Below are 57,671 nucleotides of genomic sequence, written 5' to 3' on the forward strand. Positions count from 1 at the left end.
CTAACAGGGCACCTGTATAAAACTGGTAACTGTTAGATCAAGGTTATAAGCCTGATCCGGGCAGCTCTTGGGTATGTGATTTCTCAAGCACAACACCGAGCGCAAGAACTGTCAGTTTCCTTGAAAACCTCGAGCTTTAGCAAGCTATCCATACACCAGGCAGAGTTAATTTCCTTATAATCAATATCTGATGTTGAAAACATAAGCTATTGATTATTAATGTAAATTATATATTTTATGGTAAATCATTGTTATGTTTAATGGGTTGAAAGTTTACCTCTAGAGGGGAAGCGAACATCGGTAAATCTCCTTGTAATTTAACATAACATACATAATACGCAGTGAGGTATGTAGGCCCAAAGTAGTAATGTCACTATTTAGCCAGATTAAAAAGTCACTCTAGTCTACGTTTCTAGTTACAGGTTTCTTTGGCTAAGGTTTCAAGACATGCTGATAACTATGAGTGAACATGATATTAATCGTTTTAAAGTCATCCAAGATGTGTGTGACCGTCGACTTCGTCGATGTGATGCTGCTGAGCTTCTTGGCTTAAGTGTTCGACAAGTTCAACGTTTAATGAACCGGTTACGTGAATTTGGTGCCTCGTCCTTAGTTCATCATTTGTGTGGAAAACCTGGTAACCGCCGATACCCATCTGAGTAATGAACCTGAGGTTTAGTAAAACTGAGTCTGCTTTTGGTTTGTTCAAAAATCACTTAGGTTTGAGATACTCTCCACGTTGAGAAGCTTGTTTATATTTTTCAATTTGAGCGCTATCTCGCATCTTTTTAATCCCTCGGTTGAAAGCGTTAATGAGTTCTCTCGCCCGAGGAGACTGTTTAGATATTAACAGTGAATATGCTCTAGTGTTAAGTGGCTTCGGAGACGCAGTAATTTGACCTGTCAAACCCAGCTTATTAATTAAGTGATATCCGACATCTGTAAAATCAAGGATTATATCAAGTCTATTATTTGTTAGTTTGTGATAGTTTCCCTCTGCATTGGCAATTCTAAAAATTGTTAATGTTTCATTTTTTTCTAACTCTGATAAGCCATAATCAAAACCAATTTGCCCGCCAATTCTGTACTGAGAAAAATCACTTGGATTATTCCAGTTGAGTTGCATATTTGAGCGATGAAAGATGGACAAGGCTAAGTGAATAACGGGCTCTGAAAACAAAAAGTCTTTCTCACGCTCTTTTGAAAAAGCCCAGATGAAGGTACCATCCAGTTTTCCTTGTTTCACCAGTTCGTATCCACGAACCCATGGTAAGTAAGCGAGCTCAACCTCGTAGCCTTCTTTTTCAAAAGCCTCGACAACGATTTGCGTTACAAAACCATCATGTTTAAGTCTTTTAGACTGATATGGAGTCCATTCACTTGTAGCCAAAGTAACAACTTCCTTTCCGTAGGTGAGAAAAGAAACGGATAAAGCACAAAGTAATAAAAAGCGCGACATATCATGCATTACATTTCTGTTGGATAGTCATTTAAACCTAGCTCAATTATTTAATTTATTTCCTTCCTACTTTACTTCATTCTCAAAATCAGGACATTATAAGCCCCTACCCTTAAACATAATTAAAATCATAAGATCAAGCACCCTCACCTTTTGTTGCTTTTGACCGTAAACACACCAAATTTGTTTTCTCTGAATTTCTCCGTTTGTCGCTCAAATATTCGTCAATAAAAACCATCCCTTACGAATTCCGTTTAAAACACGAATACATTGACTGCTTCCACAGGCTATGTAGCGAAATACATCAGTAAAAATATAGGTTATATGTATGCATTGAGAATTAAAAAGCCAATCAGAAAATGGTTTAGGCACGGAGGATAGTAATGTGACATGGTCACGTTTAAATAATATCAAGTAGTTTCAGTACATTGTCGCTTACCGTTTGGCGAGAGCTAAAAGAACCGAAGTTCTAACCTGTAACGCGTGATCTAAAACTATACTTTCCTAATCAACTGCGTTTTAGGTCCGACCTTATGATATACCGTATTTCTTTAAGCCTTTTGTTTCTTTTCTGTTTAGGTTTACAGGCGAAGCCTCTTATCTTTGCAACGGGTGATTGGCGGCCATACATATTTGAAAAGGACGACACGGTGGATGATAATCGCCCCGGTTTTAGTATCGAGATTGTTGATAGAGCATTTGAACAAATGGGATACCAAATAACCTATAAAACACCACCCTTTAGCCGGCAAATACTTGATACCGAACGAGGTGTATATACTGCTTTAGTGGGGCTGCTCGTTAGTGATGCTCCGAACTTGATTTACCCTACAGAAAGCATCGGTCAAGTAAGCAATTGTTTTTATGCGCAGAATGATAACGGTTGGAAGTTCAAAGAGGTTTCTTCTTTGGTTGCGGTAAAGCTAGGAGTAATCAGTAGTTATACATATGGTGTGATTGACGACTATGTAGCGAAGAACCATTCCGGTAATGTAATCGCTATTTCAGGTAGTGAAGAAAATATACTGAAGCGCCTTTTTAGAATGTTGGAAGCTGGGCGAATAGATGTTGTTGTAGAAGATCGTTCCGTTGTATCCCACTATCTAGAAAACGCCGGCCTAGTTGGTCAGTTTAAGGTGGTCGGTTGCTTGGGTACAGTTCCCGCGATGATAGGGTTTTCTCCAGTACTTCCCGAGTCAAAAGAACTGGCTCGGCAATTTAGCCAAGAGGTGCAGGAATTGCGTCGTTCAGGAGAGCTTCAACAGATTCTCAATAAATATGGCATAGAAGATTGGAAGAGCAAAAGTCCGTAATCCTTACCTATCTCCCCTGCCCGCTAGACCATTGGGCAGCTTTGTTAGAAATTAACGACTATGCTTTTTAGACAGCTAGAATTCAGTGCAAGGAGAGCATTGTGTTTAAAAATATAGTCATTTCAATATTAGCGATATCAGCATTTCCTGCTTGTGCTGTCGACGTGTTTGCCATTGATATACCAGGACTACATAACAAGGACATGAGTGGTGAGTACGATGTTATTATCAAGAAAGTTCCAGATGCCCAATTGAAAGAACTGCCAGCCATTCGAGCTGAAAACACGTTTAACCAAAGTTCAAATGGTTGTTTGTCCCCTGCTAATAAAAACGCAAACTTTTACCCTGATTGGGATGTTGCTGGAATTATCGTCAGCAAACCCATGAGTATCGCTAAAGTATATATATTTACTCCCCACGGCAGTGACAGCATCACTGATTTAGCACAATTGGTTGGAAAAAAAGTGGGTGCTAGAGCTGGTTTCCCATATGGCAAGAAAGTAGATGATTCGGGCGTCAAGCTTATCTTAACAAAATCGATGGAACAAAATATTAAAAAGTTACAAAGTGGTCGCCTTGATGCAATTATCGATTATACGCCTGATATGTACACTGCTTTTGATGAAATGGGTATTCAGCCTTTGTCTTTCGATAAAGACAACCCAGTTGAGGTTCATAACGATAGTGTAATTTGTAAAAAAACACCGGAAACAGAAGCATTTATTAGAAATCTGAACGCAGTGATTAACTGATTCGTAAACATAATTCACGGTGCACACATATCGATGCTTTGCTCTTCTTATCGGGGCCACTCAGGGCCCCTATACATCCAATATTTTCTAAGACAACATTCGATCTATGGTTATCAGATAGTTATCGATTCTTCATAAATTTAATCTAAAATCCAGTTTCCGATCTCTTCACCCATGGTCTATATTTTTATCAATAATAAATAGAGTTCATATGCGCTAGATAACATCTTAGTGTATAAAAATACAATGATTGGTTAGGTTAATAACATGGGAAAAGCCACTGAGCATAATTCTTCAATAGGCGTTTACTTTTGGTCTCTGTTGTTTCTATTGAGTATTGTTGTATTCATTGTTTATTTTCGTTTTTACTCGATTTTTAACGATCATAATGAAAGAATAAAAAACCTGCCCTATCAACCCATTGAGACCATAGGCCATTCCATGAATATGGAACTTAGAGAGCCCGTCGTATTGACGATCCCAGACAGTGATATTTCTGTTCATCTTAATCAAGTGGATTTTGAAAATAGCCAGTTGCTTGGCCAATACAAAAATAACAGTGATGGAACAGGTTTTCTCTCACTCGATAGCAAACACTTTATCGGATCACCCATCAATGATTGTTCATATACAACCGTGTTGACGCATTCACCGGGAGACGGTGTTAACTATTATTACCTGTCTACTTTTAGATACGATGCCGAAAGACAAGCAATCACTCATGTCGATAGTGAATATCTTGGATATAACCTAAAAATCCACGATTTAACGCTAAAAGGTGACCTAGTTAAAGCTAATGTCAGCAGCAATCACGATGGGTATCAAAAGCTCTCTGTGCTCGCAACATTAAAAAGTAACGCTGAATTGGAGCTACTCTCTTTACGACAGCAATACTGAGATAGGGTCTTGCTGCATTCTCTACTTGGAAAAGTAGTCTTGCTTTATTTCTTCATATTGACCCGTTGATTTGATCTTGTTTAACCCAGTGTTAAACCGTTCGATTTGTTCTTTCGAGTTATCGAGTTTTTTAGATATAACTAGATAAAGGTTGATAATCTTCTTGTTGATGTCAAAAACCTTAAAATCGTCGATGGAATCATTATTACTTTTTATTGCCCATAGAGCGGATTCTTCCAACGCTCCTACTATATCTGCTCTACCTAACCCTATTTGTGCTCTTTTAATAAGAAAACAAACATAATCAAAGTGTTATATTTGGGTCTAAAGAGTACGAGTTTGTGACACTGATGTGGTCGCCACCCCATTGTTCGATTTATACTTTTAGTTAAGACAGTGTGCACGTAAATTACTGGAGACCTAATTATGATTAATTCTGAAACTGGCAACCATAGAGACGTAGACTATCAAGTTGATGCGGAGTTTGTTGAAGAGCAAGATGGATACAAAGTGTCATTTTCTTTTGTAGGTCCGGCTAATAATCGCGGATATTATGCCTCGATGTGCGCCACAGTGATGAACGAGCGAACAGAAGGCATCGCTATTTTTGATGAAGAGTCCTATGCATTTGATATTGGTCACCGTTTAGCCAAAAAGAATATTGATAAAGCTCACTCATAAGTGACGCTGTCACGAAGAGAGAAAAACCGACATGTATTTTAAGTCGCTTTATTTTTAATAAGGCGATTACATTGATTCGCTTTACTCTTAAAGTTTTCTATACCAGAATGCTGCTTTGTCACACTTTCTGTATGTCGTATGGACTCTATTCACTATTTATCTTTACTAGTATTCATGTTCGTTTCAACCATAACCCCTGGTCCAAACGTTGTTATGGTTACTGCATCTGGAGCGAACTTCGGTATAAAGCGCACCCTACCTCACTTATTTGGGATTGCGGTAGGCTGCTACATCATCATGGTGTTGGAAGCGCTGGGTATTAACCAACTGTTTGCCGAGTTTCCTTCTATTCCTCTGTTGATCAAAATTGTCGGAACGCTTTACCTTACATGGCTCGGGCTAAAGTTGTTTAGAAAAGGAAAGCCAGAAAAACAAACCAGCCGTTCACGCCCCCTATACCTTAGAGAGTCCGTATTGTTGCAGTTTTTAAACCCTAAAGGTTGGATATTGACGTTAACCGTGATGTCTGGCTACACCATTCAAGGGAACGACTATTGGCTATCTGTACTGATTGTTTCTAGTATTTATGCATGGTCAGGCACCTTTACCTCGGGTGTGTGGATGGTGCTAGGGAGCCAAGTTGCCAAGGTGATGCGCGATGAGAAACATTGGAGACTGTTTAATGGAACAATGGGGCTGCTGACCATGGCTTGTGCCGTGATGCTGTGGACAGGTATTTGAGTGTAAAAGAGCCAGGTTTTGCCTGGCTCTTTTCACATTAGAAATAGACTTCTACTGGCATGCCTTCAATCAGCATATTTTTATTGAGTGTGTCATCTGTAAATGACAACGTCACTTTCATTAATGCACGTCGCCCTTCAAATGGCTTGGCTAACTGAGTAGGAATTTTAAGTGCAAGCTGGGTGGGTTTAGACACTTTCGCTAAGTAATTTTTTCCGTTTGGCAGTTTAACCGTTGCAACCTCGCCTACTTTTGCTTTTTCAATGTACTTCGCATCTAAATACGCATCAATTTCAGGTGGTTGATCTGCCCGCGAAAATGTCATCACGTCAGTTGAGGCTTCTACTCGCTCTCCTACTCTCCCTACTTCATTGATCACTTGCCCATCGAATGGCGCTTTAACCAGTAATAAGGCCTCTAGGCCTTTTTTCATCGTTAGCTCAAGCTGAAGATTACGCACAATATTTGATAGGTTGCCTACATAATCCTCATCGGCACCGCGCATTTTGGCTCTTTGCAGCTGTAAGGTGGCATCTGACAGCTGAACTTCTGTTGTGTAATAGTTGTTCAATACTGATGCATAATCTGCCGCACTGACATGGCCTTGTTTAAAGTATTTGTCATATTTTTTCTTTATAGCGACCATTTCCGAAAAGTTCTTTTCGGCGTTATTCTTCGCTTTAGTATACAATGCCACCTCGTTTCGTTCCCGATTCAAGCCATATCCTCGTAAGGATTTTATTTCTGTTTCTAGGTAGTTGATCTGTTCTTCTAATAGTTTGTTTTGTAATAGGAAAAGTGGTTGACCTTTTTTGACCGTATCTCCTACTTGTACGTACATTTCACTTATCGTGCTTGATTCAGGGGCAACAATATTTATCGGTTGATAGGTGACAATACCAGGTGCAATAGTAAAAATTTGCGGACGTAATAACCAATAAATAGTGAGCAATGCAGGAGCAAGAATTGCAGCGAGTAGTAAGAACCAACGCAATCGATATCCGGTGCGCTTTGCCTGTCCGTAGGCGACCTTTACTCCTTTTTCAGAAGTCGGACTTTTTTGCTTATCGAGCATAAATCTAACTTTCAAAACTTCTTCCCTCTCTTCAGCACCCACCATGGTGCCATACTAGACTCTTCATGAGAGCGTCTAATCACTTCATTGAAAATTGAAAATGCGGTAATAAACCGAGAAAATAATGCGTAGATTGGATATAAAAATAGCCACCCAGACAACTTAATATCGTTCGCCTTCCTTTCCGAAATCAGCACCCAATAGATAGTAAATTTTAGTAAGACAACAAGTAAATAGACCGAGTAGATCAAGACAGCTGCGGTAACAGCAAGAACAGTTGGATATGAAACCACAATATGAATTAGATACCAAATAACGATGATGGGCAAAATGACGTTTTTCAGCACGCCATAAATGAGCGTGTACAAAAATACGGGCCAACCTAATAGCTTAGGTGACAGACCTTTAATATGTTTTCTAACGTATAAAAACATTAAGTCGCCATCCCATCTTAATCGCTGCAATATGAAGTCCTTCACCGTTTCGGGTGCGTCAGTGTGACCAATGGCGTGTGGCGTGAACGCAAGTTTGGTACTTCGATATCGGCCTTTATATTGCTTTAACCGCATGGTTAAGTCTAAGTCTTCCGCAGTATGCGTGTCCCAACCACCGGCTCGTTGCAACACTTTTTTTCGAAACGCGCCAAACGCACCGGAAATATTATTCAGCAAACCAAATTGTGTTGTGCCTGTTTTTCCGCCTTGCATAGACATCATGTATTCCAGGGCTTGCATTCTGGTGAGAATGTTTTTGCGAGCATTGCGAACGCGAAGTGCCCCACCTGATGCAATCACATTTTTGTCTCTAAATTGCTGCGCCATAACCAGCGCCATATTGTTATCAAACGATGTGTCACCATCTACATTGATGACAAGTTCATGCCGTGCCTTGAGCAACCCGGTGTTGAGTGTTGAAACTCGGCCCCCGCGTTGCCATTTTGGAATAACCTTCACTACCCTATCCTTACGGTGCTTATAGTCATGATAAGCTTTCATCGCGGCTTGATAGGTATGCTGATTTTGTACAGCGCCATCGACCACAGCAAGAACTTCAATGTGACCCGGGTAATGTTGCTCAACTAAGGTATCAATAGTGGAACGAATGGCGTTCCCTTCTCCATAACAAGTGATGATGAAACTAATGGATGGAGTATGCGGCAAATCAGTGGTTTTATTTTTCCAGTGCCAGCGAAAAATCCCAATGATCATTAGCAGAATCAATGGCGACTCGGCGATAAGGATCATTGGAAAAAATGCCACGACAATATCAACATTGGCCGTTATCTGACCAAATAAGTCTCTAACTCCATAAGAAAGGTAGCCCAGAAAATCAATCATTTAGCTCACTTGTACGATTTTTCATCCACTGTTTTACATCAACAAGGGAAGAGTCGGGAAGTTGCCAGTGTTTTACTCTTAACTCAACTAAATCTGATTCAATCAAAGTACCAAACTCTTCCAGTCGCATGTATACCACTTCCAAAAACTCATATTCAAAATGGGGTAACAACACAAAAATCAAATCATCGCCATATTGGCAACTTAAGTCAGTATTCCTAAACAGTTTCTCCAAATGTTCAGACAGTTGAACGATTAATTCAATGTATGCCACATCACCAAAGGCTTTAATATAGCCATCAGAATTCTCAATTTTTAAACCAATGAGAAGGTCTTTTTGTTCATGCCTTATAGATAACTGATTTTTCCAAGATAAAGCGGCTTCAAATGCGGTGACATTGGTCGTGCCTTTTAGCTGGATGTTATAGTTTGGATTGAGCTGCTCCTCAAACAAAAATCGTTGTGCGTTTTCACCAACCGTATAAGAGTAAAAAGTTTGTGCCTGTAGTTTATGTGTGTCATTGACGTGATCGCAGCTTAGACATTTTGCAATGACATTTGCTTCAGCGAATTCGTTTTTGCAGCCATTGCAATGGTGCATTTCTAATGGGCGGTCATAGTCAACACCAATGTGCTTGAGAAGTGTTTTGCATGTTGGACACTGCATAGATTGAGTTTTCATGAATGCACTGGCGTCATCTACGTGGCCACAGGTGAAACAATGCAAAGCGTCGTAAGAGACAATGTCAATATCACTGCACGAAGGACATGAATCAACATAGTTTAAATGACCAGAAGCACATCGCTCACAGTAGCGAACGCGATCCACGCATCTCGCGACTGACATAATATCGAGCTGAATCATTCTATGCAGATATCGAAAAGGTGTTCTTTCTTGATTGTGATAGATATCCAGTAGCGGATAGCGATATAACTCTTTCTGCCCAAGATCTTTTTTAGGGCTCAGTGTTCGATCGGAGTCTAGCCATAAATAGGCGAGCAGTTTATCTTTGGGTTCAGCTTGTAAGTAATTAAGTTTGCCTGAAATCGGGCGAACTTTTTGCTTAGACAGTAAGCCATCAGAAAGGTAAGGACTCAACACGCTTGGTTTAAACGTGTAGATACGCCATGTCCATCCAAATTCGGAGTGATGTATTTTTTGTAGTAACTCATCCTGCTGGTCAGATGGCAAATTGATAATACAAACTTGCCCGCGAGATTGGTAGATATCATCGCTCGGCTGGCGAAATTCCACATCCAACTCCATCGCCGCTAGTTCATCACAGTAAGATCCAAATAATGTCGCATACTCGACACTGACCAACATAAACATCCCCTTCTATAAAACAAAATCGCACCTAATTTTTCAAAATGCAAACCACAAAAACTAAGCTGAGTTCAGCCTGTGGAGGCTTCTTGGTCATAAGTGCGAATTAAACACCAACATATACTGCAAAATATTCATTTTCAATCAATTAAGGTGAATTGTTGGACGTAGGCTCGGAATACCTTTGCGGTTGAGCTTTTGTTAACGTACGGTAAGAACTGACATTAGTATGTATTTTGAGTCGAAACGCGACATTTTTAGCAAAGTCGTGAATATGCTCAGAGAAGAAATGAGCATATTGATAGATAGCTAGTTCTTAGAAAGGCAAATTTGTGGTTATTTACTGGCGAATTTCTTCTTTTGTGCTACTGGGGCTTCCAACTCAATAGATAAGGACAATTTAGCGGTGTTTTCCTTCTCAGCACTTGCAGCGATTTCTAAGTTTAGCGACTTTGTATCATTTGGATAGCTTATCATCCAGCCAGTATCAATTTTCTCTATTTCTACATTTGGCTCTTGAGTGGTGATAGAAAAAGGTGATGTAGACTTGATAAAAATTGAGCCATCGTTACCCGAAATAACCGTACCGTAATAATTGTTTACACTAAAATCGCAACTTGAATTTATGTTGCATCGCAACTTTTCAACTTGATCGTAACTGAACGTTCTCCAGAAAAAAGCGACTAAAAGTACCACTAACATCAGCGATATCTGCGCTAAACGGCCTTTAGTGAGTTTTTGCGCTGGCATGCTAAATTTTCTCCCATGCTACAAACTTCAAATTTTTGAAATATAAGGAGCATAACCATAATCCTAACATGGTTATTTCCCTGTCATTAATCGGTTTATTAACGTATAGTTTTACGTTGAATGTATCGTAAATTATAAATCAACCGTATAAATAACTAGGGAAGCAAAGTTCATTTATACCGCCGATTTTCTGCGATATTACGACATCAGTCGTGTCGGAAGTAAAGTGTAGTTAATTAGAAAATGGAAACATGCAACATGAGCCATGAAACGCAGCTCGAGCAAAACTACAACTATACGGTCGTACGTCAGTTTACCCTAGTGACTATTCTCTGGGGAATCTTTGGTATGTCCGTTGGTGTTTTGATTGCCGCCCAATTAGTTTGGCCTCAGCTAAACTTTGATACCCCTTGGTTGACTTACAGTCGCCTCCGCCCACTTCATACCAACGCGGTTATTTTCGCATTCGGTACTAGTGCCTTATTCGCCACTTCTTATTACGTTGTGCAACGAACCTGTAGAACCAAATTGTTTGGTGGGTTTCTCGTACCATTAACATTTTGGGGTTGGCAAGCCATTATTGTGTCCGCCGCCATCACCTTACCTATGGGTTGGACTTCTGGTAAAGAATACGCAGAGCTGGAATGGCCAATCGACATCGCTATCGCAGTCGTATGGCTGGCGTATGCGGTGGTGTTTTTTGGCACAATTGTCAAACGCCAAACCTCCCATATTTACGTAGCAAACTGGTTCTTTGGCGCTTTTATCATCACGGTAGCGGTTTTGCATATCGTCAACAGCATGGCAATTCCAGTAGATATAGGTAAATCCTATTCTATGTATGCTGGTGCCGTAGATGCCATGGTTCAGTGGTGGTATGGACACAATGCGGTAGGCTTCCTGCTCACCGCAGGTTTCCTCGGTATGATGTATTACTTCGTACCTAAACAAGCCGATAGGCCAATATACTCATACCGCCTGTCAATTATTCACTTTTGGGCACTGATTTCACTGTATATCTGGGCTGGCCCGCACCATCTACATTACACTGCTCTGCCAGACTGGACCCAGTCTCTTGGCATGGTGATGTCTCTCGTTTTGTTTGCTCCGTCTTGGGGTGGCATGATAAACGGGATCATGACCTTATCGGGTGCTTGGCATAAGCTTCGATACGATCCTATCCTTCGCTTCTTAATTGTTTCGCTGTCTTTCTATGGTATGTCGACCTTTGAAGGACCAATGATGGCGATAAAAACTGTCAATGCCCTATCCCACTATACGGATTGGACGATTGGACACGTCCATTCTGGGGCTTTAGGTTGGGTTGCCATGGTCTCGATTGGCTCGGTATATCACCTTCTACCCAAATTATTTGGCCAAGAACGAATGTACTCAATTCGCTTGATCAACATCCATTTCTGGTTAGCGACAGTGGGTACGGTACTTTATATCGTGGCTATGTGGATTTCTGGTGTTATGCAAGGGCTGATGTGGCGCGCTGTGAATTCAGACGGAACGTTAACGTATAGCTTTGTTGAATCTGTTGCGGCGTCTTATCCATTCTATACATTGCGCTTTATTGGAGGGCTTATCTTCCTATCAGGCATGTTCTTAATGGCATACAACGCATACAAAACTGTATCTGCACCACGTGATAGCTTGAAAGCTATCCCTCAAGCGGCTTAAGGAGGTGAAAAATGAGTTCAAATAATCGCCACGAAGCCATAGAAAAAAACGTTGGCCTCTTAGCTATCCTTATTGTTGTTGCCATCAGTTTTGGTGCATTGGTAGAGATTACACCACTAATGTTTCAAAAACAGACGACGCAACCACTTGAAAGTCTTAAACCTTATACCGCATTGCAAATGGAAGGGCGCGACGTTTATATTCGTGAAGGATGTAACGTTTGCCACAGCCAAATGATCCGCCCATTTCGAGCTGAAACCGAGCGATATGGACACTACTCGGTGGCTGGTGAAAGCGTTTGGGAGCACCCATTCTTATGGGGCTCGAAACGTACCGGCCCAGATTTAGCTCGCGTCGGTGGACGATATTCTGATGAATGGCACAGAGTTCATCTCATCGATCCTCGAGAGTTAGTACCCGAGTCCAATATGCCAGGCTTCCCTTGGCTAGCTGAAAATGTTCTCGATGGAAAATTAACACAGAAAAAGTTGGAAATTTTCCGTGATAATTTCGGTATTCCCTACACGGATGAGCAAATCGCTAACGCGCAAAAAGAAGTTGAAGGTAAAACGGAAATGGACGCCATCATCGCTTACCTACAATCACTTGGCCATGCGATGAAGTAAGGAGAAAAGATATGGATATCGGAACTATTCATAGCATATGGACAGTCTTACTTTTTGTCTGTTTCATTGGGATCGTTTGGTGGGCTTATGGCAAAAAGCGCAAAGCTCGCTTCGAGGAAGATGCCAACATGATTTTCGATGAGGAAGAGAGAAAATCACATAAGGACCAAATAAAGGAACAGTCAACTAAGGAAGGAGAGAACAAGCAATGAGTACTTTCTGGAGTATCTGGATTTCGGTAATTACTATCGGTACGCTTGTCAGTTGTGCTTTGCTTCTACGCTGGTGTTCTAAGAATCAATCTGATGTCGAAGAAGGCGAAGATATGGGGCACGAGTACGATGGTATTCGTGAATTGAACAACCCTTTACCTAAGTGGTGGACTTACCTATTCGTTTGTACCATTATTTTTTCGGCGATATACCTAGTATTGTACCCAGGTTTAGGAAGCTTTAAAGGTATTCTGGGCTGGACCAGTTCAGATCAACAAGTGCGATCTATTGAAGACTCGAAGTCTTCCATTGCAAACGCACAAAGTGAAAAGCAACTTAATCAGTATGCGAAAGAGCTAGATGATGCCAATAAATATTTTGGTAAAGAGTTTAAACAGCTCGCGTACCAAAAAGACGGCAAAACATTGTTAACGCTTCCAGAAATCGCAAACAATCCAAAAGCATTAAAAGTGGGTCAACGTATATTTCTGCAAAACTGCTCACAATGTCATGGTTCTGACGCTCGTGGTCAAAAGGGCTTCCCCAACTTAACTGACGATGCCTGGTTATATGGTGGTGAGCCTAAAGCCATCATAGAGACCATTAGGAATGGTCGGGTTGGTCAAATGCCTGCTTGGAAAGAGGTATTGGGTGACCAAGGTGTGAAAGAAGTGGTTAGCTATACACTGAGCTTATCTGGCCGCTCTGTAAACGCCCGTGAAGCTGCAGAAGGTAAAAAACGATTTGTCGTTTGCGCGGCATGTCATGGTACCGATGGTAAAGGTAACCCTGCAGTTGGAGCCCCCGATCTAACCGATCAATATTGGTTGTTTGGTGGGACACGAGCTGATGTTACCAAAACGGTGATGTATGGACGCTCTGGCGTCATGCCTGCCTGGAAAGACATCTTGGGAGACGATAAAGTTCAACTGGTTGCGGCTTACGTCTGGAGTCTAAGTCACCCTGATAAAAAATAATCGTTACCTATCGTGTTGACTTGGCACCCACCGAGTTGATGCGATAGGCGACTCATTGTCGCCTCAGGTTTCTGAGGCCCCTACGCTATCTTATCTGGTTGTTGAGAATAAGCTTATGGAAAAGCCTTGGTATAAACAGTTCTGGCCGTGGTTCTTAATCATCTTACCCCTAATTGTCGTTTCTTGGACCATTGTGACGGTTATCATCTTTTCAAATAATTCGGTATCGCTGGTTACCGAAGATTATTATAAGAAAGGCAAAGGGATAAATATCGATATTAGTAAACTCAACGTTGCTAAGCAGTTAGAGCTAGAAATCAACATTGAGTCAAAGGCAAAACTAGTCAACTTCACTCTAAATAAGGGCCAGTTAGCTCACTACCCTGCACTCAATATTTTATTTGCACATCGCACGCTACCTAATCGAGACTTTTCCAAACTTGTCACCTCTGATGCCAATGGCAATTACTCCGTTGCGTTAGATCATGACCTCAAAGGGCCGTGGTTTATCGAGGTTACGCCACATGATAAGGCATGGTTAATACAGGGGCGAGTAAACTTCCCGGTCACCCAGCCTACAATGCTGATGAACTAGCCTATGTGCCATTGCTATCACTGTGGAGAAGATGTCCCACCCAATAGCGAGTTTCATCTAGAGGTACTGGGCGAAAATCGACAAATGTGCTGCCCAGGTTGCCTAGCGGTAGCACAAACGATCGTCGATACTGGATTAGTTTCCTATTATCAGTATCGCACGGAGCCCGCTGATAGAGCTCAACTTATTCCTGAAGAGCTGCTTACCCTAACCAATTATGACAATCCAGATATACAAGCTGAGTTTGTTAGAGAGTCTGAGTCCGGACAAGAGGTGACATTGTCACTATCTGGCATTTCTTGCGCTGCATGCGCTTGGTTGATTGAAAAACGACTGTCGTCTGTTAATGGTGTGCTCTTGATTCGAGTCAATACGACCACGAATCGCGCATTAGTCAAATGGAATCCCAACAAAGTTAAATTGAGCAGTATTCTAAAAGACATTCACAAGTTGGGTTATAAAGCCGCTCCTTTCGAGCCTGACAAACAAGAAGATGAATACCATCGTTCGATGAAACAATACTTGTATCGATTAGGCATTGCTGGTTTAGCTACCATGCAAGTCATGATGTTGGCCGTTGCGCTTTATTTTGAAGTATTCAGTGATCTTGATAACCAATTTAAAGCGTATTTGCGTTGGGTGAGCCTTATTTTTGCCACGCCTGTTTTGCTGTATTCAGCATCACCGTTTTACCTCAATGCTTATAGAAGCCTTAAAAACAAAACGTTAGGAATGGATGTTCCCGTTTCCCTTGCTTTGCTATTTGCTTATGGTGCTAGCGCCTATGCGACCGTTACCGAACAAGGTGAAGTGTTCTTCGAGTCCATTTCCATGTTTACTTTTTTCTTGCTACTGGGGCGCTTTCTTGAAATACGCGCTAGACGAACCGCTGCTGCCGCGAGTGGAAATCTATTAAAGTTGGTGCCGGCAATGGCCACAACATTAGATGGGCATAAGATCCCAGTGAGTCGGCTCAATATAGGGGACAAAATTCGAGTACTTCCAGGGGAGCGCATTCCAGCCGATGGTGAAATAACCTCTGGACAAGCTTACATAGACGAATCGATGCTGACTGGAGAGTCCGTTCCCGTATTAAAAGTATCGGGAGACAATGCGTTTTCAGGCACATTAAACGGTGAAGAGTCATTTGAATTGTGTGTCAGGTCGACTAAAGCAAATTCAGTGATTTCCGGCATCGTAAAACTGCAAGAAGAAGCGCAATTGTCCAAGCCAAAAATAGCAGAGATTGCCGATATTACGGCTCGATATTTTGTAGGCATTTTGCTGGTGGTTGCCGGGTTAACTTGGCTATATTGGCACCAACATAAACCCGAAGATGCATTTTGGATCATGTTAGCAGTTTTGGTCGCTACCTGCCCTTGTGCCTTATCTCTGGCAACGCCCACCGCCCTAACCTGCGCCACGTCTAAATTGAGCCAGCTCGGTATTTTGCTGCGCCGAAAACATGTCTTTGAAACCTTGTACAAAGTCAACCATCTTATCATCGATAAGACCGGAACGCTGACACAAGGAAAAGTTGAGCTAAACGAAATCATGCTATTCGGCGGTTATAACGAAGAGCTATGTTTATCTATTGCCGAAGCGCTGGAATCGCACGCGAATCACCCCATTGCTAATGCCTTTAAGGGAAAAAGCAGAAAAAACGTATCAATAGAACAAGTTAAGAATCATATTGGTGAAGGAGTGCTTGGGCTTTATCAAGGTAAAGTCATTAAAATTGGTAGTGCCGCCTTTGCGTTAAATGACAAACAACGAGATGAAATCAATTCTGTGTATTTGTCTTTGGACCATAAACATATTGCGACTTTTATCTTTCATGATCCTCTGCGCAAAGAAGCGAAAAGTTTAGTGGATAAATTTGCCTCGTCGAATATAAAAATTACCTTGCTGACTGGCGATACGCTATCCAATGCACGACACGTCTCCAACGCTGTGGGTATCAAGAATGTTGTCGCATCGGCAAGTCCACAGGGTAAGCTCGCATTCTTAAAGCAGCTTCCTGAGCAAGACATTACTTTGATGATTGGCGACGGCATCAATGACGCGCCCACCTTGTCAGGTGCCCACCTTTCCGCCGCGATGGGAGGTGGTACTGATATTGCCAAAGCATCTGCAGACATGACACTTTTGAGTGATAAACTAGAAAAGATCGTCCAAGCTCGAGACTACGCGATAAGAGCACGGCAAATCATTCGTCAAAACCTATTGTGGTCATTAGGATACAATCTGCTCGTCCTACCGCTTGCGGTATGCGGGCTTATTGCGCCATATTTTGCAGTGATCGGTATGTCAGCCAGCTCAATTATTGTAGTATCAAACTCTCTACGTTTACTTAAGGATTAAACTCATACTATGGAAAGTTTATATATCCTTATTCCTATCGCTATTGTCTTAGTGTGCGTAGCCGCTGCTATCTTCCTTTGGGCAGTAAAAAGCGATCAGTTTGAAGATCTTGAACGACAAGGTCACAATATCTTGTTTGATGATGACGAACAACCAAAGCCAAAAAAAGAGGAAGAGAAAGAGTGACAATAGATTGGCTTGGGGCATTTTTCATAGGCTTTCTAGGTTCAAGTCATTGCATTGGTATGTGCGGTGGTATCGCGTCGTTAATGACCATCAATCATCCTGGTCGAAAAATCGTTATTCCGATGTTATATAATGTTGGGCGTTTAACCAGCTATGCTCTGTTTGGTGCCATAGTGGGGGGAACGATCTCTACCTTGGCTTACACTATGTCTGCAAACCACCCTCTCACTTGGCTACGTCTTGTTGCTGCAATCTTCATGATTTTATTAGCGCTGTACTTAAGTAACTGGTGGAAGGGATTAGTCTTTACAGAAAAGCTAGGCGGTATACTTTGGCAAGCGTTAACACCTGTTCGTAAACGGGTGATGCCAATCAAATCCCCTATTTACGCGTTACCCTGTGGGATGGTTTGGGGATGGCTTCCTTGCGGCCTAGTATATTCCGCCCTAACTTGGGCTGCGGTTTCTGGAGGCGCCGTAAATGGGAGCCTACTCATGTTGGCATTTGGCCTTGGTACGTTACCTGCGATGTTTTCTATTGGCTATGGGGCGAACTATTTTCAACGCTTAAAGCAGTCAAGGTTGATGCGTCAAACGGGCGCACTATTAATTTTAAGTTACGGTATATACACGGCTTACTCGGTCTTACTCTCTCTTCACGTACTGTAACCCAAAGAATATCCCTATTCATTCTAAGGAATGGGTGTTAAAATGTTGACACGCCTCAAGTCATGAAAGGTTGCTATGAATTCTCAAAAGCCAAATGCTAAACGTGTACAATCGGGTGGGTGCTCTATCCATTGTCAGGACTGCAGCATCAGTCAGTTATGTATCCCATTTACACTTAATGAAAATGAACTCGATCAACTCGATGAAATCATTGAGCGTAAAAAGCCAATTCAAAAGGGTCAAGAGTTATTCAAAGCAGGAGATAACTTAAAATCCTTGTACGCCATTCGCTCTGGTACTATCAAAAGTTATACAATCACTGAGCAAGGTGACGAGCAAATTACGGCCTTTCATCTAGCGGGTGATCTTGTGGGCTTTGATGCTATTACTGGAGATGTTCACCCAAGCTTTGCGCAAGCACTTGAAACCTCGATGGTATGCGAAATACCTTATGAGACACTAGATGACTTATCAGGGAAAATGCCTAAATTGCGCCAGCAAATCATGCGTCTGATGAGTGATGAAATCAAAGGCGACCAAGAAATGATCTTGCTGCTTTCGAAAAAGAACGCTGAAGAAAGATTAGCGGCATTTCTCTACAATCTTTCTTCTCGATTCTCCCAGCGAGGATTTAGTCAAAGAGAGTTTAGACTTACGATGACTCGTGGAGATATCGGTAATTACTTAGGGCTCACTGTTGAAACCATCAGCCGCTTACTTGGTCGTTTCCAAAAATCTGAAATTTTGAGCGTTAAAGGTAAATACATTACGGTGTTAAACCGTGAAGCTTTGCAAGAATTAGCGGGTGTCTCAGAGTAAATTACTTCAACCATCCTAATGATGTGGCTCTAAACTGAGCTACATCATACTTCCTCCAGATAGCCTCTTAAATTCCTAAAATAATCGATTCATCTGCGCTACATTAAACACTGTAATACCCAATCAAACCCTGATGTTTGAATCTAAGGAAAGTGTATGAGTATTTACAATAATATCTTAGTGGTTGCAGATATTAATCATGATGAACAACCTGCCTTGGCACGTGCAATGCAGCTCGCAGCTAAAAGCCAATCTCGAAGCCAGATTACTTTTTTCCTTTCTATTTACGATTTTTCTTATGACATGACGTCAATGCTATCTCTGGAAGAGCGTGACGCGATGAGACGAGGAGTGATTCATCAACGCGAGCAGTGGATGAAAAGAATTTCAGAGGAGCATGTCAACGAGTCTGTAGATTTCGACGTGAAAGTGGTGTGGCATAATCGTCCCTATGAAGCCATTATTGCACAGGTTTTCTCAGGCGGCCATGATATTGTGATTAAGGGTACGAGGAAACACGACGTGCTGGAGTCCGTCATATTCACACCAACTGACTGGCATCTTTTAAGAAAATGCCCTGCTCCTGTCCTGCTAGTTAAGAGTCAAAATTGGTCTGCGAATTCTAGTATTCTCGCATCCGTTCATGTTGCGTCAGAAAGTGAAACACATATTGATCTCAACGACCGTATGGTTGAACTGCTTCAAGACATTTCAAAACGTCTAGACGCGAAACCTTATCTTGTTAATGCCTACCCTGTTACACCGGCAAACATAACAATTGAGCTTCCTGAGTTTGACCCAACCTCTTACACCGATGCAGTTCGTGCCCACCACCTTGTTTCAATGAAAGCATTAAGGCAGAAGCATGGAATGGATGAAGAACAAACTTTTGTTGGCCAAGGCTTACCCGAAGACGTTATCCCTGAAGCTGCTCAAGATCTGAACGCTAGCATGGTTATTCTCGGGACAACTGGGAGAACTGGCTTATCTGCAGTGTTTATAGGAAACACTGCAGAACATGTCATCGATAGGATAGATTGTGATGTGTTGGCCTTGAAACCACATGGGTTTATCAGCCCGCTGGATCCACAAAATGCGGTGTAGACCTAAAACCATTGGAAAAAACGGAAAGCCTAGGTGTAGGTGCCCGTAATTATACGCAGATTCATGCCCAGTTTATCTGACTCCATGCCACAATAAATGACACTATTATTTATCGTTTTCGTTTATTCAACTATGTTTATATTGGTTGGGTGGAATAACACCCATAGGAAATTAATAGTAGATTACCCCGGGCATGCTAAGGGCACTTACTCTTATAACGCTAAAGCGTTAACCAAAAAATAAACCGCTTCGCGATTGTAGTTTTGAAACATTCATTCATCCACGGGTAACCCCGTGGTTTTCTTTATCGACAAAATAAACAAAAGGGCTAGGTATATAATGAGTATGAAATTGTATGATGCAAATCAGTATCAACCGGATATTTGCAAATCTTTAACAACCGCATGGCTAGGTCAAATGATGCGGGGGACAAATTACGGTGAATTGTGGTGCGCAGCCGCTCACGCAGCGACCGAGAACGATGCATTTTATCAATCTCATTTGCAGCAACAATCACAACTTGAATGTAAGGAGCAGCTAAAGGCGCATAAAAATATACAAATGGTGTTAACGAAAACTAGTTTTGGGCAAGACCATGCTCAAGAAGCAATGGCATTGGTCATGGCGAGAAGAGCACCTCTCGATTCGTTAACCTCTCAGAAAACAAAGAAAATCATGTTAATGAGAGTTCGCAATATGAAGGTAGTAAGATCAACTGACAATATTGACTTGAAAGGCTTGGGCGCTGAGTTTGACAAATTAAGTAGTACAGCACGTTATTATTTGGTGTCAGTGAGAGCGGATAGTGGGTCTCATTCGATTGCTGTTGTATCTACAAAAGAGGAGGGTGTGTTTAGCCCTAAGGGGTATTTGTACTATTACGATCCGAACTTAAACAAAGTGGTTCGCTGGAGCAGCCGGGAAGAGATGAAGGGCTTTTTAGACAAAACCTTGCTTAAAGACTATCGGTCGATAAATGGGATTTGGCAGGTGCAATCAATGTAGGGTACTGTCGCAACGTTTATTTGAGTAGAAGTTCAGACTTAATCTAACAGTTACCAGTTTTAGGCGGATAACTGTTAGGTTAGTTTGAACTTAACCAATCTTTATTCTATTCCAAGAAATATCAATTGCTACGGCATATAGGTTTTCCGTGTTACCGTCTAAACGTTAGTTACGTCGATAAATAACGATTCATCGATATTGGTTGAGGACACGGTTGCCTCACTAAACTTGTATTCTTCCCTGTCCCCTTGCCTATCGAGAGGCAAGTTGACGAAATCAAAAATGTTTTTATCCGCAAGTTGGCTCGGACTAACGTTTTGTATTGATTTAAATATACTTTCCACTCGACCCGGCGATTTTTTGTCCCAGTCAATAAGCATAGCTTTAATCGCTTGGCGCTGTAAATTTTCTTGGGAGCCACATAGGTTACACGGAATAATCGGAAACTGTTTGTGTTCAGCGTATTTAATTAAATCTTTCTCACGGCAATAAGTGAGTGGCCTAATAACCACATTTCGTCCATCATCTGAACGCAATTTAGGCGGCATGGCTTTCATTCGAGATCCATGGAACATGTTCAAGAAAAGCGTTTCAACGATATCATCAAGGTGATGCCCTAGCGCAATTTTTGTCGCGCCTATTTTCTCAGCAAAGGAATACAAAGTGCCTCGTCTTAATCGCGAACATAGACCGCACGTTGTTTTACCTTCAGGAATTTTCTCTTTAACCACAGAATAGGTATCTTTGTCTACGATGTAGTAAGGAATATCTAGCTTATCGAAATACTCCGGCAAAATATGCTCTGGGAAGCCCGGCTGCTTTTGATCCAAGTTAACAGCGACCACCTTAAATGTTATCGGCGCAGCTTTTTGTAAATTAAGCAAGATATCAAGCATTGCAAATGAATCTTTACCACCGCTAATACAAGCCATCACTACATCACCTTCTTCAATCATGTTGTATTCGGTGATAGCGTTGCCTACATTTCTTCTTAGACGCTTTTGTAGTTTATTAAATTCTAGCGTTTCTTTTCTTGTGTCTTTCTGATTCATTCGGGTTCTCGCACGGGTTGGCCTAATTGACCACGCTGGGCTTATACTTGAAAATTCTAGGGCGAGGATTATACGTTTTTTTCTTCTAGGATGAAATGCCAACCTACCCTCACTGTGGAAGATAGGCGCACGCTATTGACGGGGAATGTACGGTAAGACGCGAAATGTAGCAGTAGGGATTTCAATACTGCCTTTGTCGCCAAGGTCACTAAGCAATACGTGTGCTTTACCGCTTTCAACTGGGCGTGTTGCCCCATTGGAAAACGTTAGTTTGGTGACTGAAGGGTCTGAAAATTCTAAAGTGACGCCTTCAATGCTAGGTGTGAACCAGCTTGAAAAAACACCACCAAGCTCATTTAAAACGAGCTGCATTTGCTCTACTAAGTTTTTTAACTGGCTATAAGAGACATCACCTGATAATGGTTCGCGTGCCATTATCGTCGTCGAGAACGCGCAGTCCTTTCCTTTTGGAGTGTCTACAAACACTAGCGGGTTTGCCTGCTTTAAATTGGCATCGAAAGGTACAAGAAGCTCTTTTTGATTGCTTACCTTTAACGCTTCATAGTGAGATTGATTCTCCATCCACGCTTTTTTAGGAGTACATAGTTGACCGTTTTTTCTGTCAACGAAGAAGAAAGCCACTTTAACGTCATCATGATTGGCTGAATAGTTAGCCTTAAGCTGAGAATATAGCTTGGAGTAGGTAAACATGTACTCTTGCCCCCAACTGGGAAAGGAGGCAAGAATTGAAAGGAGGGCTAACGATATTAAGGCTTTGTTTCGACTCATTGTGTCCAATATTGTTCATTCCGTTTAATCATTGCTTGTAGATCATCTACGTAAGCTTGGCCACGTTGTGAATATTTGATTAATCCATTAGTTAACGCGAGTGCAGTTTGATCGCTCAGTAAGTCAGCATGTTTTTGACGCAGATCGAAACGAATATTACGAAGTGCTTCATACGCTTTATTTCTGTTCACATTCATAAAATAAGCATGAATGGATTGTTGAACAGAATTGTATTTAGCGACCTCATAAGTCGCCCCTGCTGGCCGGCCACGAGGAACAAGGCCGCATCCTGAAGTGTAACACCACTGGCCGAAGTAATTATTGCCTTCTCTTGCAAAGCGTGATGTTCCCCAAGCTGACTCGTTTGCCGCTTGAATTAGCACTAGCGCATAAGGAAGCACATCAACACGATGATTCATTTCGTCGAACCATTGGATGTCAACACCTGTCGCTGGTACTGCTACACTATATAGCCGACCTAAACGAACAGCGTAACTTTGATCCTCAGCAGAAAAGTCTCCTTGCTCGAAATCATTTCTCATTTTTCCAAGACGAGCTCTTTCCTTTAAAATTCGCGAATTTTCAAGTTCAACGCCCTTTTTTAAGAACTCAAAAAATCGCCTTTTTCTCTCGGCAACATCAGAGATTGCATTAAATTCAGGCGACTGAGAAAGCGTTGTTGGAGAGTCTGCTATCACAGCACCCAAAGAGTAATCGGCTTTCTCAGCCTCATTTTCGGGCTCATTCATATAACCGTGAGTGAGATAAAGACTAAAACCTGCTATAACACCAAAAAACAATATAGAAATTCCTTTGTTATGCATGAAATACCTGCGATTTATTGCTGTCCTGATCGTCGTCATCTGAACCTGAATCCGACTTGCGCTCCGTTACAATGCGAAGTTTTATTCCAAACATATTGCGGTAAACAATTCCTTTGACATGGAAGAAAAACGGTAGCACAAATATTAACCCGATCCCATAAAAGATAGTCGCAACGAAAAACATCACTAGTACCAGTAAATATACCCCTGATAGCGTGAGAAACTTCTTATTCACCGCTCGAAATGAAAGCATTAGAGCTTGTAACGGCGGTAGATGTTTTTCACAGATAAGCAATGTTGCATTGCTAAAAGCCATCGAAAAATACAACGACACAAACGGAAGAAACAAACCCGCAATGCCCTGAACCAACTGGCTAATCAAAGTTGCAATTATCAATGGAATGGTAAACTGAAGCCCTTTTCCTATGTGTTTCAGTTTGGTAGACAGGCCAGCGGAATGGCTCATTGCCATTAAGGATACGCCCGCATAGATAGGAGCGCTAATCACCTCAGAGCTGAAGTTCGCGACCAACATTGCTTGGAATACTTTCTGTGTAAGATCACTTGAGTGTTCCAGAGCTTTAAAAATAACAGAAAGGTCACCTAGTTGCAGCTTGAGGGCCAAGTATAAAATCAATAGTTGAACAGCGAGTAAAATTAAAATTGCTGGTGTAAATGAGAAAAAATTTTTAGTCGTGTTGTTCCATGCTTCTTTTAGAATGCCACTTGCACTAAGTTCATAATCTCCTGAAATCGCCTTTTCGACTGTCCCACCTAAATTAAAATCTTTTTCGATTTCATCTTTCATTATCGGTTCCGAGGTGGTTGAGCCACCCATTTTGTTTGAGAAATTGGGTCATTATACGTCAATGTTATCAATACTAAAATCTTAGTTGCTAGTGGATAATTTTTCTACAGGTGTTTTTTGTAACGTTTTGTGCTTAAAGAACCCATTCACATCTGGACAAAATGACTATTTGCTGGTGGCATTTCAAACTCAAAAGCACTGAGAGAGTCGAGCAGGTTAACTTTGCATCGATAAAATCTCATCGACTAATTTGACCACCTCAATACTGGCTTTACCATAACGTTTTTCTTCAAACTCACTCTCTACCGCACTAGGTTCTAAATTAATTTCTATAGTGTGAGCGCCATGCATCTTTGCATCATGTACAAACCCTGCCGCAGGATATACCACACCAGATGTGCCAATAGAGATAAACAAGTCAGCACTTTCAAGAGCGGCGTATATCTCCCCCATTCTTAATGGCATTTCACCAAACCAAACAATATGAGGCCTAAGTTGAACTGGGATTTGGCAGCAGTGACATAAGTCACCAGTCAATATATCGCCCTTGTGTTCAAGCGTTTGATTGGAATGGGTACAACGGGATTTTAGCAATTCACCATGCATATGGATTATGTTTTTGCTTCCACCACGTTCATGCAGATTGTCTATATTTTGTGTTACGACCGTAACATTGCCTTCCAGTTCTTGCTCCAATTTTCCTAAAGCTAAATGGGCAGCATTGGGTGTCACGTTCTCACTCTGTAAGTTTTTCCTACGCTGGTTGTAGAAAGACTGAACTAAATCTGGATTTCTACGAAACCCTTCAGGTGTCGCTACATCCTCAATCCTATGATCTTCCCAAAGTCCATCTTGGGCTCTAAATGTCTTGATGCCAGACTCCGCTGAGATGCCAGCACCCGTCAATACTACAATATTCTTATAAGGAAATTTCATGACTCATCTTTTTGAAGCGTAAAGCATTAGTGCTAGAGCATTGCATATTTTTGTACGAAACAACAAGCTTGAAGATGCACTTCATTGAAAATTATGGAGTAAAAGTAGAAATGACCTAGCGGCACGGTCGCGAGGTCATTTAAGGTTGATCTGATTAACGAATCATTTTCTGTAGGCGTGGGTCATAATAATAGTCCCGTTTATCGACTATCTTTATGCGGCTAAATTCCAAATGCATGGGGTTGATTAGATAGTTAAACTCATCTTGAATAATTGCAGATGGCACTTGCATCAGGAGAGATTCATTAGCCGCTAACCATTGTTGACCAATGTCGCGAGCTAAACCAGAGTCTGGCAATGAGTCCCACCCTTCAGGCAAGCCTTTAACCGTAAATCTTGATATTTGAACATCATCGGGTACCCAAATAGTGAGCATGGCCAATTGAGGCATATCTTCTATAGACTCATGAACGAGGCGCTCGAGAGCAGCTAGGGAACGAGAACTCGCTGTATAAGTAATGAGTGCCCCTTTTTGATGCCAACGACCAGAGCCATAGAGCCCGCCTTCACCGGATAAACTTGCGTAATTAGCGTGAGAGAGTCGGTATATTTCCATTAAGCTGTCAAGCCATACTTAAGTTTATTAATTTCTTCAATAACGATACTGATTCCAGTGACAGTGTCACACATGGAGAGTGGTGACTCTTTGCCAAAGGCAATACTAGGTCTATTTAACCAACGTAGCGTAGCGTCACGATCACCGAAATATTCATCCGCTTGTTTGACGAGATCTGTCAGCATTAACGCATGTTCGCTGGAAGTTGGACTCAGTGTTGCGCCTTTTTCTTTCTGTTTACGTTGCAAACTACGTAAATTGACCCCAATCATCCTAGCGTACTCGGCTTTGGTCACACCAAGAATCGATGTCCCCTTCTCTAAAACGGTGACAGGCAATCCATTACGAATAAGCATAAGGCTATCACTCACTGAATGGACTTCATCTTTGTCACCACCTAACATTTCATACGCTGAGCGATACATAAGACTTCTCCTCTTGTTCTGTAGAACACTATAGACGACAAATGTCACTACAACAAGTGACAAATGGTATTATTGTCTGGGAAAACTTATCTCTTACCATGTAATGCGAAAATAATTTCAACTAGAGTAGCGAAGTAAGTAAAACTATAGTGGTAGCGATGATGACGATTAAAGAGATTCTATTTGGATACTATGGAACACAGTGTGTTGCAACCGTTGTGGAGCTCAAAATAGCAGACCTGATTGAGTCAGGTGTGACTCATATTGACGATCTTGCCCAAAAGACCAGTTCTAGATCTGGAAAGCTGTACCGAATAATGAGGTTCCTGACTGCCAAAGGAGTGTTTACCGAGCATCCAGGCCAAAAGTTCTCATTGAATAAAGAGTCCAAACAACTCCTATCTTCACATCCAGAAAATATCCAAGACTTCATAAAGCTACACGCGAGTTATTTCTATCAAGGCGCTGGCAAAATTTACGAAAGCATGTCGACAGACGTAACTCCATTCGAGTTGGAGTTTGGTTCTATTGCTGGCCAATACTTTAGAGATAACGATGTCGCTGGAGAAATCTACAATAGTGCGATGAAAGAAAACTCAGAACTCTATGGACGGCTTATCACTGAGCTATACGACTTTTCAAGTTACAAAAACATCATTGATATAGGTGGTGGAATCGGTAGTCTGATTGTGAATATATTGCTTAAATATCAATCTGCTAATGGTATTAACTTCGATATCCCTAACTTACAACAGCGCTCAGAAGAGTATATTGGATTATCAGAGGTTTCACATCGATGCAAGTACGTGTCCGGAGATTTTTACGAATCTATTCCACAAGGTGGCGATATCTACTTGATGAAGGCCATACTACATGGCAAAACTCAAGAAGAAGCAGCCACCCTACTCGAGAAATGCCGACAAACGATGGTATCTGCTAAAGCCAAACTTCTCGTCATTGAACGGGCTATTATCAATAATTCAGCACACTATGTTGAAGCATGTACCAATGATATTAATATGCTTAATGTCACCGCTGGCAAGGTACGAACGCTTGCTGAATTTGAGTCCTTGTATGATATTTGCGGGTTAAACTTACACCAAATTATACCTATCACTGACTCTGTGTGTTTGATGGAGCTGAGCGCTTAGTACGTTTATACCGAAATCCCTTCATATGCCGAGCAGGCCACCCCTTCACATTGAGTCTGCGAGGCTATCTCTATTTGGAAATAATATTTATAGTCAATTTTAGGTACTTGATTATATTTTTTATCCCACCAAATTTAGTTATAGTGCGTTAAGGCCTAATTAAGAGATATCGAACTCGTAAAGATAAGGCACCCTAGAAATGTCTAGAGTGCCGATATAACTACACAGGTTTGCGCGAATATTATTCAACAACCCCTTTTGACTTCAAGTACTCCGTATAGGTACCTTTGAAGTCGATAATAGTATTTTCTTTAATCTCAATAATACGCGTCGCCAACGAGTCAACAAACACCCTATCGTGGGAAACAAAGAACAAGGTGCCTTTGTAGTTTTCCAATGCAGTATTCAATGACTCAATCGACTCCATATCCATGTGGTTGGTGGGTTCGTCCATCAACAAGATATTAGGCTTGTGCATCATCAATTTACCAAGGAGCATACGTCCTTGTTCACCACCTGAAAGCACTTTTACCGACTTCTTGATATCATCTTGAGAAAATAGCATTCGACCTAAGAAGCTGCGTACAACCTGTTCATCATCGCCTTCTTGACGCCACTGCCCCATCCATTCCATTAAGTTGATGTCTTGAGCAAAGTCTTCCGCATGATCTTGTGCGTAGTAACCAATATTTGAGTTTTCAGACCACTTATATTCACCAGCTCTAGGTGCGTGGGCACCAGCAAGTGTGTTAAGAAGCGTCGTTTTACCTACACCGTTTTCTCCGATAATAGCTACACGTTCACCGACCTCAAATATCGCGTTAAAATTAGCGAAAAGATCGTTATCGTAACCTTGGGTAAGGCCTTCAACTACCAACGCATTTCTGAACAGCTCTTTAGATTGCTCAAAGCGAATGAATGGGTTTTGGCGGCTTGACGCTTTCACCTCTTCCAACTGAATTTTATCAATTAACTTTGCTCTAGACGTTGCTTGCTTCGCTTTTGACGCATTGGCCGAGAAACGAGCAACGAAAGTTTGCAACTCAGCTATCTGAGCTTTCTTTTTGGCGTTATCGGCCAATAGGCGCTCTCTTGCTTGGCTCGCCGCCATCATGTACTCGTCATAGTTTCCTGGATACAAACGAAGATCACCGTAATCCAAGTCGGCCATATGTGTACAAACACTATTTAGGAAGTGGCGATCGTGAGAGATAATAATCATGGTGCAGTTTCGTTCGTTAAGCGTATGCTCCAACCAGCGAATGGTGTCAATATCCAGGTTGTTGGTTGGCTCATCGAGCAACATAATATGTGGGTCCGCAAACAGCACTTGCGCCAGTAGAACACGAAGCTTCCATCCTGGAGCCACTTCACTCATAAGACCGTAATGCTGCTCAACAGGAATACCAACACCTAGCAGAAGCTCACCGGCTTTTGCTTCCGCCATATACCCATCCATCTCGGCAAACTGAACTTCAAGTTCCGCGACAAGCATGCCCTCTTCTTCGCTCATTTCCGGCAAAGAATATATACGATCTCTTTCTTGTTTAACTTGCCAAAGTTCTTTGTAACCCATAATTACAGTATCGATAACAGAGAACGCTTCATAGGCAAACTGGTCTTGATTTAGCTTGGCAACCCTTTCATTCGGATCATAACTGACATTTCCACCTGTAGGATCAAGCTCTCCACTCAGAATTTTCATGAACGTCGACTTGCCACATCCGTTTGCCCCAATCAGACCATAGCGATTCCCTTCACCAAATTTGACCGAGATATTTTCAAACAACGGCTTAGCGCCAAATTGTTGAGTAATGTTTGCAGTGGAAATCAAAATCTATACCTTAAAATTAAAATTTGGCGACACGTTACTTGTTCACAGACAGAACTTCAAGCACATATTGAACTCTGAGAAGCGGAAAATGATACAGAATAAGTTCAGCAAATTAAGTATACTACCTGTCTTCACATTCGATCTTAGGATTATTCATTATGATTCCAGTACAAGATACCCACTGGGTGATCCTTGCAGGGGGCCGAGGCTCTAGAATGAATGGTGAAGACAAAGGCCTTGTTGAGCTTAATGGCAAAACGCTAATTGAACATACGTTGGAAGCTCTAACTAAACAGGCCAAACAAATAACGATTATTGCGAATAGAAACTTGCAGCGTTATAGAGAGTTTGCCCCGGTTGTTTCCGATGATATAAAAGGATTTCAAGGCCCTTTAGCTGGGATCCAAGCTGGATTAACCGCGAGTAAGGCAGGATGGGTTGGCTTTGTTCCATGCGATTGCCCTTTTCTAAGCCACGATCTTGTCGAAACGTTTTGTGCGCACGTAGATAAAACCCATGTGGTTTATTTCGCGCACGATGGTGAGAAAAAGCAGCCCATTTTTAGCCTATGGAATAAGAAAGCTTTGGCTCCTCTTACCCACTACCTACAGCGTGGTGAGCGGAAAGTCGGGCTATTCTATAAAGAACTACCTTCTAAGCAGGTTAACTTTAGCAATAGTCGGCAAAGTTTTATCAACCTAAATAGCCCAGAAGATCTTAAACAGTTTACAAAGCCTAAGTGCTAGTTGTGTATGCCGCAACCGCTTAGTGAGGAATATAAATGGCAAGAACAATTATTTACACCTACAAGAATGAACAAAAGTCTCTGACGTTTTCTTTTGAGAAACATAGGAACATCCATGAAGCCGTTGCAGAGGCGGAAGGGATTGATTTAACTGAATACTTAAAGATGGAACAACAAATAGAAGCTGTATCCGATACAAAAGCCGTACGAAACTATCGAGATGCGCATTTTAGAAAATTAGGGTTTGGAAAGATCACTTTAGCGCAAAAAGAAAACAAAGGCGTAGGTGAAAAGTAACTATCTAGAAAAAAAGCCTGATTCATACGTCAGGCTTTTTAATCAACGATTTTCAATAAACTATGAAGCTACTTAATGTTCAGGAAGGCAGCACCACGGACACCGCCAGCATCTCCGTGCAATGCCTTAATGATTTTTGGGCATTTAGCCACAGACATTAGGTACTTTGGCACACGCTTAGGCATTTCATCATAAATCAATTCGAAGTTAGATAGACCACCACCAAGTGCGACGACATCAGGATCATTGGCGGTAAAAATGTTAGCCAAACAAATCGCTAAAAGCTCCATAAAGCGTTCAACATGTTCCGATGCATTCTCTTCACCTTCCCCGTAACTTCTAATAATATCAATCGCCGCTTTTCTCTCTGAGTAGTAATGCTCATAAAGAAGTTCAAACCCGCGACCAGACAGATAACTATCAAGGCAACCTTTCTTACCACATCCACAACCTAAAAGTGGCGCTTTCTCCCCTAAATGGAACCATGCGTCAATAGGTAAACGAGTATGACCAAATTCTCCGGCAACGTGATTCCCACCTGAGAAGACTTTACCTTCATAAATCAAACCACCACCAAAGCCGGTGCCAAGGATTAACCCCATTACTGCGGACTCATTCTGTAAGCCCTCATCCCATGCTTCAGATAATGCAAAACAATTTGCGTCATTTTCAATTTTGACGTCTCGTTCTACTCTTGCTTCAAGATCTGCTCTAAGAAGCTTACCATTTGCGGAAGGAACATTGACGGTCAGCACCGTGTCATCTTCGGCACTCACAATCCCTGGTATACCAAGACCAATCTTACCTTTAACACCAAACTTTTCATCATATTTGGTCACTAATCCGGCCAATGTGTCGAGCAATAACTCGTAGTCTTCAGTTGGCGTTGGTACACGTTCAGCTGCCAGTCGTTCTAGTTTTTCGTTAAACGCACCAAATTCAATCTTTGTGCCACCGACATCAAAGCCGTAATACATACAATTTACCCCCTTTAATAATGAAACTCATCCCATAGATGATATGCCCAAGCGTAAACGATCACTTGGGAAAATAAAACTTTTAGTCCGTGAGACTACACTGAACTCTCAGCCCTTCCAAACGCCCTGTTTTCTTTCAAGAACTTTTGTAAATATGGGCGATTAATATCTGGCTTATATCGGCTTTTGGTTAGCATATAACTCTCACGAAATGCTTGAAACCATCCGCTCAACAACAACGATTCTTTTATATAACCTAATTGTTCAAACACTAAAGACGCCACTTCTGCAGTCGCTAGATGATTCTCATTATCGGAACTTCGCATCATGTATTGAGAGATTGACTCTGGCCGAATTGACAAGACAGGCAGCGAATCAAGATACGGTGACTTACGAAACATCCGTCTTGCCTCACGCCAACTACCATCAAGAAAAATAAGTAGCGGTTGCTTACCTTCTGCAATATTCGTTGCATTATAATCAGAGGATAAGACCCTTGCTTTATCTTCTACATATTCTTCAGGGAATACCAAAATCGGTTGGTATTTGGGAGCGTTAAGTGTTGCCAATAATTGCTGGCTCGGCTCGGTACGACTCCATTGGTAAACGTGGCAATCATCAATAGTATCGGCTATTAACCTGCCAGTATTACTCGGTTTGAGAACCTCATTTTCACTGAGTATTATCATTGCGGATAAATCATTGCTTGCTTTGGGTTGGTGCTCGCACAAACAATAACGCTTATCGACTTGGCAATGCGTGCAGCGATTGACTTTTGCGCCTCTGGCTTTAAATGGTTTAGTCGACATTTTTAGCCGATGTTGATAAGCGATATGGAAAGCATGCGTTCTCATGACAATAGATCAATTAACCTGAAAAGTTACGTTTTAGTGGAAAATTTTCGAATTGTACTTACAGTAACAGTAGATTGGTAGTGGTAGTTGACATGATTGATGTAGAAGTAAGCCGAATTGTTTTTTTCTTAGCCACAATATTGCTATGCGCCCTATGGGAAGTCTTACTACCCGACAATACGTTGCAGTGCAGTAAACTCATCCGGTGGTTAAACAACTTTTCCCTGTCTAGCTTAAACACATTGATTATCAAGCTGTTTATCCCCGTTCTCGCCTTTCAAGTTGCCAATGAAATGTCTGAGTTACAAATAGGGTTACTCAATCTCCTCCCCTTACCCAGTGTATTGAGTTTTTTATTTTCAATATTAGTCCTTGATTTCGCCATTTATTGGCAACACAGAATTTTTCATCTCGTCCCGTCGCTTTGGGCGATTCATCGTGTACATCACGCGGATAGAGACGTGGATATCTCTACGGGCGTACGATTCCACCCCATAGAAATTATCCTGTCTTTTTGGATTAAATTAGGCGTTGTAGTATTAATGGGTGTTAGCCCCATTGCCATTGTTGCATTTGAGGTCATACTCAGTTCAAGTTCGATCTACACTCATAGCAATGCAAAGTTAAACGATAAGCTAGATCGTTGGCTAAAGTACCTATTGGTCACACCAAATATGCACCGTATTCATCACAGTACCGAACACCAGCTTAATAGCTCTAACTTTGGCTTCTTTCTATCTGTATGGGATCACTGGTTTGGTACCTATCTCGACACCAAAGAACATGGTTTCAAGATAGGTTTACAAGAGTTTAGAGATAAACGAGAAATGTGGATTGACCGACTACTCAGTCAACCATTTCGAAAGTCTTGACTAATCGTATTTCGCCACCGCCGAATCAAACAGGTTTTTTACCAAGGCGATGTATTCATCTAAAAAGTTGATTTGTTCGTTTGTAGCAGGCTTAGCCCAAACACCAGCTAATACTTCCCCTAGCTCCTCTACAACGACATCAGCTTCTTTTAATAACTGAAAACGTACACTAGAGTGCAACTCAGGGTTTTGCTCAAATATCGCCATGATATTACTTGAGATCATATCCGTTACCACATCCTCAACACTCTCTTCGCCTGTATCACCATCATCTGAGGCGAAGACATCTAAATTGAATGCTAAGTGTTCGATCAAAGCAACATAACCATCGGTTTCTACAACCACAGTTTTCCTCCATTAAACAGTAGCGCAGGATTTGGGAATTCCTTCAATAATACTAAGACAAAACTGGCACTTTTAACAATGTAACCTAACAAGACCCAGGTAAATTTATGCGCTCAGCACCCAAAAACCACAAAACAGCTGATAATTCGTCGATGGCATTGATAGTAAATTAAAAAGTCAAACTAAACTCTACCCACTGTTCATTTCTTTGAAAAAGACTTCAGATCTATCGTGAAACATGTCCTAAACTATGAACAAATCTTGATTATTTCTTGGAGTGAGTATGTGGCAAGCGATTTCTCAACAATTGTCCGAGAAGTTGATGTTCTCTTTTAATATTTCAGAGAAAACCAAGTTATCTGGCGGGGATATTAGCGAGTCCTATATGATCAGCGATGGTCAAGACAGATATTTCGTTAAAGTCAATACACGCGAGTGTCACTCGATTTTTGAAATAGAAGCTGAAAACATCAAAGCCTTGCGCACGACAGATACTATATACATTCCAGAGTTAGTCATGACTGGCACGACCAAATCTCACTCCTTTATTGTTCTCAACTACTTATCGATTAAACCACTCGATGATCCGCAAAACAGCTATCTATTCGGGCAGCAGCTCGCCCGGCTACATTCTTGGGGAGATCAAGGCGAATATGGTTTTGACAGAGACAACTATATCGGGACAACGATTCAACCTAACCCATGGCACCGAAAATGGCATCGTTTCTTTTCTGAGCAACGTATCGGGTGGCAATTACAGCTTCTTTCGGAAAAAGGCATCAACCTCGTCGATATTTCTGAGTTAACACGTTTTATCAGTGAGGTACTTTCATCCCATCATCCGAAGCCTTCACTTCTGCATGGTGACTTATGGAGTGGAAATGCCGGAAACTCTGCCTTTGGCCCTATTTGTTTTGATCCTGCATGTTATTGGGGAGATAGAGAATGCGATATTGCGATGACCGAGTTGTTTAAAGGGTTCTTACCCGAGTTCTATCAAGGTTACCAAAGCGTGCTACCACTAGATTCGGGGTATCAGCAACGTAAAGACATTTACAATTTATATCATGTCCTTAATCACTGTAATCAATTTGGTGGCCATTACCTAGCTCAAGCCGAATCGCTCATAGACACCATTGTTTCTCGCTGACAGCGTCAGGAACCAATAACGTTGCTACTTTAAGCAGCAACGTTTGTCATAGTAGTGGTTAAGCGTTCTTAAGCCTGTTATCCATCACTCGTTCGACGGTATCGACAATCGCTTGGGTTTGCGGGTCAAACTCAACATTCACTTTATCGCCCACTTGCCGACGACCAAATAGGGTCCTATTTAAAGTCTCTGGGATTAGATGTACGTTGAATGCATTCCCTTTTACTTCACCTATCGTCAAAGAGCATCCATCTAAGCCAATATAACCTTTTTCTAAAACGTATTTCATTTTATCTAAAGGCAATAAAAACCAAAGTGTTTTGTTATTAGGCGTCTCGATAACTTGCGTAATTTCAGCTACGACACTGATATGCCCCGACATATTGTGGCCACCAATTTCATCACCAAACTTGGCCGCTCTCTCTATATTGACATAGTCCCCTTCAGATAACTGACTTAGATTAGTAGCGCTCAGCGTTTCATTCATCAAATCAAACGTAACCAGCTCATCATCTATCTGGGTAACCGTTAAACAACAACCGTTATGGGCAACAGATGCACCGATTTCTATGCCCTGAGATAACTCTCCTGATAGCCTAACAATATGCGTTTGAAAATCTTGTTTTTTCTCTATGGACTCTACCTGAGCCATGCCTCTTACGATGCCAGTAAACATAGTTGCTTTACCTAACCATATGTCTTTCAAAAGTGAACTCAGTCTAATCAATTTGAAAGGTACTGTCGATTCACAGACCCTTCTTCTTATTAGGGGAATAAGATGATACTTTTATCGTTAAATTTGTCGTGACAGTCAGTATGGTATTTCATTATGATGCGAATTAACCGCAATCAAATTATATTTCTACCATAATCCATTCATAAAGGAGAATATTGCCTGTGCCGCAATATAAAAAGGAAGCTCGTACGCTCATAAAGCTTGCCACCCCAGTACTCATTGCTTCAGTAGCACAAACTGGCATGGGGTTTGTCGATACCATCATGGCTGGCGGCGTCAGTGCGACGGATATGGCAGCCGTATCGATTGCTGCTAGTATTTGGTTGCCTTCCATTTTGTTTGGTGTCGGGCTTCTCATGGCATTAGTTCCCGTTGTCGCACAGCTCAATGGCGCAGGAAGACAACATAAAATTGCCTACGAAATTCAGCAAGGAGCCGCAATGGCTCTGCTGATCTCGATACCGATTATTCTCATCCTTTTTCAAACCCACAAGATCCTCTATTGGATGGATGTCCAACCTCTTATGGCTGAGAAAACCACTGGGTATATGTATGCGGTGATTTTTGCAGTCCCAGCTTACTTACTATTTCAAACACTAAGAAGCTTAACAGACGGACTATCACTCACTAAACCTGCCATGGTGATTGGCTTTATCGGGCTTCTCTGCAACATTCCACTAAACTGGATATTTGTTTACGGTAAGTTCGGTGCACCAGCACTTGGCGGTGTTGGCTGTGGAGTGGCGACTGCAATAGTCTATTGGTTGATGTTCTTTGCCTTGCTGGTTTACATTTTATTCTCGAAAAAAGTCGCGCAAGTGGGTTTGTTTCAACAGTTTTATCGCCCGCAACTCAAACCAATATTACGTTTAGTTAAATTAGGATTACCTGTAGCCCTAGCGGTCTTTTTTGAAGTGACCTTGTTTGCTGTCGTCTCACTATTGGTTGCCCCTTTAGGTCCATTGGTCGTTGCTGCCCATCAAGTCGCCATTAACTTTTCATCGCTGATATTTATGTTACCGATGAGTATTGGGTCTGCCGTAAGTATACGCGTGGGACACACACTTGGTGAACAAGATGTTATGGGGGCCACAATAGCCTCTCGAGTCGGCATTCTTGTCGGGCTTGCCGTTACCGTCATTACAGCAACCCTCACCATTTTGTTGCGTGAACATATCGCTCTACTCTACACCAGCAACAGAGCAGTAATAGAACTTGCTGTCCACTTACTTATCTTTGCGTCTGTATATCAATTTGCCGATACGGTTCAAGTCATCTCCGCAGGCGCACTACGTGGCTATAAAGACATGGCTGCGATATTCAAATACACGTTTGTTTCATATTGGATATTCGGCTTACCAACGGGTTACGTTTTGGCACTGACTGACTGGATCACTCAACCGCTAGGAGTATATGGGTTTTGGGTAGGCTTTATTGTAGGGCTGTGCTTTGCCGCATCACTGCTTGGATTACGATTACATTGGATGCATAAACAGCCTGATAACACCCAACTGGCGTTTTCGACAAGATAGTCAAAGTATATCCCTTCCAAACGGGCTGCCGAAGAGTATATTCGCTACTGACGGCCCGATTTTAAGCGCTGCAATGTAGGCACGATACGCTGTCTCGCTAAGAATTAACTATGCTTAACGTAGACAAATCATAGTGACAGCTAATGAAGAAACTTGCGATTCAACTGATACTGATAATCTACGCGTTGTTTTTTGCCCCTACAGTTCACGCTAAGGAGGTCATATCATGGTGCGCATTTTTCAACTGGAACCCTTGGATTTATCCATACAACAATAGCTACGACGGAATCCTTATCGAAGAGCTCAATGTGTTCAAGAAAAATGCAGGCGTAGACACCAAAGTACATAAGAACTTGAATTGGAAACGATGTCAGCAACAAGTGCTAGATGGGAAAGTGGACTTTATTCTTGGTGGAAATCGAACTCCAGAAAGAGAAAAAGTATTTTCATTTGTAGATGAACCAGCGGCCATAAACAACTCAGTAATGGGTATGTATACGCTTTCGGATGGAAATATCCCCCACTCGGTCAATCGACTAGAAGATCTGAAAGGATATAGATTTGTTACCATAAAGGGCACCACATGGGGTAAAGTCATTGATAATCACATTCACTCTCTAGAAAAAAGTAAAATCGAATACGTCAATTCTGAGGCCCAAATTATCCGAAAGATACTCACGAAAAGGGGCGATTACTTTGTGAGTAGTGAGTCGATACTTAATACCATTGTCAACAACAACCAGGAGAGTATACCCGAGTTAACACGGAGTAAATTTAGGCAGGTTGTTGAAATCAAAAGAAGTATACCTATCTATGTATTCTTCAAGAAAGACTCCGAACAATTTTTAAAATTAAACAAGCTATTTGAAGAATCATTCAAGCAATACCACAGTTCAACCGACGTTCAATCACGTATTGAATTTCATAAACAAAGAAATTAATTGACTCATTTTGACTAGTTTGAAGCCCTTTGCCTAACATAGCGAGCAAACTTAGGCACCCCTTTGTGGCTATAACCGTTAAATTTAAACGTGATGACTGTACCTATGGGTGGAGGCGACTTCCTTAGCTTGTCCGTAAAACCACTGCCGATATAGAATTCAACACCGCTTTTCATCCTAACCTGAATCGACCCCATGAGCCCTGTATATTTTCCAGTGCCTGCCTTATAACCAATGATGGTGCCCTCTGCGTCTTGCGCCAATTTTAGTTTTAGTAACTCATTGCTGCGCCCCACACTATACAAGCTGTCAATTTTTCTAAGCATGAGCCCCTCACCACCTGAGCTTGTTAATTGATTCAAGCGTTCAGACAATGTTTGTCGAGACTCTATTGGGTAATGCTCTACGTATTGGATATGCTTTTGACCGATATCTTCGATTACATCAATAAGTCTCTGATAGCGTTGCTTATAAGTGCCGCCATGATTGGGCAAATCAAACGCCATAAACTTGATCTCTCGCCAAGCACTATCATTTGGAGAGCTGTCTAAAACGGTTTGCTGAACAACAAAAAATCGACTCCTACCTGCCCATAACTCACCGTCTATAGGAATCCCCGGTAATGCGTCAGTAAACCAGCTTGGTGCCTTGATAAGCTTACCTGTCCTCGTTTTCAGTTCACTACCCGTCCATTTGGCGCGTATGCCGTCAAGCTTTTCACTGGCCCAATATTTTTTAACATCCATTGCTTTGTGATAAGGGTTGGCAGTATTAACAATGTCATTGCGAGTAGTACAAGACTCAATCGTCTCCTTACAAGCGTCGGCGTAATTTGAAAACGACAGGCCGATTGATAAAGCAAGATAACTCATTTTTATTTTCATAGTCACAAAGCATTCAGGAGCCAATGACTATGTTGTAAACAATATGAAGGTGTTCAAAAACTAAAATATACTCGTTATCCATCTATCCGCACATCATATAAACCCGTTGATACAGTGGATTTTCAATAAGTTATAGGAAGCCTTCTCATTCTTTCCTTGAGTAGAGGTTAATTTAGTAACGCGACCTTGACTGGATCTAAATAAATTCGATTGGAAATGTGGGTTTTGCCGCAGTAGGTGAAATAAATGGCTTCAGGCTTGTGAGAAAGCGAACGATACCAACCACCGTTACGAACAAAGTCTTGCAGGGTACATCGACCCTTGTTGATGAGATCATTCGCAATTTTGAGAAAGATGGAACGGTGTATAGAGAAATCATCGGAAAACTCGATGGCTTCTTCCAACTGAGAGGTAGGTGAAGAGATTAGATTATTGATACGTTGCTTCGATAAATGTGCCGAATATACCCAACGGGCAAGCTGCTTAGTCGAACCTTTCATAGAGGATTCGAAATGCGCTGGATAGTATTCTGAGATTCTAGCCCAGCCCCCCTTTTGTTCAAACACACCAACAACGTCACCTTGCTTCATCACATGAGCAACGCTTGACTGTAAGCTAGGGCCTAACCGAACATTAAGTTCATTCACGGCAACGAAATACGCCTCTACCTTCGCAAAAGCGAAGCTAGAGGGCAAAAGCAAAAAACAAGCAAAGAAGAACGTCTTCATGGTCGAACCTCAACGCTCAATCAGTAACCTATCTGTAAATGTAGCGTGAACCGACACCTTTGCGCGCACCAGAAATCAAATAAGTCGCTAAGATCAACATTTGCCGAGCGTCGGATGAGAGTGTTTCATCGGTAGTGGAAGAGTTGAGCTATTTTTGTTTGTCGGGTGGTTTGCGAGGTGACTGGTCAATTTTATCTTCTAGTACTTTCAGACGAGCAAGTATTTCATTATTCTGTCGCCTCAGTTCTCGGTTTTTCACGCTAGTGTCGGAAAAACCAAACATTCGCTTTGCGTATAAGCTACCCAATACCCCCAGAATCCCTACACCAAAAACAAACATTGCAAACACGGCGAGACGACCAATCATTGTGACAGGGTAATGGTCACCAAAGCCGATAGTTGAAGAAGACATAAACATCAGCCATATAGCATCACCGAGGTTCATGATATTGGAGTGCGGAGCACCTATTTCAGCAAAATAGGTGATCACACCAAGAATTAATAGTAAGACTATATATAGAACCAACGCTAACAAGCCAATTACACGATAATTATAGTTTTTAACGCCAAACTCATCGATATCGTAAAAGCCAAGTTTGTTCACTATTTTATCGATAATCCCCATGGGCGCTATGTTCCAGACATGTTATTTCACCAATTGTGGCGTCGTTTGTACCTGGTGCTCAACTTCCAAGTACCATTTCGCCTCATCACTGCCCATATATTTTGACAGGGTTTTAAGGGGCACTTGTTTGAGGTTAACAACAATGAGGCCATCTAATGTGTCATTAAACGCAGGGTCTACGTTGAAGCACACGAGTTTACCATTCATTCCCAAATACTGACGTAACAAAACGGGTAATCCCTTTCCTTTTTCCATTCGTGACAATACTTTAGATAGCAGTGAAACGTTAGCCAAAGGTGAAAGTAAGTTCGACTGCCAAAATGTGTTCCCGGTGCTCCTTAGTGGAGTGGACGGTTTCACCAGCGAGGCTTTTTCATTATCGTAGTGATAAATAGACAGCGTCGCGGCCATTAAATGCCTTGCGACATCACTATATTCATTACTAATACTGACAGGCCCAAACAAGTGCGTATATTTGGGGTGGCGATGTACATAGGTTGCAATCCCCTTCCATAACAATAGCAACGAGTTGATGTTTCTTTGATATTTGATGGAAACCACTGATCGACCTACTTCAATACAGTTTTCCAATGTGTCGATAAATTGTTGTTGGTATTGAAACAGGCTACGAGAGTAAAGCCCTTCTATCCCATTCTTTTTAACCAGTTCGTCCACTAAACCAAGTCGATATGAGCCGACCAGCTCCTTTTCCGAATTATTCCAAACGAACAGTTGTTGGTAGTGGAGATCATACTCATCCAAATCGCAGGCTAACCCTGAGCCTTCACCAACTTGTCGAAAGCTTTCTTCTCTTACTCGACCAATCTCACGCATCATTAGTGGTATAGACTGTGTGCCGACGCAATACACTGAGAACTCTTTGTTTTCAAGCAGCAGCGCTTCAGCAGGTAACGAATCCAACTCTTGTTGTAACTCGTGTTTGTCTAAGGGATCAATTATGGGGGTTTGATAGCTTTCTTCAAAGTTAGTCTCTGGTTTCGTTTCTGGAGACATTAGATAGGTATTGAGGCGAAAATAATTAACAATATCTTTGTCAGACGCAAAATCTTTTATTTCTCGAAATGGAATTGGGGAGCCTAGAGAAATCTGTATGGTTTTTTCGCTTTTATTCAATAGCTCTCGACCAAGCAATGCGGTCCTCAATAAGGGGTGTACACGACCCGCTTGGTAAAATAAATGACTATTCTTGCCATTGACGTAAATAGGCAGGGTGACTGCTTTGCTTCTTTTCACAAACTTGGCGACAGATTGACTCCACTCTATATCTGCAAGCATGTTCGAAGATTTACAATAGGTAGAGACTTCACCAGCAGGAAATACAATAAGGACCCCACCGTCAGCGAGGTGTTGATGCGCTTCTCTCACACCTTTAGCATTGGTTTTGTGAGCATTTTTTCCTTCAAACACATCAATACCAATAAATAACTCGGAAATTTCAGGCAGCCTTTTGAGAAGCTCATTGGCTAGAACCTTCACATCTTGTCTTATCCGTCCAATGAAGTCTGCTAAAATGACGCCTTCAATCGCACCTAGCGGATGGTTAGCCACGATAACCAATGGACCTTCTTTAGGGATATCATCGGTATTTCCACGCCCTACTTCATATTCGATCCCCAATGTCGATAAGGTGTAATTCATAAACTCGAAGCTTGTGGGATCTTTAGGCTTCTTCTGATAATGGCCATCGAGTTTTGATAACCCCGTTAGCCATTCAACAAATGACTCACCAATACCAAACGGCGTGTGCCTTGGTAAACGAAAAGGACTTCCCTGCATAGTTAGTTACTCCGCTTTACTAACAAACTGACTCAAAACTCCGCCTTGCTTGATATCTCTAACCGTTAAATAGGCTCCACAAAGCCACACGATACAAGCCATGCCAAATAATAATCCTCCATCGTTGCCAACGATTTGACCTTGACCATCAAATTCAGGCATTACAATCCCTAACGGGGTAAATAGATGAAAATAGATCGCACCTGTCATCACGCACACACTCAAAATAGCGCCAAAACCATGAAATCGGGTGAACAACAAGATGGCAGCGATGAGCTCAACGATACCCACACCATACCCCCCTACACTACCGAACCAATCTAGGCCAGACCATTCCCCTAAGGTGCCGAAAATATAATTGGTTTCATAAGATCCGGTAAACTTAAAAAACAAAGACTGAACGAATACGAACGCAATAAATATCGATGGAATGTGCTTGCTTGCAACAAATTTCATTTTTCACTCCTATTGAATTAACTTGGGCCAATTTTCATCCCCTTGACGAATAAACTGCGCTCGGTCTTTCTCCCAACGCTCTTTGATTTCTCGGTCATAATTGAGGTAGAGCTTACCATCGACTATCGTCCATTCATTCGGGTCAGCTGATGCAAAATCATTTTTCGCTGCAATCGCCCAAGCACAATAGCCACCATATTGAGGTGCGTATTTCTCAGGATCTTTGACAAACATATCTAAGTGTTTTTGAGAAGAAAAATACCAAGTCGCTCCTTTGTATTCAGTGGCATAGTCGGAACTTCCTTTGACCGCTTTATTTTCAACAAAATACGCGACCGTATCATAGCCACTGACCGCTTTATTGCTAAAAAATCCGGTGTAAATTTCATCTTGTGCAAGAACAGAAAAACTCATTGCAAATAGCACTATTGCAAATAGCTTCTTCATAACTTGATTCCTCCAAATTACGAAACAAATGATTTCGTTGACGTCAAACAGTAGGCATTTTTCTCCAAGGTCTCCTCAGACAAGCTTTGACAAGGAGAGCCCGGCAAGTAGGACATGCTTTTGTTATCATTTGACACAGTTAAATAGGTAAAACTGACGGTTTTCGCTTTCTCTCGACTCATGCAAGTCGACATATAGGCTAACTCTGGATGGTGGTGGGTGTGGAATTTAATTAAACTGCTAATACTTTTGTCTTTTTCGGTGAGTTTCTGATAGACATGTTGTCGGTATTGCTGAACACCTTTAGGATCCACGCCCGAGGAAAATAGCGGTGAGTCTGTAGGAAATATCGTGTCTTCACGACCGTTCCAAGCAAACGCCATCACGTCTAAGTTGTTTTCGTTGAGAGCCGGATCAAAGGCTAATAGCGTGAAAGGAGCAAAATGACTAAGCTCGGTTTTTTTAAACGCTGTAGCAACATCGGATACCGTTTTTAACACCGAGAGTTGCTTAAGTAGCAGCCCACGGCTAATCAATGGTCCAGAAGGCGTTTGCCCTTGATAGTTGTTTAAGATGCATAAGGATAAACCGTGCTCATTCATGCTTATCCAGCTACCACTACCCACAGGGTCAATTGGCATCATCACCTCGACATCATCTATTGTGAGCTGCGTAGGAGCCAGGGCATGAGCTCGAGATATTTGTTCATCGCGGTTGAAAAAAACCTGATACCCATCCGAAGTTGTGAGCCAAGATACCGAGCACATGATCACTGCTCCCTAATAAAAGTGGCTGTGGCTGGCGCAACACCAAATCCTGAACATGTCGCGTTCCCCAAGAATTGAGAAATGACTTTAGCCATCGCGTAATGGTGAGTCGCATGCAGCGAAGCAAAGGTAATTTCACGAATAAGCGTTGAAGACATCGTACTGGTTTCCGTTTGTTTCACTGATACCTCAGTGATAATTGTGACGGGCTCAAGCAGCTCCGGCTCTTGTTTTTGCTGCAACCATTGGATAACGACCTCCAATTCGGACATTGCTGTAGTTATACTCGTTTCGACCTCATGACCACGCCGACGTTGGTTGTAATCGATAAGTTGTCGAGATTTGCCAAGAGAATGGAAAATGTCGAGTAAATGTCTGAAGTGTTGCCCAATAGAACTAGAAAATTGTGGAGCCACAATCACGGAATAGTCTTTCTCAGGAAGTGCGTCTAGAAACAAAAAACCTTGCTCCAAAGTTTCAATACAACCATTTACCGCAATCAAAGGGGAATGTTGTCTATCTAAATCTTGTAGTGTATTGGGTGTTACAAACATAAAAATCCTTACAAAACGATTCGTTTTTATTAGAAATAACGCACTAATCCGTACTTGGATACTGAGCCGTGAGTATTTTTTCTTCCTTCCACGCTTTGAGTAAACTAGTAATGGATGGAGCCTTGTGGCCTCTTTGTTTCTGTTTAGCGCCAATGTCGAACAGTATTCGATACTGAGTCAGTAAAGTCGAAAAGATATCGGTAAGAGGTGTACGACTATCCCAAATATGAGCAGCTTCACTACTGGCTCCATTAATTTCCAATATGGTGAAGTCTTCACCTCTCATGAATTGATTAATGTCCTTAAACTTTATGTCCAGCCGACCGTAATGAAAGCCATCAATATCGTTGAATATCTGATCGAGCTTACTGGCCAATTTTTCGGTAATAAATTGGTTTCCGTCACGAAATATTGAGCCGCGACAGTGGCTGCCCGAAAACGCCAATTGAAATTCCTCACCCTTAGCGATCACTTGCTGAAGTTTATCTTCGTGTCTCGGCCGATATAAATGCTGCAACTTCCCTGCTCTAGGACAAGCCGCAATGAGTTGTTCTAAAGTTTTCTCTCCATCTCCGACAACAACGGGAGCGTATTTCAAAGTGATAGAGAATATTTTTCCGCGCTCTTCACCAGGGTATCTGACATAAAACACCCCAGCTTCGGCTTGATAAGGGGCTTTTTCTTGAAGTAGGTATCGCGCGCCGACTGGAAAAGAATGTATGTATTCCTCCAAACCAGCTTTATCTTGAATAAGTTTGACACCAGCACCACGGCAACCCATATCGGGCTTCGCTACAACTGGAAAGTTAAGGTGCTTATCTGACATACTGGTTAGCGCATGCGTTAGCTGCTCAGACTCTGGCAACTCCGATTTAGTTAACGTGATAAAAGGCGAGATCCACTGGTTTGCTTTGTCACCAGCCAAGCTCAAAATATCATGCTTTGATTCACCGACCATGCCACTTAAGTGAATACTAGGGTTAGCGATAAGAGGAAGTCGCCAATCTGCATAGCGTAGCCCTTGGAATAAACTCTGTATCACAACTGGCGTATAAAATAGCCACCCCGGCAAAAATTCATAGGGCGAGACACTTCGTTGTGAAGCCAAGTCTATCAAAGGCATACCTGCGTTAACTCGGCCTTGTTCGATACATTGAACAGATTCTCTTGATCTCATGAATACCCTCTTGCGAACGATTTATTGACGACACGATTCACGACAAACAGCACAAACAAAGCGATAGGAATAATCATCCAATGATACTGAGACGATTGAATCCATGACGTCATTCCTAAGTAATAAATAGTTGAGAATACAAGCAAAGTCCAAAGTGACGTCGCGAAAAGCACGGCAAGAATGAATGTGGTTAGCGGAATCGAAAAAAATCCGCTTAGTGTGAAACCGACACTTCTCAATCCAGGTACGAATCGAATAATGAAAATATTAAGAAATGCGTTTTGCCTAAACTTCTTACGTAGCACTCTAAAGTATTGATTAGTCAGCGCTCGATACTTGATACCTCGAAAGTGTTGGCAGTATTTACCCAGGTAGTACAACGCCAAATCCCCAGTCGCAATGCCAATGAAAATAGCGACTAACGCAACTGGCACACTCATTAAGCCTTGAGTCGCTAATGTTGCCGCCGTAATGATCGCCAAGTCTTCAAGTAGATAGGACAATAAGATGACACCAGCGGCTAGAAAATACCAAGAGTGTGGTGTTGATATGAGGTATTGATGTAGTTGGGTAACTAATGACACGCACTCTCCTTTCATTTAAATTCAGCACCGTTGAGTGATAAAACGCACTGACTGATTAACTAACATTGTATTGGACCGCCCTGTTACAAAAAAAATTACATCAGCTCACAACATTGCGCTGAAATCGGCGGAAAACCACAATATCAATGCTTACATTTCCCTTGTAGTATGATGCATGGTTAACGATAATCTTCGTTGGTAATAGGATACTTGATTGGCTTTAACTTCAAACAGTTGCGGTATTAAAAGTTGAACAGCGTCATTAAACAATGATTGATACCCAAACAAAATAGTGGACATCATGGCAAAGAAAAAAATAAAGAGATATGAACATGCCGCTGGCGGCTGGGGCGCACTATCCTCTACGGCTCGTCACCTTGTAAAGAGCGAAAACGTCGCCAAGAACATACGCAACCTGTTAAAGACCAATCAAACCGTGGGTTTCGATTGCCCGGGATGTGCATGGGGGGATGAGCAAGAGAACGCTTATTTTAAATTTTGTGAAAACGGCGCCAAGGCCGTGAACTGGGAAGCAACATCAAAACGCGTCTCTAGAGCGTTTTTAAACGAGCACCCTGTCAGCTGGCTAAAAAAACAAGATGGTTATTTTTTGGAATATCAAGGGCGACTCAGCGAACCACTTAGCTACAACTCAAACACCGATTGTTATGAACCCATTACTTGGGACGAAGCTTTTAAGCTCATCGCAGAAGAGCTGAATGCACTTGATAGCCCAGATCAAGCGGAATTTTATACCTCTGGCCGAGCAAGTAACGAAGCCGCCTTCATGTACCAACTCTTTGTCCGCAAATTTGGCACAAACAATTTCCCTGATTGCTCTAACATGTGCCATGAAGCCAGTGGTGTTGCACTCAATCAATCGATAGGAATAGGAAAAGGAACGGTCACCCTTTCGGACTTTGAAAAAGCCGACGCTATTTTTATTTTCGGCCAAAACCCCGCCACCAATCATCCAAGAATGATGGATACGTTATACAAAGCATCGAAGCGAGGGGCAAGTATCGTCAGTTTCAACACGTTAAAAGAACGGGGACTAGAGCGTTTTTCTAACCCACAAAACAAACTGGAGATGATCCAACGAGGCTCTACACCAATTAGCAGCCTATACCTGACGCCAAAGCTTGGTGGTGATATGGCCGCTGTGCGTGGCATGGTCAAACACATGCTAGAGCTGCATCGCGAATCGATTTCACAAAAGCAAGAAGGCGTATTCGATAGGCATTTCCTTGAAGAGCACTGTAGTGATGTTGATGCTTATTTAAATGTAGTCGAGCAAACCAGTTGGGAGAAAATAGAAATACAGTCTGGCCTGAGCAAATCTCAACTTCAACATGCAGCCAAGTTACACTTAGAAGCTAAAAACGTCATTTGCACCTGGGCGATGGGTATTACGCAACATAAACATTCAGTGCAAACGATTCAAGAAATTGCAAACCTACAGTTGTTACGTGGACAAATCGGTAAAGCTGGCGCTGGATTATGCCCGGTTCGTGGTCACAGCAATGTGCAAGGCGATAGAACCATGGGTATTCATGAAGCCCCAAGTAAAGCCTTCCTTGAAAGTATTGAGAATACCTTCGGTTTTACTCCCCCTTCTCACAATGGGCATAATGTGGTTCAAGCCATCCAAGCCATGAAAAATAACCAGAGTAAAGTCTTTATCGGCCTTGGTGGCAACTTTTCCGCGGCTACACCCGACACCAAAGAAACCGAACAAGCGCTTCAAAACTGCAATCTGACCGTCCACATTGCAACCAAGTTAAATCGCAGCCATCTAATAACGGGTAAGCGCGCTCTGATTCTACCCTGCCTTGGGCGTACTGACATAGACATACAAAAATCCGGGCCGCAAAAGGTCACTGTAGAAGACTCGTTCAGTATGGTTCATGCCTCCTCTGGCGTGGTAAAAAGTGATACCGGTGACATGAAATCAGAGATCGCCATTATTGGTGGTATAGCCAAGGCTACATTAGGGCAGTCTCCCGTAGACTGGGATGAACTCGTCGCAGATTACAATAAAATTCGAGATCTGATTGAAAAGACAATTCCCGGTTTTGATAACTTTAATCGTCATATTCAAAAACCTGGGGGATTCTATCTAGGTAACTCTGCCGCTAAATTAATCTGGAATACCACCAACGGCAAAGCTCGCTTCTTCTCACACACTCTACCGAGTTCGGTGATACCCAGTATCATCGAAGAGAAAAATGATAATAATACTCGCCCAGACTTGCTGGTTTTACAGACACTTCGTACCCATGATCAGTACAATACCACCGTATACGGCATGGACGACCGATACCGTGGTGTATATGGACAACGAAAAGTGCTATTTATGAACAAAGAAGATATTGACGCACTTGGATTAAAAGAATTCGATCAAGTAGATATGCTTAGCCATTGGCATGATGGCATCGAAAGAAGAGTCAGCGGGTTTTCCGTTGTTGAATATGACATCCCCAAAGGAAATGCAGCAGCCTATTACCCAGAAACCAACCCATTAGTGCCCTTAGATAGCTATGGTGATTTAAGCTGGACTCCGACATCCAAGTCGATAGCGATTGAAGTTATCGCAAGTAATTCAAATCATCTCTTGAAAGTAACAGGAGGCTAGCAGATTCACTGTTACTCTTATAGCTGTCGGAGTACATTAAAGTTTGTGCATTTTTTAGGCGTGTTAGAACATCAAACTAACACGCCTATGCCCCTTTCACGTTTCAATCCGTATCTCTCAAACTGAATCGAGTTACGGCTTTCAATATAAAAACTAATCCAGCGTAATGTATCTTGCGTACGGCGCATTTTGGTTTGGCGAACTGATCTGCTTTTATTTGACCGGACACTTCAATAAAGGAGTATAATCCAGATATCGAGGTGTGAATGACAAGAAGAAAAAACAGAACTTATACCAATTACTTCAAGCAGGAAGCTGTGGCATTACACTTTCAAGTTTCTCATGATACTAATTGCCTCTCTTCTCAGTGTAATAATGTCATTATCTGAGCTAAATACTCTATTTCTCCAGTGACCGCTTGCTTGAGTGCCTTTTTGTCTTTCAACCTGGTTTAGCTTATTAAACGTCCCTGAAAGTTCGATGCTAAGTTGAACGAGTACCGGTTCTGGTGTAAAAGAAATATACAATAAAAAGTAACTAATAAAGGAATGGTTGCTAGTGTTCATCGCCTTATTGAACACCTCAGCCACACATAACTTTATTATACTATACTTGTCGCACAGCATGATATTTTTGTGAAAATCGTTTATTCGAGTGTAACCTTGTGACCATTTATTACCGAGTAGGTGAGTGCGACTATAGTCTTCCAAATATCGTTGACATGCCATTGAGATGTATTCTTGTATATATAAATAACCAGTTTTGGCCACGTCACAATGTTGAGAAACATCAATCGGCCGGCTACCTCTACGGTATATGTCCTTCTTCCCTGGGGCTGTCCTGATTTGCTCTGGACACAATATATAGTCTTTTCTCAGTGTATTAGGATTCAGTACCCAGTGCCTTTTTCCTGAGAAAACGCTTACTTTTTTTGTGGGTATTTTTAAATCTCTACTCAACATCCAGGCAATTGCATTTGCCCAAGCATTGTTCATGTCCCTACTGTCCAGTGTGCCTGGTTGAGCTGGTTCACCTTGTTGATCTAGGGCTCTATGTCGAATTTTGTCATCCCATAGAGGTATATTGTAATCGGCGTCCTGAATGCCTTGGTTTCGAGAAGAAGAAAACACCATTTGCAAAGGCGTACCCGTTCGATATTTATACGCGTTTGACTTAATTGCCCAGCCTATATAATTGTTATTTTCATCTAATAATTGCGCTTCTAATAGCTTTTCCACGTTAGTCTTGTTGTATTGCTTTAAACTGTCGTTAAATATTATATTTGCTTTAAGCTTTTGGATTGCAGTTTTATGAAGTATTCCGTCAGATTGGCCTTGCTTTAAATGTCCGACTACAAGCATATTTTGAGGACCGTGATAATCCCTAATCGCCTCGTTGTAGGAGACTCGCCTCATTTTTTTTTCATTTGAGTACCACGGGTCCATCACAGGGATAGACATGTCGTTGGTTTCAATGGACAGAACTCTCAATGTACGCCTATCGGATGGGATTTTTCTAATACCTTGTTGTATCTCATCATATTCGAAAGCCGGGAGCATAATGGAGACTCCAGTACGAAAATGAGTCACACCGATGAACGTGTCATGTCGCCTAGAGGGCTTGTCACTGCAAAACCAATTATCTATAGAAGATGGAAGTAGTTTAAGGCTGTTAAATATGTTCAGTGGAACTGTTGGCCGAATTTTTTCGTTATAATCAAATAGTGGCATCTATACCTCTTTGTAAAATTAAAAAGCATTTTATATACTTTTCATTGCTAACAAACATTGCGATAAAAGGATATTCTTGTTCTTTTGAAACTGGACATTCCAAGGCCAATGGAATACCCCCTTTCGTTACTTGGATTCATATATAATGCTAGAAAGAAATCTCACCCACTTACGGTTCGGCGAGTTGTGTTCACACAAGGCAAGTTAGTTGGCCCATGCCGATACAATGAATCAACTTAATAACAGTATGATAGAGGCTTTTTGTGTTATATACATTCGCACTGAATGCACAGGGTGATTGCAAAAATGCACAGGGTTCCTATTCAATGCAGGGCTCTGTTCATCATAATCTTTCAGAGGTGTTCGGCACTATGTAAGGGATGAGTCGAGTGGATATTCCAGGTAAAGCTGGAACTGAATTGCCCGAGCTCACCAGAGACTCGATATTTTAGTCAGGCTACTTTACCTCTGACTCTAACTCATCACCCCCTATACGACAGCAGCTGTCAGTCTCTCGGGTGGTGTCTTTCATAATACTGGCAATGTGTTTTAACACAGCGTCGCCTGCATCATGGCCAAACGTGTCGTTTACACTCTTAAAACCGTCGAGATCTAAGTACAACACATACGTTTACTCTGATTGCAATACGACAATTTCATGGCCATCTTTAACCGAACAATGGCCAGTCGTTTCGTCAATAGTCCAGTCAAATTGTCATAATTGGCTAAGCGTTCCATATGCTGTTTTTGCTTTAACAGCTCGCACAATAGGTTCGCTTTAAGCAAATAGACAGTTTGCAGTGCTCGAATCGCACCATAGCCAGCCATGGCCATGGCCATCACCAGTATCCCCGATATCCACGCCAATGGACTTTGCACAAAATCGTTCATACTCATATAGGGGGTCAGCGTCGAGTGAATAAAAAAGTGGGCTAATACGCTTAATATGATGATATAAACCAGACTGAATCCCAACACGACGGTATTGGAGCGTTGGATACTGAGAACTAGGAGTAAAAGCATAAACATACTGACGGTATTGCCTGAAAATCCATAGCTGAGTGTGGAGCCCACACCGACTAATACGCAGCAACAAGCCAAAAAAATTTCAGTCAGTGTCGGCGTGATAAACTGCCTATAGGCATACAATAGGATAGCACCTAACGTCACGACAAGATGGATAGTGTACAGAGGAGTAAAGCCAATCTGGCTGGCACGATAGACAGAAAAAGGCACCATCAATAGGGCAAGCACCAACATCCAATTGAACAGTCGACTCAAGGACATCACTTTATACTGATCAATTTTCTTTTTGGGGGCCATGTTTCTCTGAGTGTCCAAGGTAAAGGTCATGTCACCCCACGAGGTGAGCACTACGTTAAGTATAGGTGATATTCATAGTATTAAATCGTACGGCATTACACTGAACCCAAACTCTCACCACACTATTCCCCTTGAAGTTTGACACAATTTTCCATAGCTGAAATTACTGTTCAGGATAGTAAACATTGAGAACACAGTGCCGACAAGCGTGAATGTGCTAAATTGACAAATCTGTTTTAATACAATTTCTCGCACTAAGGACATATCTGAATTATCGAGAACTCGATACTTTCTCTAATCTGCTCTTCTCTAATTTGGCATTAGTTTCTAACACGGTTTTGTCCAACACTTCGCTAGAAATTGATCAAACTTTAACGTCATTGGTGATATAAAATGCTCAAAATAAAGTCATTTCCGATCAAACGCTATTGTCCTTCGACAATAGCACAGTTCGAAAACTAAAGATCTCGAAATTGACGTGTGCGCGGCGCTTCAAATTATGACACTACTCTCATATAATTAAGCGTGGCTTTTCGAGTTGGGTATTTTAGACGCGCATTTTTTACAACTAAACGGACTTACAGGGAAGTGAAAAGCCGCCTGAGAGTAACAGGCGACTTCCTTGTTTGCTACGATAGATTCCCAACAATGACTATTGTGGCTTTTGACACTGAAAAAGCACCACGTTTAGCTCTCCTTGTCTTATCGCTTGTGCAGTAAGTGAAAACGCTTCAATATGGCTTCGATGTTCCTGATCTCCGAAGTTGTCTATAAACTGAGACCGAACGGGTTCTACTTTTAGCCTTTCGACAATATCAAGGTTGTACGTTATGTAATCCTCATCTTGTCTGGTGCTGCTTAAGATGGTGAACCCTGCTTCATTTAACTCAAATTGGTATTGATCTTTTGTCATAGGGAATAAGGTTAAATCATCAACTTCACAAAAATATTGCATGATTTCTCCCCATTGACTCTGCGAACTCAGCCAATCATTAATCACCAAATGCCCTCCTGGCTTTAGTACCCGCAACGCTTCTTTTAGAACTGGTTTCTTATCTTCAACGTGAGTTAATACACCTTTACTAAATACAACATCAAACGACTCTGCCGCAAACGGCCAACAAGGTTCGACGGAAGTAACAAAGGTTAATTTCTCTCTCAAGTTGATAGGTGCATTTTCTCTCGCTTGTTGAGTCATCCTATCATTGATCTCTATCCCAGTTACACAAGCGTTATGTGACTCGGCCAAATGATAGGCGGTTCCGCCAAGTCCAGAGCCAATCTCTAAGCATTGCCTGCTTGATAGCTCAATATTTTCAAAAAGCTTATCAATTGCTTCTGCGCCACCCTCAGACATCATGCCTTGACCATATGCTAACTCAAGACACTGACAATATTCTTGAGAATATTCTTCTAGCAGCTTTTCTACCGTCATTGTCGCTTCCTATCAATTCGCCCTAATTCAACTTATGCAATGCGCGTTTGCTAACGTTGAATTTTACCAATGTACAACTTCGAATCGTATTCAAAAGGCACTTTCCCATTCACCGAATATTGGTCAAACGCGACCTTTATTTCTTCCACTGCTTTTTTATAGTCTTGTGTCGATTCATCTGGGCTGTAGGAGCAAGAGCGTAACCGGCCAAGCACACCCTCAAAATCAAACTCTTGAGTATGCACAAAGGAATAAGTATCCATTTTGTTGCCAGCAAAAAAAGAAGCTATTTGTTCTTCGGTTAAATTTTGGTGATTCACTTGGCTGTAGTCAGTGCCATACTTTTTCAATACATCTTCATAGACAGCTTGACACCCTTCACCATACTTTCGGTCATTCCAGATTAGCGCCAACCAGCCATTATGATTTAGAATTCGAGCAAACTCTGCTTTGGTCTCATCATTATTAAACCAATGAAATGCCTGAGCGGCCGTAATCAAGTCCACAGAGTCGCTTTTTAAGCCAGTCTTCTCTGCCGAGCCATTTTGGCTAGAAAATCTCGTGTTAACAGACAGTTTTTTCTCCGCAGCATTTCTCATGTCATCGTTAGGTTCAACACCTGTCACCGTCACACCATGTTCCAGTAGAAGCTCGGTGAAAATGCCAGTGCCTGAACCAATATCCGCAACCACTGGCTTAGATGTTGACCCCGTGATTTCAAACAATTTATTGAGTAATGATTCTGGGTAGCTTGGGCGGTACTTTTCATAGTCTTCAACGCGAGAAGAGAATCTTTTTTTTGAATCAGTCATTCTTGTTCTCCTTTATTAAAACGTTAAAATAATAAACGAATTAAGCGTAATTAACACGTGCGTAACGTTTGTCTTCAACAATGAAACACCCTTTTATATTTCATAAAATTAACGGTTTAATTGGCAGAGTAAGGGGCAATATACGATTCAAACGGTTAATAACAAGGCTGTAGAAGCAACATAAATATAATTTTTTATTGATTAAAAAAGTTTATTTATAAACAAAATATTCATGTAGCGTTAATTGGTACTTAGTTATAGTTTCTCTCGCAGTAAACAATATGTCCGTAATAACAGAGGAACAAAAGATGAAAAAGCTACTACTACTATCTGCAATCGCAGTCGCTTCTACATCAGCAATGGCAGCAACAAAAGATAATCAAGGAGGGGGTTTCACTGGTCCATCGGCAGATCCCGTCATTACCACCGCAAAAGCAGTCAAAGACGCCAGCGATGATGCGGCTGTACAGTTGACAGGATATATCACGCAATCTTTAGGTGATGAGAACTACATGTTTAAAGATACAACTGGCCAAGTGCAAGTGGATATCGATGATGATAAATGGGGCGGTGTAAACGTAACCCCAGAAACGAAAGTCATATTAAAAGGTGAAGTGGATAAAGATTGGACGTCTAGAACCGTTGATGTCAAACGCGTTATGCTAGCCGACAAACCGGTTAAGAAAGCCGCCGCTGTCTACTAATTCTCAACCTAGAGATGCAAAAAAACCTCCTTATCCATAGGAGGTTCTTTTTTTGGGGTCTACTACATCCCCAAGTCTTAAGCCAACAACTATTGCTTGGGTACTGAATTCCAAAGCAAGCTTAGACGACGTCATTCTCTACTTAATTCATTCATAATCATAGCGATAAACCTAAGATTGCATTCATGCTACGCTTACCAGCCGCTATATGATTAACGGCGGCTAGACCCAAACGAATAAATGTGACTTATACCCATACATCTATTGCGAACTATTCAAAAAACTGACCATGGTATGTTTTATTTCCTTTCTATTTACATGCAGTGATAATGACTCCATACCCTTTTGGAAAGCACTCTCACCAATACTATCTCTACGATGGTTCATTAGATCTTCGGAAAAAGCCTTATCAAATTCTGGATGTCCCTGTATCCCCAAAAAGTGCTGATCAATTAATATTATTGAATTAGGACAAAAGTCATTGGTTGCCAACACCTTAGTGTTACAGGGTAACTCAACAACTTGATCTTGGTGGCTGACAATCAAAGATAGTTGCCCGGATGATTGAACATTGGTATAGAACCAACGTGGCTGTTCGAGCACTTGATTAATGGCAACACCCGCTCCCCACCCTTTTGGAGATTTTACCACCTTACCGCCCAACGCCTGAGCAATAAGTTGATGCCCAAAACAGATACCTATTGTTTTGATTTCAGCGTCAAACACCTGGCGAATAAAGTCACTAAGTTCGACGATCCATTCATCCTGATCATACACACTGAATTTCGAACCAGAGATCACGTAGCCTTCACATTCACATACGCTTTGAGGCAAGTGTTTGTCGACCGCATTATAAAATACCAACTCAAACTCATTTTTCTTTCCAGAGTCAATTTCGAATAAAGATTCAAACATATCCGAATACTGGCCATGCTTTTCTCTTAGCTCAGGGGCAACGTCATCACACAACAATACGCCTATCTTCATAGTTTCCCCTCTAACGCGTTGATATAAATCTCACTGTACTGCTTCGCATTAAACAAAATTGGATTGCCTGAAGCACTAGGGTCAATAACAGACATAGTGCCAATTAAGTCTGCTTGGTTACCATTTAGATCGATGTCGGACAATGTATGAGGAATATTGAGAGTGCGCCTAATCTCCAATACCCATTGTAGAAGCGAATCAAATGAGTGCTCATTTAGCCCCAACATCCGAGCAAGATTGGTCATTTTGCTGTCAATGGCTTCTCGGTTAGCAACCAATACATAAGGCATTAATATGGCATTGAGTAAGCCGTGATGTTTGTTAAAAAGTGCCCCTAACGAATGCGCCAGTGCATGCATAGCCCCCAAGCCTTTTTGGAATGCGGTTGCCCCCATCATAGACGCCACCAACATATGAGTTCTTGCTTCTATGTTGTTACCGTCACTATAGGCTAAGGGCAGATTTTCTTTAATCAATTGAATAGCCTGCACGGCAATACCCTCTGCCATGGGGTGGTAACTAGAGCTGCAGTACGCCTCCAAATTGTGTGAGAGCGCATCCATCCCGGTTGCAGCAGTAAGGTTTGCCGGAAGGCCAAGGGTGAGAAGTGGATCTAACAACACTTTTTCAGGCAACATTTTCGGGTGGAAGATAATACGTTTAACTCGCTCTTGGGTATCAGTAATAACAGAAGCACGACCGACCTCAGAGCCTGTTCCTGCTGTTGTGGGGATCGCAATCACTGGAGCAACACCATCACTGTCAGCTTTCGTCCAGTTATCACCGATATCCTCAAATGCCCATAATGAGTGCTGTTGACCAGCCATCAATGCAATCGCTTTTGCGACGTCTAAACTAGAGCCGCCCCCAAGCGCAATCACTCCGTCAAATTGCTCTTTTTGAAACTGACTTACACCACGAGCAACGTCTTCGCCGGTGGGATTGCCAGCAAATTCACTAAATACGCTACATCGTATGTGACTTTCTTGACAACGTGACACGATAGCTTGGGTGCTTGGCAATGACACAATGCCGGAATCCACAACAATCAACGCACTTTTAATACCGATCTGATGACATTCTTTATCAAGGCTATTCGCACAACCTTCCCCAACAGTAATCGAGGTTGGATAATTCCAATGAGTAAAATTGGACATAGTTATTCTCCTAGTATTCAACAACGATCGTTACGGGTGTTTGACATGAAATGACTTCAACTGAGTAAATGCCTCAAAGCCAAATTTGGACAAGGTGTGGCCTCGACCAGATTGTTTAACGCCTGTCCACGCTAGAGCAGGATCTAAGTAGTCACATCGGTTGACAAAGAACGTACCGGTTTGAAGCTCTCTTCCTAGTTCTACCGCTTTATCAATATCCGTCGTGAATATAGAAGCCGTTAAGCCAAATTCACTGTCGTTCATGAGCATCATCGCTTGCTCATCACTTTCAACCGACATAATGCCAACCACAGGACCAAACGATTCCTCTGTCATGACTTTCATCGAGTGATCAACGCCCGTCAGCAATTGTGGGGCAAGATATACACCATGGTTCGAATTGGCTTCATACCAAGCTGGATCGATGTGACTACGAGCACCTTGCTCTAGCGCTTGCTTGATTTGATCACGCACCAAGCCTGCCGATTTCTCATTCACAACGGGACCTAGGGTCGTATCCATATCCGTTGGATCACCTAGCTGATACTGCTTAACTAACTCAACCGCTCTTGAGACAAAATCTTGATAAATCGAATGATGAACGTAGATTCTTTCTATCGCACAACAAGATTGACCCGAATTGAAAAAAGCACCATCGATCACTGTCTCAACCGCGTGATCCAAATCCGCATCAGCACGTACATAAGCAGGATCTTTCCCGCCTAGCTCCAGCCCGACACCAATAAACCGACCGGATGCAAATTCTTCTATCGACTGCCCCGCTTTCACAGAGCCCGTAAACGCCACATGATTGACATCACCAGAACGTATAACGCTCTCTGCCATCGAATGGCTTAGGTGTAAATACTGGAATACACCTTCAGGTAAACCTGCCTGTATGAAGGCTTCAACCAATCGCTCAGCACACAGCGGCGTCTGGGCCGAATGTTTAATAATCACGCTGTTTCCAGCAAGTAATGCAGGTATAACGGAGTTAATGGCGGTTAAATAAGGGTAGTTCCAAGGCGCTACGACAAACACAACACCAATTGGCTCTTTTTCTATAAAACGGGTGAACCCTGGTTTGTCTTCAACGGTTGCAGGGCTAAGAGCGGCATCACTCGCGTGAATCATATACTCCCCGCGCTCTAGCACACCCATAATTTCATTTTTTGCGTATCTGATTGGCCGCCCCATTTGCCAACATATTTCTAAACCAAGCGATTCTTGGTTTTCTCTTAGCCACTCCAATGCGCGTTGGCAAACTCGTTGGCGCTCTTGTAAACTTTGCTTCGACCAAGATCGTTGTGCGGTGCGAGCTTGAATTAAAACCGAATTAACTTGAGCTTCAGTCGCAAGCTCTCTAGTTACATATTCCTTGCCATCAACAGGAGAAATTGTTTTTTGTAGT

At 41.9% G+C, this 57,671-nt stretch carries 62 protein-coding genes (1 of these 62 running past the window's edge); 26 read left to right on the forward strand and 36 right to left on the reverse strand.

The genetic code is table 11. The features are described 5' to 3' along the window. Nucleotides 1-447: 447 nt before the first annotated feature. Nucleotides 448-663 (forward strand): helix-turn-helix domain-containing protein, encoded by a 216-nt coding sequence (locus tag M9194_RS17665; RefSeq protein ID WP_250614016.1) that lies wholly within the window; start codon nucleotides 448-450, stop codon nucleotides 661-663. Between the two features lie 49 nt (nucleotides 664-712). Here the strand turns inward: M9194_RS17665 and M9194_RS17670 are convergent, their stop codons facing one another. Then, the gene (locus M9194_RS17670; RefSeq protein WP_250614017.1) at nucleotides 713-1,468 is read right to left on the reverse strand and encodes a substrate-binding periplasmic protein; all 756 of its coding nucleotides are present in this window, start codon (nucleotides 1,466-1,468) and stop codon (nucleotides 713-715) included. Nucleotides 1,469-1,992: 524 nt separating this feature from the next. Here M9194_RS17670 and M9194_RS17675 point away from each other — a divergent pair. The 3 genes from M9194_RS17675 to M9194_RS17685 all read left to right on the forward strand — a co-directional run bounded on the left by M9194_RS17675 (nucleotide 1,993) and on the right by M9194_RS17685 (nucleotide 4,421). After that, on the forward strand, nucleotides 1,993-2,772 hold the full coding sequence (locus M9194_RS17675; protein ID WP_250614018.1) for a substrate-binding periplasmic protein: 780 nt from the start codon (nucleotides 1,993-1,995) through the stop codon (nucleotides 2,770-2,772). 101 nt (nucleotides 2,773-2,873) lie between these two features. After that, a complete protein-coding gene (locus M9194_RS21775; RefSeq protein ID WP_250614019.1) occupies nucleotides 2,874-3,524 on the forward strand; it encodes a transporter substrate-binding domain-containing protein in 651 nt (216 codons plus the stop codon). Nucleotides 3,525-3,791: 267 nt separating this feature from the next. Beyond that, on the forward strand, nucleotides 3,792-4,421 hold the full coding sequence (locus tag M9194_RS17685; RefSeq protein WP_250614020.1) for a hypothetical protein: 630 nt from the start codon (nucleotides 3,792-3,794) through the stop codon (nucleotides 4,419-4,421). 21 nt (nucleotides 4,422-4,442) lie between these two features. Here M9194_RS17685 and M9194_RS17690 read toward each other — a convergent pair whose 3' ends face one another. Continuing rightward, the gene (locus M9194_RS17690; protein ID WP_250614021.1) at nucleotides 4,443-4,661 is read right to left on the reverse strand and encodes a type 2 periplasmic-binding domain-containing protein; all 219 of its coding nucleotides are present in this window, start codon (nucleotides 4,659-4,661) and stop codon (nucleotides 4,443-4,445) included. Nucleotides 4,662-4,847: 186 nt separating this feature from the next. Here M9194_RS17690 and M9194_RS17695 point away from each other — a divergent pair, with 186 nt between their 5' ends. Continuing rightward, nucleotides 4,848-5,102 (forward strand): hypothetical protein, encoded by a 255-nt coding sequence (locus M9194_RS17695; protein ID WP_250614022.1) that lies wholly within the window; start codon nucleotides 4,848-4,850, stop codon nucleotides 5,100-5,102. A 174-nt stretch (nucleotides 5,103-5,276) separates the two neighbouring features. After that, complete coding sequence (locus M9194_RS17700) at nucleotides 5,277-5,843, forward strand: LysE family translocator (protein ID WP_250614023.1); 567 nt, start codon at nucleotides 5,277-5,279, stop codon at nucleotides 5,841-5,843. Between the two features lie 37 nt (nucleotides 5,844-5,880). Here M9194_RS17700 and M9194_RS17705 read toward each other — a convergent pair whose 3' ends face one another. The 4 genes from M9194_RS17705 to M9194_RS17720 all read right to left on the reverse strand — a co-directional run bounded on the left by M9194_RS17705 (nucleotide 5,881) and on the right by M9194_RS17720 (nucleotide 10,332). Continuing rightward, a complete protein-coding gene (locus M9194_RS17705; RefSeq protein WP_250614024.1) occupies nucleotides 5,881-6,933 on the reverse strand; it encodes an HlyD family secretion protein in 1,053 nt (350 codons plus the stop codon). Next, complete coding sequence (locus tag M9194_RS17710; protein WP_431769421.1) at nucleotides 6,930-8,255, reverse strand: glycosyltransferase family 2 protein; 1,326 nt, start codon at nucleotides 8,253-8,255, stop codon at nucleotides 6,930-6,932. The genes M9194_RS17705 and M9194_RS17710 overlap by 4 nt, the downstream gene beginning before the upstream one ends. After that, on the reverse strand, nucleotides 8,248-9,582 hold the full coding sequence (locus M9194_RS17715; protein WP_250614025.1) for a TackOD1 domain-containing metal-binding protein: 1,335 nt from the start codon (nucleotides 9,580-9,582) through the stop codon (nucleotides 8,248-8,250). Before M9194_RS17715 ends, M9194_RS17710 begins: the two co-directional genes overlap by 8 nt. A gap of 336 nt (nucleotides 9,583-9,918) precedes the next feature. Beyond that, nucleotides 9,919-10,332 carry a hypothetical protein gene (locus tag M9194_RS17720; protein ID WP_250614026.1) on the reverse strand — a complete coding sequence of 138 codons (414 nt, stop codon included), beginning with the start codon at nucleotides 10,330-10,332 and terminating at the stop codon, nucleotides 9,919-9,921. 258 nt (nucleotides 10,333-10,590) lie between these two features. Here M9194_RS17720 and ccoN point away from each other — a divergent pair, with 258 nt between their 5' ends. The 11 genes from ccoN to M9194_RS17775 all read left to right on the forward strand — a co-directional run bounded on the left by ccoN (nucleotide 10,591) and on the right by M9194_RS17775 (nucleotide 20,574). Beyond that, nucleotides 10,591-12,018 (forward strand): cytochrome-c oxidase, cbb3-type subunit I, encoded by a 1,428-nt coding sequence (gene ccoN, locus M9194_RS17725; protein WP_250614027.1) that lies wholly within the window; start codon nucleotides 10,591-10,593, stop codon nucleotides 12,016-12,018. 11 nt (nucleotides 12,019-12,029) lie between these two features. Continuing rightward, nucleotides 12,030-12,644: a cytochrome-c oxidase, cbb3-type subunit II gene (gene ccoO / locus M9194_RS17730; RefSeq protein WP_250614028.1), complete on the forward strand. Its 615-nt coding sequence runs from the start codon at nucleotides 12,030-12,032 to the stop codon at nucleotides 12,642-12,644. Nucleotides 12,645-12,655: 11 nt separating this feature from the next. Further along, nucleotides 12,656-12,856: a cbb3-type cytochrome oxidase subunit 3 gene (locus M9194_RS17735; protein ID WP_250614029.1), complete on the forward strand. Its 201-nt coding sequence runs from the start codon at nucleotides 12,656-12,658 to the stop codon at nucleotides 12,854-12,856. Beyond that, nucleotides 12,853-13,833, forward strand: coding sequence for a cytochrome-c oxidase, cbb3-type subunit III (gene ccoP, locus M9194_RS17740; protein WP_250614030.1), 981 nt, complete (start codon nucleotides 12,853-12,855; stop codon nucleotides 13,831-13,833). The genes M9194_RS17735 and ccoP overlap by 4 nt, the downstream gene beginning before the upstream one ends. Nucleotides 13,834-13,948: 115 nt before the next feature. Next, nucleotides 13,949-14,428 (forward strand): FixH family protein, encoded by a 480-nt coding sequence (locus tag M9194_RS17745; protein WP_250614094.1) that lies wholly within the window; start codon nucleotides 13,949-13,951, stop codon nucleotides 14,426-14,428. Nucleotides 14,429-14,431: 3 nt separating this feature from the next. After that, on the forward strand, nucleotides 14,432-16,792 hold the full coding sequence (locus M9194_RS17750) for a heavy metal translocating P-type ATPase (RefSeq protein ID WP_250614031.1): 2,361 nt from the start codon (nucleotides 14,432-14,434) through the stop codon (nucleotides 16,790-16,792). Nucleotides 16,793-16,801: 9 nt separating this feature from the next. Then, on the forward strand, nucleotides 16,802-16,978 hold the full coding sequence (gene ccoS, locus M9194_RS17755) for a cbb3-type cytochrome oxidase assembly protein CcoS (protein WP_250614032.1): 177 nt from the start codon (nucleotides 16,802-16,804) through the stop codon (nucleotides 16,976-16,978). Beyond that, entirely contained in the window at nucleotides 16,975-17,646 is a 672-nt protein-coding gene (locus M9194_RS17760) for a sulfite exporter TauE/SafE family protein (protein ID WP_250614033.1), read from the forward strand. The genes ccoS and M9194_RS17760 overlap by 4 nt, the downstream gene beginning before the upstream one ends. Nucleotides 17,647-17,721: 75 nt before the next feature. Beyond that, nucleotides 17,722-18,465, forward strand: a complete 744-nt coding sequence (gene fnr, locus M9194_RS17765) for a fumarate/nitrate reduction transcriptional regulator Fnr (RefSeq protein ID WP_250614034.1) — start codon at nucleotides 17,722-17,724, stop codon at nucleotides 18,463-18,465. A gap of 156 nt (nucleotides 18,466-18,621) precedes the next feature. After that, complete coding sequence (uspE, locus tag M9194_RS17770) at nucleotides 18,622-19,569, forward strand: universal stress protein UspE (RefSeq protein ID WP_250614035.1); 948 nt, start codon at nucleotides 18,622-18,624, stop codon at nucleotides 19,567-19,569. A 345-nt stretch (nucleotides 19,570-19,914) separates the two neighbouring features. Next, nucleotides 19,915-20,574: a hypothetical protein gene (locus tag M9194_RS17775; protein ID WP_250614036.1), complete on the forward strand. Its 660-nt coding sequence runs from the start codon at nucleotides 19,915-19,917 to the stop codon at nucleotides 20,572-20,574. 158 nt (nucleotides 20,575-20,732) lie between these two features. Here M9194_RS17775 and ttcA read toward each other — a convergent pair whose 3' ends face one another. From ttcA to M9194_RS17810, 7 genes are all read right to left on the reverse strand, one after another. Further along, nucleotides 20,733-21,626 (reverse strand): tRNA 2-thiocytidine(32) synthetase TtcA, encoded by an 894-nt coding sequence (gene ttcA, locus M9194_RS17780; protein WP_250614037.1) that lies wholly within the window; start codon nucleotides 21,624-21,626, stop codon nucleotides 20,733-20,735. A gap of 132 nt (nucleotides 21,627-21,758) precedes the next feature. Next, entirely contained in the window at nucleotides 21,759-22,415 is a 657-nt protein-coding gene (locus M9194_RS17785) for a DUF2987 domain-containing protein (RefSeq protein WP_250614038.1), read from the reverse strand. Then, entirely contained in the window at nucleotides 22,412-23,239 is an 828-nt protein-coding gene (locus M9194_RS17790; RefSeq protein ID WP_250614039.1) for a glucosaminidase domain-containing protein, read from the reverse strand. The genes M9194_RS17785 and M9194_RS17790 overlap by 4 nt, the downstream gene beginning before the upstream one ends. Next, nucleotides 23,232-24,047 carry a DUF2189 domain-containing protein gene (locus tag M9194_RS17795; protein ID WP_250614040.1) on the reverse strand — a complete coding sequence of 272 codons (816 nt, stop codon included), beginning with the start codon at nucleotides 24,045-24,047 and terminating at the stop codon, nucleotides 23,232-23,234. The genes M9194_RS17790 and M9194_RS17795 overlap by 8 nt, the downstream gene beginning before the upstream one ends. 216 nt (nucleotides 24,048-24,263) lie before the next feature. After that, entirely contained in the window at nucleotides 24,264-24,983 is a 720-nt protein-coding gene (cobB, locus tag M9194_RS17800) for a Sir2 family NAD+-dependent deacetylase (protein WP_250614041.1), read from the reverse strand. 154 nt (nucleotides 24,984-25,137) lie between these two features. After that, complete coding sequence (locus tag M9194_RS17805; RefSeq protein ID WP_250614042.1) at nucleotides 25,138-25,599, reverse strand: RES family NAD+ phosphorylase; 462 nt, start codon at nucleotides 25,597-25,599, stop codon at nucleotides 25,138-25,140. Then, nucleotides 25,599-26,024: an Xre family toxin-antitoxin system antitoxin gene (locus tag M9194_RS17810; protein WP_250614043.1), complete on the reverse strand. Its 426-nt coding sequence runs from the start codon at nucleotides 26,022-26,024 to the stop codon at nucleotides 25,599-25,601. Before M9194_RS17810 ends, M9194_RS17805 begins: the two co-directional genes overlap by 1 nt. Nucleotides 26,025-26,182: 158 nt before the next feature. Between M9194_RS17810 and M9194_RS17815 the strand changes: the two genes are divergently transcribed. Next, entirely contained in the window at nucleotides 26,183-27,175 is a 993-nt protein-coding gene (locus M9194_RS17815; protein ID WP_250614044.1) for a methyltransferase, read from the forward strand. Nucleotides 27,176-27,416: 241 nt separating this feature from the next. Here the strand turns inward: M9194_RS17815 and M9194_RS17820 are convergent, their stop codons facing one another. Then, nucleotides 27,417-29,009 carry an ABC-F family ATPase gene (locus M9194_RS17820; protein WP_250614045.1) on the reverse strand — a complete coding sequence of 531 codons (1,593 nt, stop codon included), beginning with the start codon at nucleotides 29,007-29,009 and terminating at the stop codon, nucleotides 27,417-27,419. A gap of 155 nt (nucleotides 29,010-29,164) precedes the next feature. Here M9194_RS17820 and mobA point away from each other — a divergent pair, with 155 nt between their 5' ends. Further along, nucleotides 29,165-29,755, forward strand: coding sequence for a molybdenum cofactor guanylyltransferase MobA (mobA, locus tag M9194_RS17825; RefSeq protein WP_250614095.1), 591 nt, complete (start codon nucleotides 29,165-29,167; stop codon nucleotides 29,753-29,755). 35 nt (nucleotides 29,756-29,790) lie between these two features. Then, nucleotides 29,791-30,051 (forward strand): DUF2960 family protein, encoded by a 261-nt coding sequence (locus M9194_RS17830; protein ID WP_250614046.1) that lies wholly within the window; start codon nucleotides 29,791-29,793, stop codon nucleotides 30,049-30,051. A 68-nt stretch (nucleotides 30,052-30,119) separates the two neighbouring features. Here M9194_RS17830 and nagK read toward each other — a convergent pair whose 3' ends face one another. Both nagK and M9194_RS17840 read right to left on the reverse strand, forming a co-directional pair. After that, on the reverse strand, nucleotides 30,120-31,028 hold the full coding sequence (gene nagK, locus M9194_RS17835; protein WP_250614047.1) for an N-acetylglucosamine kinase: 909 nt from the start codon (nucleotides 31,026-31,028) through the stop codon (nucleotides 30,120-30,122). Between the two features lie 95 nt (nucleotides 31,029-31,123). After that, a complete protein-coding gene (locus M9194_RS17840) occupies nucleotides 31,124-31,882 on the reverse strand; it encodes a tRNA-uridine aminocarboxypropyltransferase (protein WP_250614048.1) in 759 nt (252 codons plus the stop codon). Between the two features lie 92 nt (nucleotides 31,883-31,974). On the opposite strand from M9194_RS17840, the gene M9194_RS17845 reads away from it, so the two are divergent. After that, nucleotides 31,975-32,754 (forward strand): sterol desaturase family protein, encoded by a 780-nt coding sequence (locus M9194_RS17845; protein ID WP_250614049.1) that lies wholly within the window; start codon nucleotides 31,975-31,977, stop codon nucleotides 32,752-32,754. On the opposite strand, the gene M9194_RS17850 is transcribed toward M9194_RS17845, so the two are convergent. Beyond that, nucleotides 32,755-33,099 carry a DUF3802 family protein gene (locus tag M9194_RS17850; RefSeq protein ID WP_250614050.1) on the reverse strand — a complete coding sequence of 115 codons (345 nt, stop codon included), beginning with the start codon at nucleotides 33,097-33,099 and terminating at the stop codon, nucleotides 32,755-32,757. 283 nt (nucleotides 33,100-33,382) lie between these two features. Between M9194_RS17850 and M9194_RS17855 the strand changes: the two genes are divergently transcribed. Then, nucleotides 33,383-34,249 (forward strand): fructosamine kinase family protein, encoded by an 867-nt coding sequence (locus M9194_RS17855; RefSeq protein WP_250614051.1) that lies wholly within the window; start codon nucleotides 33,383-33,385, stop codon nucleotides 34,247-34,249. A 58-nt stretch (nucleotides 34,250-34,307) separates the two neighbouring features. On the opposite strand, the gene M9194_RS17860 is transcribed toward M9194_RS17855, so the two are convergent. Further along, nucleotides 34,308-34,925 carry a riboflavin synthase subunit alpha gene (locus tag M9194_RS17860; RefSeq protein WP_250614052.1) on the reverse strand — a complete coding sequence of 206 codons (618 nt, stop codon included), beginning with the start codon at nucleotides 34,923-34,925 and terminating at the stop codon, nucleotides 34,308-34,310. 221 nt (nucleotides 34,926-35,146) lie between these two features. Here M9194_RS17860 and M9194_RS17865 point away from each other — a divergent pair, with 221 nt between their 5' ends. Both M9194_RS17865 and M9194_RS17870 read left to right on the forward strand, forming a co-directional pair. Continuing rightward, complete coding sequence (locus M9194_RS17865) at nucleotides 35,147-36,517, forward strand: MATE family efflux transporter (protein ID WP_250614053.1); 1,371 nt, start codon at nucleotides 35,147-35,149, stop codon at nucleotides 36,515-36,517. Nucleotides 36,518-36,660: 143 nt separating this feature from the next. Continuing rightward, on the forward strand, nucleotides 36,661-37,458 hold the full coding sequence (locus tag M9194_RS17870; protein ID WP_250614054.1) for a substrate-binding periplasmic protein: 798 nt from the start codon (nucleotides 36,661-36,663) through the stop codon (nucleotides 37,456-37,458). 14 nt (nucleotides 37,459-37,472) lie between these two features. On the opposite strand, the gene M9194_RS17875 is transcribed toward M9194_RS17870, so the two are convergent. From M9194_RS17875 to M9194_RS17920, 10 genes are all read right to left on the reverse strand, one after another. Next, a complete protein-coding gene (locus M9194_RS17875) occupies nucleotides 37,473-38,330 on the reverse strand; it encodes a DNA ligase (protein WP_250614055.1) in 858 nt (285 codons plus the stop codon). 179 nt (nucleotides 38,331-38,509) lie between these two features. After that, nucleotides 38,510-39,070 carry an SH3 domain-containing protein gene (locus tag M9194_RS17880; RefSeq protein WP_250614056.1) on the reverse strand — a complete coding sequence of 187 codons (561 nt, stop codon included), beginning with the start codon at nucleotides 39,068-39,070 and terminating at the stop codon, nucleotides 38,510-38,512. 148 nt (nucleotides 39,071-39,218) lie between these two features. Beyond that, nucleotides 39,219-39,695, reverse strand: coding sequence for a potassium channel family protein (locus M9194_RS17885; protein ID WP_250614057.1), 477 nt, complete (start codon nucleotides 39,693-39,695; stop codon nucleotides 39,219-39,221). A gap of 21 nt (nucleotides 39,696-39,716) precedes the next feature. After that, entirely contained in the window at nucleotides 39,717-41,492 is a 1,776-nt protein-coding gene (locus M9194_RS17890; RefSeq protein ID WP_250614058.1) for a bifunctional lysophospholipid acyltransferase family protein/GNAT family N-acetyltransferase, read from the reverse strand. Between the two features lie 6 nt (nucleotides 41,493-41,498). After that, a complete protein-coding gene (locus M9194_RS17895) occupies nucleotides 41,499-41,948 on the reverse strand; it encodes a hypothetical protein (protein WP_250614059.1) in 450 nt (149 codons plus the stop codon). A gap of 9 nt (nucleotides 41,949-41,957) precedes the next feature. Further along, entirely contained in the window at nucleotides 41,958-42,395 is a 438-nt protein-coding gene (locus tag M9194_RS17900; protein WP_250614060.1) for a YHS domain-containing (seleno)protein, read from the reverse strand. Nucleotides 42,396-42,412: 17 nt separating this feature from the next. Next, nucleotides 42,413-43,162, reverse strand: coding sequence for an NRDE family protein (locus M9194_RS17905; RefSeq protein ID WP_250614061.1), 750 nt, complete (start codon nucleotides 43,160-43,162; stop codon nucleotides 42,413-42,415). Between the two features lie 2 nt (nucleotides 43,163-43,164). Next, on the reverse strand, nucleotides 43,165-43,716 hold the full coding sequence (locus M9194_RS17910; RefSeq protein WP_250614062.1) for a DinB family protein: 552 nt from the start codon (nucleotides 43,714-43,716) through the stop codon (nucleotides 43,165-43,167). Between the two features lie 43 nt (nucleotides 43,717-43,759). Continuing rightward, nucleotides 43,760-44,893: an ATP-grasp domain-containing protein gene (locus tag M9194_RS17915; protein ID WP_250614063.1), complete on the reverse strand. Its 1,134-nt coding sequence runs from the start codon at nucleotides 44,891-44,893 to the stop codon at nucleotides 43,760-43,762. Beyond that, a complete protein-coding gene (locus tag M9194_RS17920; protein WP_250614064.1) occupies nucleotides 44,890-45,477 on the reverse strand; it encodes a DedA family protein in 588 nt (195 codons plus the stop codon). Before M9194_RS17920 ends, M9194_RS17915 begins: the two co-directional genes overlap by 4 nt. Before the next feature lie 301 nt (nucleotides 45,478-45,778). On the opposite strand from M9194_RS17920, the gene M9194_RS17925 reads away from it, so the two are divergent. Further along, nucleotides 45,779-48,112, forward strand: coding sequence for an FdhF/YdeP family oxidoreductase (locus M9194_RS17925; RefSeq protein WP_250614065.1), 2,334 nt, complete (start codon nucleotides 45,779-45,781; stop codon nucleotides 48,110-48,112). 323 nt (nucleotides 48,113-48,435) lie between these two features. Here the strand turns inward: M9194_RS17925 and M9194_RS17930 are convergent, their stop codons facing one another. From M9194_RS17930 to M9194_RS17950, 5 genes are all read right to left on the reverse strand, one after another. Further along, nucleotides 48,436-49,842: a hypothetical protein gene (locus tag M9194_RS17930; protein ID WP_250614066.1), complete on the reverse strand. Its 1,407-nt coding sequence runs from the start codon at nucleotides 49,840-49,842 to the stop codon at nucleotides 48,436-48,438. A 457-nt stretch (nucleotides 49,843-50,299) separates the two neighbouring features. After that, nucleotides 50,300-50,467 (reverse strand): GGDEF domain-containing protein, encoded by a 168-nt coding sequence (locus M9194_RS17935; protein ID WP_250614067.1) that lies wholly within the window; start codon nucleotides 50,465-50,467, stop codon nucleotides 50,300-50,302. Next, the gene (locus M9194_RS17940) at nucleotides 50,455-51,195 is read right to left on the reverse strand and encodes a hypothetical protein (RefSeq protein ID WP_250614068.1); all 741 of its coding nucleotides are present in this window, start codon (nucleotides 51,193-51,195) and stop codon (nucleotides 50,455-50,457) included. The genes M9194_RS17935 and M9194_RS17940 overlap by 13 nt, the downstream gene beginning before the upstream one ends. A gap of 622 nt (nucleotides 51,196-51,817) precedes the next feature. Then, the gene (locus M9194_RS17945) at nucleotides 51,818-52,600 is read right to left on the reverse strand and encodes a class I SAM-dependent methyltransferase (RefSeq protein ID WP_250614069.1); all 783 of its coding nucleotides are present in this window, start codon (nucleotides 52,598-52,600) and stop codon (nucleotides 51,818-51,820) included. A 50-nt stretch (nucleotides 52,601-52,650) separates the two neighbouring features. Then, nucleotides 52,651-53,412, reverse strand: coding sequence for a class I SAM-dependent methyltransferase (locus M9194_RS17950; protein WP_250614070.1), 762 nt, complete (start codon nucleotides 53,410-53,412; stop codon nucleotides 52,651-52,653). 308 nt (nucleotides 53,413-53,720) lie between these two features. Here M9194_RS17950 and M9194_RS17955 point away from each other — a divergent pair, with 308 nt between their 5' ends. Further along, nucleotides 53,721-54,116 (forward strand): YgiW/YdeI family stress tolerance OB fold protein, encoded by a 396-nt coding sequence (locus M9194_RS17955; protein WP_250614071.1) that lies wholly within the window; start codon nucleotides 53,721-53,723, stop codon nucleotides 54,114-54,116. Between the two features lie 261 nt (nucleotides 54,117-54,377). Here the strand turns inward: M9194_RS17955 and M9194_RS17960 are convergent, their stop codons facing one another. The 3 genes in view from M9194_RS17960 to M9194_RS17970 are tightly spaced (at most 30 nt apart) and all read right to left on the reverse strand, a layout consistent with a single transcriptional unit that may run on beyond the window. Beyond that, complete coding sequence (locus M9194_RS17960; RefSeq protein WP_250614072.1) at nucleotides 54,378-55,103, reverse strand: glutamine amidotransferase-related protein; 726 nt, start codon at nucleotides 55,101-55,103, stop codon at nucleotides 54,378-54,380. Beyond that, a complete protein-coding gene (locus M9194_RS17965) occupies nucleotides 55,100-56,260 on the reverse strand; it encodes an iron-containing alcohol dehydrogenase (RefSeq protein WP_250614073.1) in 1,161 nt (386 codons plus the stop codon). Before M9194_RS17965 ends, M9194_RS17960 begins: the two co-directional genes overlap by 4 nt. 30 nt (nucleotides 56,261-56,290) lie before the next feature. Beyond that, nucleotides 56,291-57,671: the 3' portion of an aldehyde dehydrogenase family protein gene (locus M9194_RS17970; protein ID WP_250614074.1), read on the reverse strand. It continues 8 nt past the right edge of the window; only the last 1,381 of its 1,389 coding nucleotides appear in the window; its start codon lies beyond the right edge, outside the window; the stop codon is at nucleotides 56,291-56,293.

Source organism: Vibrio sinus, assembly GCF_023634645.1.
Taxonomy (GTDB): domain Bacteria; phylum Pseudomonadota; class Gammaproteobacteria; order Enterobacterales; family Vibrionaceae; genus Vibrio; species Vibrio sinus.

Coding starts and splice junctions, on each gene's coding strand:
- M9194_RS17665 (WP_250614016.1), top strand. CDS start 448: ATGCTGATAACTATGAGTGAACATGATATTAATCGTTTTAAAGTCATC.
- M9194_RS17670 (WP_250614017.1), bottom strand. CDS start 1,468: ATGCATGATATGTCGCGCTTTTTATTACTTTGTGCTTTATCCGTTTCT.
- M9194_RS17675 (WP_250614018.1), top strand. CDS start 1,993: ATGATATACCGTATTTCTTTAAGCCTTTTGTTTCTTTTCTGTTTAGGT.
- M9194_RS17685 (WP_250614020.1), top strand. CDS start 3,792: ATGGGAAAAGCCACTGAGCATAATTCTTCAATAGGCGTTTACTTTTGG.
- M9194_RS17695 (WP_250614022.1), top strand. CDS start 4,848: ATGATTAATTCTGAAACTGGCAACCATAGAGACGTAGACTATCAAGTT.
- M9194_RS17700 (WP_250614023.1), top strand. CDS start 5,277: ATGTTCGTTTCAACCATAACCCCTGGTCCAAACGTTGTTATGGTTACT.
- M9194_RS17710 (WP_431769421.1), bottom strand. CDS start 8,255: ATGATTGATTTTCTGGGCTACCTTTCTTATGGAGTTAGAGACTTATTT.
- M9194_RS17715 (WP_250614025.1), bottom strand. CDS start 9,582: ATGTTGGTCAGTGTCGAGTATGCGACATTATTTGGATCTTACTGTGAT.
- M9194_RS17720 (WP_250614026.1), bottom strand. CDS start 10,332: ATGCCAGCGCAAAAACTCACTAAAGGCCGTTTAGCGCAGATATCGCTG.
- ccoN (WP_250614027.1), top strand. CDS start 10,591: ATGAGCCATGAAACGCAGCTCGAGCAAAACTACAACTATACGGTCGTA.
- ccoO (WP_250614028.1), top strand. CDS start 12,030: ATGAGTTCAAATAATCGCCACGAAGCCATAGAAAAAAACGTTGGCCTC.
- M9194_RS17735 (WP_250614029.1), top strand. CDS start 12,656: ATGGATATCGGAACTATTCATAGCATATGGACAGTCTTACTTTTTGTC.
- ccoP (WP_250614030.1), top strand. CDS start 12,853: ATGAGTACTTTCTGGAGTATCTGGATTTCGGTAATTACTATCGGTACG.
- M9194_RS17745 (WP_250614094.1), top strand. CDS start 13,949: ATGGAAAAGCCTTGGTATAAACAGTTCTGGCCGTGGTTCTTAATCATC.
- M9194_RS17750 (WP_250614031.1), top strand. CDS start 14,432: ATGTGCCATTGCTATCACTGTGGAGAAGATGTCCCACCCAATAGCGAG.
- ccoS (WP_250614032.1), top strand. CDS start 16,802: ATGGAAAGTTTATATATCCTTATTCCTATCGCTATTGTCTTAGTGTGC.
- fnr (WP_250614034.1), top strand. CDS start 17,722: ATGAATTCTCAAAAGCCAAATGCTAAACGTGTACAATCGGGTGGGTGC.
- uspE (WP_250614035.1), top strand. CDS start 18,622: ATGAGTATTTACAATAATATCTTAGTGGTTGCAGATATTAATCATGAT.
- M9194_RS17775 (WP_250614036.1), top strand. CDS start 19,915: ATGAAATTGTATGATGCAAATCAGTATCAACCGGATATTTGCAAATCT.
- ttcA (WP_250614037.1), bottom strand. CDS start 21,626: ATGAATCAGAAAGACACAAGAAAAGAAACGCTAGAATTTAATAAACTA.
- M9194_RS17785 (WP_250614038.1), bottom strand. CDS start 22,415: ATGAGTCGAAACAAAGCCTTAATATCGTTAGCCCTCCTTTCAATTCTT.
- M9194_RS17790 (WP_250614039.1), bottom strand. CDS start 23,239: ATGCATAACAAAGGAATTTCTATATTGTTTTTTGGTGTTATAGCAGGT.
- M9194_RS17795 (WP_250614040.1), bottom strand. CDS start 24,047: ATGAAAGATGAAATCGAAAAAGATTTTAATTTAGGTGGGACAGTCGAA.
- cobB (WP_250614041.1), bottom strand. CDS start 24,983: ATGAAATTTCCTTATAAGAATATTGTAGTATTGACGGGTGCTGGCATC.
- M9194_RS17805 (WP_250614042.1), bottom strand. CDS start 25,599: ATGGAAATATACCGACTCTCTCACGCTAATTACGCAAGTTTATCCGGT.
- M9194_RS17810 (WP_250614043.1), bottom strand. CDS start 26,024: ATGTATCGCTCAGCGTATGAAATGTTAGGTGGTGACAAAGATGAAGTC.
- M9194_RS17815 (WP_250614044.1), top strand. CDS start 26,183: ATGATGACGATTAAAGAGATTCTATTTGGATACTATGGAACACAGTGT.
- M9194_RS17830 (WP_250614046.1), top strand. CDS start 29,791: ATGGCAAGAACAATTATTTACACCTACAAGAATGAACAAAAGTCTCTG.
- nagK (WP_250614047.1), bottom strand. CDS start 31,028: ATGTATTACGGCTTTGATGTCGGTGGCACAAAGATTGAATTTGGTGCG.
- M9194_RS17840 (WP_250614048.1), bottom strand. CDS start 31,882: ATGAGAACGCATGCTTTCCATATCGCTTATCAACATCGGCTAAAAATG.
- M9194_RS17845 (WP_250614049.1), top strand. CDS start 31,975: ATGATTGATGTAGAAGTAAGCCGAATTGTTTTTTTCTTAGCCACAATA.
- M9194_RS17855 (WP_250614051.1), top strand. CDS start 33,383: ATGTGGCAAGCGATTTCTCAACAATTGTCCGAGAAGTTGATGTTCTCT.
- M9194_RS17860 (WP_250614052.1), bottom strand. CDS start 34,925: ATGTTTACTGGCATCGTAAGAGGCATGGCTCAGGTAGAGTCCATAGAG.
- M9194_RS17870 (WP_250614054.1), top strand. CDS start 36,661: ATGAAGAAACTTGCGATTCAACTGATACTGATAATCTACGCGTTGTTT.
- M9194_RS17875 (WP_250614055.1), bottom strand. CDS start 38,330: ATGAGTTATCTTGCTTTATCAATCGGCCTGTCGTTTTCAAATTACGCC.
- M9194_RS17880 (WP_250614056.1), bottom strand. CDS start 39,070: ATGAAGACGTTCTTCTTTGCTTGTTTTTTGCTTTTGCCCTCTAGCTTC.
- M9194_RS17885 (WP_250614057.1), bottom strand. CDS start 39,695: ATGGGGATTATCGATAAAATAGTGAACAAACTTGGCTTTTACGATATC.
- M9194_RS17890 (WP_250614058.1), bottom strand. CDS start 41,492: ATGCAGGGAAGTCCTTTTCGTTTACCAAGGCACACGCCGTTTGGTATT.
- M9194_RS17895 (WP_250614059.1), bottom strand. CDS start 41,948: ATGAAATTTGTTGCAAGCAAGCACATTCCATCGATATTTATTGCGTTC.
- M9194_RS17900 (WP_250614060.1), bottom strand. CDS start 42,395: ATGAAGAAGCTATTTGCAATAGTGCTATTTGCAATGAGTTTTTCTGTT.
- M9194_RS17905 (WP_250614061.1), bottom strand. CDS start 43,162: ATGTGCTCGGTATCTTGGCTCACAACTTCGGATGGGTATCAGGTTTTT.
- M9194_RS17910 (WP_250614062.1), bottom strand. CDS start 43,716: ATGTTTGTAACACCCAATACACTACAAGATTTAGATAGACAACATTCC.
- M9194_RS17915 (WP_250614063.1), bottom strand. CDS start 44,893: ATGAGATCAAGAGAATCTGTTCAATGTATCGAACAAGGCCGAGTTAAC.
- M9194_RS17925 (WP_250614065.1), top strand. CDS start 45,779: ATGGCAAAGAAAAAAATAAAGAGATATGAACATGCCGCTGGCGGCTGG.
- M9194_RS17930 (WP_250614066.1), bottom strand. CDS start 49,842: ATGCCACTATTTGATTATAACGAAAAAATTCGGCCAACAGTTCCACTG.
- M9194_RS17940 (WP_250614068.1), bottom strand. CDS start 51,195: ATGACCTTTACCTTGGACACTCAGAGAAACATGGCCCCCAAAAAGAAA.
- M9194_RS17945 (WP_250614069.1), bottom strand. CDS start 52,600: ATGACGGTAGAAAAGCTGCTAGAAGAATATTCTCAAGAATATTGTCAG.
- M9194_RS17950 (WP_250614070.1), bottom strand. CDS start 53,412: ATGACTGATTCAAAAAAAAGATTCTCTTCTCGCGTTGAAGACTATGAA.
- M9194_RS17955 (WP_250614071.1), top strand. CDS start 53,721: ATGAAAAAGCTACTACTACTATCTGCAATCGCAGTCGCTTCTACATCA.
- M9194_RS17960 (WP_250614072.1), bottom strand. CDS start 55,103: ATGAAGATAGGCGTATTGTTGTGTGATGACGTTGCCCCTGAGCTAAGA.
- M9194_RS17965 (WP_250614073.1), bottom strand. CDS start 56,260: ATGTCCAATTTTACTCATTGGAATTATCCAACCTCGATTACTGTTGGG.